At 67.8% G+C, this 56087-nt stretch carries 51 protein-coding genes (2 of these 51 running past the window's edge); 24 read left to right on the top strand and 27 right to left on the bottom strand.

Annotated features, from left to right (window positions below; all coding sequences use genetic code 11):
* Positions 1-489, bottom strand: partial view of a molybdenum cofactor guanylyltransferase MobA gene (gene mobA, locus T8K17_RS15250; protein WP_322330595.1) — the 5' portion only. 153 nt of this gene lie to the left of the window's left edge; 489 of the gene's 642 nt are visible here — the first part of the coding sequence; its start codon is at positions 487-489; the stop codon falls past the left edge of the window.
* An 83-nt stretch (positions 490-572) separates the two neighbouring features.
* On the opposite strand from mobA, the gene moaA reads away from it, so the two are divergent.
* A complete protein-coding gene (moaA, locus tag T8K17_RS15245) occupies positions 573-1616 on the top strand; it encodes a GTP 3',8-cyclase MoaA (RefSeq protein ID WP_322330594.1) in 1044 nt (347 codons plus the stop codon).
* Between the two features lie 354 nt (positions 1617-1970).
* Here moaA and T8K17_RS15240 read toward each other — a convergent pair whose 3' ends face one another.
* Positions 1971-2459, bottom strand: coding sequence for a molybdopterin-guanine dinucleotide biosynthesis protein A (locus T8K17_RS15240; RefSeq protein WP_322330593.1), 489 nt, complete (start codon positions 2457-2459; stop codon positions 1971-1973).
* A gap of 174 nt (positions 2460-2633) precedes the next feature.
* Between T8K17_RS15240 and T8K17_RS15235 the strand changes: the two genes are divergently transcribed.
* Both T8K17_RS15235 and T8K17_RS15230 read left to right on the top strand, forming a co-directional pair.
* Entirely contained in the window at positions 2634-3392 is a 759-nt protein-coding gene (locus T8K17_RS15235) for an NAD kinase (RefSeq protein ID WP_322330592.1), read from the top strand.
* Positions 3389-4567: an FAD-binding oxidoreductase gene (locus T8K17_RS15230; protein ID WP_322330591.1), complete on the top strand. Its 1179-nt coding sequence runs from the start codon at positions 3389-3391 to the stop codon at positions 4565-4567. The genes T8K17_RS15235 and T8K17_RS15230 overlap by 4 nt, the downstream gene beginning before the upstream one ends.
* Positions 4568-4744: 177 nt before the next feature.
* Here T8K17_RS15230 and T8K17_RS15225 read toward each other — a convergent pair whose 3' ends face one another.
* Complete coding sequence (locus T8K17_RS15225; protein WP_322330590.1) at positions 4745-5131, bottom strand: MAPEG family protein; 387 nt, start codon at positions 5129-5131, stop codon at positions 4745-4747.
* 180 nt (positions 5132-5311) lie between these two features.
* Here T8K17_RS15225 and T8K17_RS15220 point away from each other — a divergent pair, with 180 nt between their 5' ends.
* From T8K17_RS15220 to T8K17_RS15205, 4 genes are read left to right on the top strand one after another with little or no spacing between them, the layout of a single operon-like run.
* The gene (locus T8K17_RS15220) at positions 5312-6568 is read left to right on the top strand and encodes a sarcosine oxidase subunit beta family protein (protein WP_322330589.1); all 1257 of its coding nucleotides are present in this window, start codon (positions 5312-5314) and stop codon (positions 6566-6568) included.
* Between the two features lie 13 nt (positions 6569-6581).
* A complete protein-coding gene (locus T8K17_RS15215; RefSeq protein ID WP_322330588.1) occupies positions 6582-6860 on the top strand; it encodes a sarcosine oxidase subunit delta in 279 nt (92 codons plus the stop codon).
* Entirely contained in the window at positions 6857-9874 is a 3018-nt protein-coding gene (locus tag T8K17_RS15210) for a sarcosine oxidase subunit alpha family protein (RefSeq protein WP_322330587.1), read from the top strand. Before T8K17_RS15215 ends, T8K17_RS15210 begins: the two co-directional genes overlap by 4 nt.
* The gene (locus T8K17_RS15205) at positions 9867-10442 is read left to right on the top strand and encodes a sarcosine oxidase subunit gamma (protein WP_322330586.1); all 576 of its coding nucleotides are present in this window, start codon (positions 9867-9869) and stop codon (positions 10440-10442) included. Before T8K17_RS15210 ends, T8K17_RS15205 begins: the two co-directional genes overlap by 8 nt.
* 154 nt (positions 10443-10596) lie before the next feature.
* On the opposite strand, the gene T8K17_RS15200 is transcribed toward T8K17_RS15205, so the two are convergent.
* From T8K17_RS15200 to T8K17_RS15180, 5 genes are all read right to left on the bottom strand, one after another.
* Complete coding sequence (locus T8K17_RS15200; protein WP_322330585.1) at positions 10597-11430, bottom strand: protein-glutamate O-methyltransferase CheR; 834 nt, start codon at positions 11428-11430, stop codon at positions 10597-10599.
* Between the two features lie 30 nt (positions 11431-11460).
* Entirely contained in the window at positions 11461-11838 is a 378-nt protein-coding gene (locus T8K17_RS15195; RefSeq protein ID WP_322330584.1) for a response regulator, read from the bottom strand.
* Between the two features lie 65 nt (positions 11839-11903).
* A complete protein-coding gene (locus tag T8K17_RS15190) occupies positions 11904-12374 on the bottom strand; it encodes a chemotaxis protein CheW (RefSeq protein ID WP_322330583.1) in 471 nt (156 codons plus the stop codon).
* A gap of 104 nt (positions 12375-12478) precedes the next feature.
* Positions 12479-13522 carry a hypothetical protein gene (locus tag T8K17_RS15185; RefSeq protein WP_322330582.1) on the bottom strand — a complete coding sequence of 348 codons (1044 nt, stop codon included), beginning with the start codon at positions 13520-13522 and terminating at the stop codon, positions 12479-12481.
* A 105-nt stretch (positions 13523-13627) separates the two neighbouring features.
* The gene (locus T8K17_RS15180; RefSeq protein WP_322330581.1) at positions 13628-14737 is read right to left on the bottom strand and encodes a cobalamin-independent methionine synthase II family protein; all 1110 of its coding nucleotides are present in this window, start codon (positions 14735-14737) and stop codon (positions 13628-13630) included.
* 338 nt (positions 14738-15075) lie between these two features.
* Between T8K17_RS15180 and T8K17_RS15175 the strand changes: the two genes are divergently transcribed.
* The 4 genes from T8K17_RS15175 to T8K17_RS15160 all read left to right on the top strand — a co-directional run bounded on the left by T8K17_RS15175 (position 15076) and on the right by T8K17_RS15160 (position 18919).
* Positions 15076-15816: a GntR family transcriptional regulator gene (locus tag T8K17_RS15175; RefSeq protein ID WP_322330580.1), complete on the top strand. Its 741-nt coding sequence runs from the start codon at positions 15076-15078 to the stop codon at positions 15814-15816.
* A gap of 140 nt (positions 15817-15956) precedes the next feature.
* The gene (locus T8K17_RS15170) at positions 15957-17000 is read left to right on the top strand and encodes a TRAP transporter substrate-binding protein (RefSeq protein ID WP_322330579.1); all 1044 of its coding nucleotides are present in this window, start codon (positions 15957-15959) and stop codon (positions 16998-17000) included.
* Positions 17001-17102: 102 nt separating this feature from the next.
* The gene (locus T8K17_RS15165) at positions 17103-17603 is read left to right on the top strand and encodes a TRAP transporter small permease (RefSeq protein WP_322330578.1); all 501 of its coding nucleotides are present in this window, start codon (positions 17103-17105) and stop codon (positions 17601-17603) included.
* The gene (locus T8K17_RS15160) at positions 17603-18919 is read left to right on the top strand and encodes a TRAP transporter large permease (RefSeq protein ID WP_322330577.1); all 1317 of its coding nucleotides are present in this window, start codon (positions 17603-17605) and stop codon (positions 18917-18919) included. Before T8K17_RS15165 ends, T8K17_RS15160 begins: the two co-directional genes overlap by 1 nt.
* 550 nt (positions 18920-19469) lie before the next feature.
* Here the strand turns inward: T8K17_RS15160 and T8K17_RS15155 are convergent.
* Complete coding sequence (locus tag T8K17_RS15155; RefSeq protein ID WP_322330576.1) at positions 19470-19877, bottom strand: hypothetical protein; 408 nt, start codon at positions 19875-19877, stop codon at positions 19470-19472.
* 153 nt (positions 19878-20030) lie between these two features.
* Between T8K17_RS15155 and T8K17_RS15150 the strand changes: the two genes are divergently transcribed.
* A complete protein-coding gene (locus T8K17_RS15150) occupies positions 20031-20231 on the top strand; it encodes a hypothetical protein (RefSeq protein ID WP_322330575.1) in 201 nt (66 codons plus the stop codon).
* Positions 20232-20236: 5 nt separating this feature from the next.
* On the opposite strand, the gene T8K17_RS15145 is transcribed toward T8K17_RS15150, so the two are convergent.
* The 5 genes from T8K17_RS15145 to T8K17_RS15125 all read right to left on the bottom strand — a co-directional run bounded on the left by T8K17_RS15145 (position 20237) and on the right by T8K17_RS15125 (position 25964).
* Positions 20237-20830: a hemerythrin domain-containing protein gene (locus T8K17_RS15145; RefSeq protein ID WP_322330574.1), complete on the bottom strand. Its 594-nt coding sequence runs from the start codon at positions 20828-20830 to the stop codon at positions 20237-20239.
* A gap of 59 nt (positions 20831-20889) precedes the next feature.
* The gene (locus tag T8K17_RS15140; protein WP_322330573.1) at positions 20890-23613 is read right to left on the bottom strand and encodes an ATP-binding protein; all 2724 of its coding nucleotides are present in this window, start codon (positions 23611-23613) and stop codon (positions 20890-20892) included.
* Complete coding sequence (locus T8K17_RS15135; RefSeq protein ID WP_322330572.1) at positions 23613-23870, bottom strand: hypothetical protein; 258 nt, start codon at positions 23868-23870, stop codon at positions 23613-23615. Before T8K17_RS15135 ends, T8K17_RS15140 begins: the two co-directional genes overlap by 1 nt.
* A gap of 20 nt (positions 23871-23890) precedes the next feature.
* Positions 23891-24259: a response regulator transcription factor gene (locus tag T8K17_RS15130; protein ID WP_322330571.1), complete on the bottom strand. Its 369-nt coding sequence runs from the start codon at positions 24257-24259 to the stop codon at positions 23891-23893.
* A 118-nt stretch (positions 24260-24377) separates the two neighbouring features.
* Positions 24378-25964 carry a helix-turn-helix domain-containing protein gene (locus T8K17_RS15125; RefSeq protein ID WP_322330570.1) on the bottom strand — a complete coding sequence of 529 codons (1587 nt, stop codon included), beginning with the start codon at positions 25962-25964 and terminating at the stop codon, positions 24378-24380.
* A 265-nt stretch (positions 25965-26229) separates the two neighbouring features.
* Here T8K17_RS15125 and T8K17_RS15120 point away from each other — a divergent pair, with 265 nt between their 5' ends.
* The 6 genes from T8K17_RS15120 (at position 26230) to T8K17_RS15095 (ending at position 32610) form a co-directional block, all read left to right on the top strand.
* Complete coding sequence (locus T8K17_RS15120) at positions 26230-27576, top strand: substrate-binding protein (protein WP_322330569.1); 1347 nt, start codon at positions 26230-26232, stop codon at positions 27574-27576.
* Positions 27577-27743: 167 nt separating this feature from the next.
* The gene (locus T8K17_RS15115) at positions 27744-28760 is read left to right on the top strand and encodes a branched-chain amino acid ABC transporter permease (protein ID WP_322330568.1); all 1017 of its coding nucleotides are present in this window, start codon (positions 27744-27746) and stop codon (positions 28758-28760) included.
* Between the two features lie 4 nt (positions 28761-28764).
* Positions 28765-29925 (top strand): branched-chain amino acid ABC transporter permease, encoded by a 1161-nt coding sequence (locus T8K17_RS15110; RefSeq protein ID WP_322330567.1) that lies wholly within the window; start codon positions 28765-28767, stop codon positions 29923-29925.
* Between the two features lie 14 nt (positions 29926-29939).
* The gene (locus T8K17_RS15105; protein ID WP_322330566.1) at positions 29940-30695 is read left to right on the top strand and encodes an ABC transporter ATP-binding protein; all 756 of its coding nucleotides are present in this window, start codon (positions 29940-29942) and stop codon (positions 30693-30695) included.
* Between the two features lie 21 nt (positions 30696-30716).
* A complete protein-coding gene (locus T8K17_RS15100; RefSeq protein WP_322330565.1) occupies positions 30717-31508 on the top strand; it encodes an ABC transporter ATP-binding protein in 792 nt (263 codons plus the stop codon).
* Positions 31509-31620: 112 nt separating this feature from the next.
* The gene (locus T8K17_RS15095) at positions 31621-32610 is read left to right on the top strand and encodes an MBL fold metallo-hydrolase (RefSeq protein ID WP_322330564.1); all 990 of its coding nucleotides are present in this window, start codon (positions 31621-31623) and stop codon (positions 32608-32610) included.
* Positions 32611-32698: 88 nt separating this feature from the next.
* Here T8K17_RS15095 and T8K17_RS15090 read toward each other — a convergent pair whose 3' ends face one another.
* From T8K17_RS15090 to T8K17_RS15080, 3 genes are all read right to left on the bottom strand, one after another.
* Positions 32699-33232, bottom strand: coding sequence for a hypothetical protein (locus T8K17_RS15090; RefSeq protein ID WP_322330563.1), 534 nt, complete (start codon positions 33230-33232; stop codon positions 32699-32701).
* 112 nt (positions 33233-33344) lie between these two features.
* Positions 33345-35717, bottom strand: coding sequence for a methyl-accepting chemotaxis protein (locus T8K17_RS15085; RefSeq protein WP_322330562.1), 2373 nt, complete (start codon positions 35715-35717; stop codon positions 33345-33347).
* A gap of 349 nt (positions 35718-36066) precedes the next feature.
* Positions 36067-36867 (bottom strand): glucose 1-dehydrogenase, encoded by an 801-nt coding sequence (locus tag T8K17_RS15080; protein ID WP_322330561.1) that lies wholly within the window; start codon positions 36865-36867, stop codon positions 36067-36069.
* 169 nt (positions 36868-37036) lie between these two features.
* Between T8K17_RS15080 and T8K17_RS15075 the strand changes: the two genes are divergently transcribed.
* Positions 37037-38419, top strand: a complete 1383-nt coding sequence (locus T8K17_RS15075) for an MmgE/PrpD family protein (protein ID WP_322330560.1) — start codon at positions 37037-37039, stop codon at positions 38417-38419.
* Between the two features lie 207 nt (positions 38420-38626).
* The gene (locus T8K17_RS15070) at positions 38627-39304 is read left to right on the top strand and encodes a MarC family protein (protein WP_322330559.1); all 678 of its coding nucleotides are present in this window, start codon (positions 38627-38629) and stop codon (positions 39302-39304) included.
* Positions 39305-39462: 158 nt separating this feature from the next.
* Here T8K17_RS15070 and T8K17_RS15065 read toward each other — a convergent pair whose 3' ends face one another.
* From T8K17_RS15065 to ugpB, 4 genes are all read right to left on the bottom strand, one after another.
* Complete coding sequence (locus tag T8K17_RS15065; protein WP_322330558.1) at positions 39463-40533, bottom strand: sn-glycerol-3-phosphate import ATP-binding protein UgpC; 1071 nt, start codon at positions 40531-40533, stop codon at positions 39463-39465.
* A gap of 28 nt (positions 40534-40561) precedes the next feature.
* The gene (gene ugpE, locus T8K17_RS15060; RefSeq protein ID WP_322330557.1) at positions 40562-41410 is read right to left on the bottom strand and encodes a sn-glycerol-3-phosphate ABC transporter permease UgpE; all 849 of its coding nucleotides are present in this window, start codon (positions 41408-41410) and stop codon (positions 40562-40564) included.
* On the bottom strand, positions 41410-42291 hold the full coding sequence (gene ugpA, locus T8K17_RS15055; RefSeq protein ID WP_322330556.1) for a sn-glycerol-3-phosphate ABC transporter permease UgpA: 882 nt from the start codon (positions 42289-42291) through the stop codon (positions 41410-41412). Before ugpA ends, ugpE begins: the two co-directional genes overlap by 1 nt.
* A gap of 94 nt (positions 42292-42385) precedes the next feature.
* Positions 42386-43699: a sn-glycerol-3-phosphate ABC transporter substrate-binding protein UgpB gene (gene ugpB / locus T8K17_RS15050; RefSeq protein WP_322330555.1), complete on the bottom strand. Its 1314-nt coding sequence runs from the start codon at positions 43697-43699 to the stop codon at positions 42386-42388.
* A gap of 240 nt (positions 43700-43939) precedes the next feature.
* Here ugpB and T8K17_RS15045 point away from each other — a divergent pair, with 240 nt between their 5' ends.
* Complete coding sequence (locus T8K17_RS15045; RefSeq protein ID WP_322330554.1) at positions 43940-44887, top strand: glycerophosphodiester phosphodiesterase; 948 nt, start codon at positions 43940-43942, stop codon at positions 44885-44887.
* 28 nt (positions 44888-44915) lie between these two features.
* A complete protein-coding gene (locus T8K17_RS15040; RefSeq protein WP_322330553.1) occupies positions 44916-45212 on the top strand; it encodes a hypothetical protein in 297 nt (98 codons plus the stop codon).
* Between the two features lie 422 nt (positions 45213-45634).
* Here T8K17_RS15040 and fahA read toward each other — a convergent pair whose 3' ends face one another.
* The 5 genes from fahA to T8K17_RS15015 form a co-directional block, all read right to left on the bottom strand.
* A complete protein-coding gene (fahA, locus tag T8K17_RS15035) occupies positions 45635-46912 on the bottom strand; it encodes a fumarylacetoacetase (protein ID WP_322330552.1) in 1278 nt (425 codons plus the stop codon).
* Positions 46909-47115 (bottom strand): DUF2783 domain-containing protein, encoded by a 207-nt coding sequence (locus tag T8K17_RS15030; RefSeq protein ID WP_322330551.1) that lies wholly within the window; start codon positions 47113-47115, stop codon positions 46909-46911. Before T8K17_RS15030 ends, fahA begins: the two co-directional genes overlap by 4 nt.
* A gap of 3 nt (positions 47116-47118) precedes the next feature.
* Positions 47119-48753: an FAD-dependent oxidoreductase gene (locus T8K17_RS15025; protein ID WP_322330550.1), complete on the bottom strand. Its 1635-nt coding sequence runs from the start codon at positions 48751-48753 to the stop codon at positions 47119-47121.
* Positions 48754-49185: 432 nt separating this feature from the next.
* The gene (locus T8K17_RS15020; protein ID WP_322330549.1) at positions 49186-50136 is read right to left on the bottom strand and encodes an MBL fold metallo-hydrolase; all 951 of its coding nucleotides are present in this window, start codon (positions 50134-50136) and stop codon (positions 49186-49188) included.
* A 318-nt stretch (positions 50137-50454) separates the two neighbouring features.
* Positions 50455-51639, bottom strand: a complete 1185-nt coding sequence (locus T8K17_RS15015) for a M20 aminoacylase family protein (protein WP_322330548.1) — start codon at positions 51637-51639, stop codon at positions 50455-50457.
* Positions 51640-51768: 129 nt separating this feature from the next.
* Here T8K17_RS15015 and T8K17_RS15010 point away from each other — a divergent pair, with 129 nt between their 5' ends.
* Together T8K17_RS15010 and T8K17_RS15005 are read left to right on the top strand one after the other, a co-directional pair.
* Positions 51769-53811, top strand: a complete 2043-nt coding sequence (locus tag T8K17_RS15010) for a hydantoinase/oxoprolinase family protein (RefSeq protein ID WP_322330547.1) — start codon at positions 51769-51771, stop codon at positions 53809-53811.
* Entirely contained in the window at positions 53808-55457 is a 1650-nt protein-coding gene (locus T8K17_RS15005; protein ID WP_322330546.1) for a hydantoinase B/oxoprolinase family protein, read from the top strand. The genes T8K17_RS15010 and T8K17_RS15005 overlap by 4 nt, the downstream gene beginning before the upstream one ends.
* Before the next feature lie 629 nt (positions 55458-56086).
* Here T8K17_RS15005 and T8K17_RS15000 read toward each other — a convergent pair.
* Position 56087: a 1-nt sliver of an oligopeptide/dipeptide ABC transporter ATP-binding protein gene (locus T8K17_RS15000; protein WP_322330545.1), read on the bottom strand. 1040 nt of this gene lie beyond the right edge of the window; only 1 of the gene's 1041 nt is visible here; the start codon falls outside the window, past its right edge; only part of the stop codon is in view: it crosses the right edge, with 1 base visible at position 56087.

Raw genomic sequence — 56087 nt, 5'->3', positions numbered from 1 at the left:
CAGCGGGCCGATCAGCGTCACCGGCCAGAGCCCGACCACCGGATGCACCCGGCCGCCCGACGCCGCACAGGCGATCTCCGCCGCCTCGTCCGCCAGCGCCACCCGAAGCCGGTCGACCAGATCGCCCGGCAGGCAGGGCGTATCGACCGGCACCGTCGCGATCCAGTCCCAGCCGCCCGCCGCGGCATGCTCCAGGCCGGCGAGGATCCCGGCCAGCGGCCCCGGATGGTCCGCCACCGTGTCGCCGACGACGGGCAGCCCGTAGGCCGCGAACCGCGCCGGATCGCCGTTGGCGTTCAACACCAGCCCGCCGACCTGCCCCTCCAGCCGGTCGATCACCCGCTGCAGCAGGGTGCGGCCGTCGAGCGCGACCAGCCCTTTGTCGCCGCCGCCCATGCGCCGGGCGAGGCCGCCGGCCAGGATCACGCCGAGAACGGCGTCGCCGGAGGCCGGAGGGGGTGTCGGCCGCGCGTCCATGGCATCCGTCATGGTGAAAATCCCGAGCGCGTCATAGGTCCATTTCCCCGGCACCCCTTTCGATCCCGTTATTCTGGTCGTATATATCGGGGATGATGACCGAAACCTCCACCTCTTCAATCCTGTCGACCCCGGCACCCGCACCGCTGATCGATCCGTTCCAGCGGGCGATCTCCTATCTGCGGGTCTCGGTGACCGACCGCTGCGACTTCCGCTGCGTCTACTGCATGGCGGAAAACATGACCTTCCTGCCGAAGAAGGACGTGCTGTCGCTGGAGGAGCTGGACCGGCTGTGCGGCGCCTTCGTCGATCTCGGCGTGAAGAAGCTGCGGTTGACCGGCGGCGAGCCCCTGGTGCGGCGCGACATCATGTGGCTGATCCGCCGCCTCGGCGCCCGCCTGGACGGCGGCGGCCTGGAGGAGCTGACGATCACCACCAATGCCAGCCAGCTCTCGCGCTTCGCCGACGACCTGGCGGCCTGCGGGGTGAAGCGGTTGAACGTGTCGATCGACACGCTGGACCCGGACAAGTTCCGCGCTATCACCCGCTGGGGCGACATCGGCAAGGTCATGGCCGGGCTCGACGCCGCCGACAAGGCCGGCATCGCCATCAAGATCAACGCCGTGGCGCTGAAGGGCGTGAACGACGACGAACTCGGCGACATGCTGCAATGGTGCGGCGACCGGGGCTACGACATGACCGTGATTGAGGTCATGCCGATGGGCGACATCGGTGGCGAGGACCGGCTCGACCAGTACCTGCCGCTGTCGGCGGTGCGCGCGCGGCTGGCCCAGCGCTTCACCCTGACCGACATCCCGTACAAGACCGGCGGCCCGGCCCGCTACGTGTCGGTGGCGGAGACCGGCGGGCGGCTCGGCTTCATCACGCCGCTGACCCATAATTTTTGCGAGAGCTGCAACCGGGTTCGGCTGACCTGCACCGGCACGCTGTACATGTGCCTCGGCCAGGACGACGCCGCCGACCTGCGCGAACCGCTGCGGGCGAGCGAGAGCGACGGTGCACTGCACGACGCGATCCGCGAGGCGATCACCCGCAAGCCCAAGGGTCACGACTTCATCATCGACCGCCGCCACCGCGGCCCGGCGGTCTCGCGGCACATGAGCGTGACGGGCGGCTGAGGCACGGGCTCTTTCCCTGCCCCCTTCCCCAACCACCTTTTCACACTCCCCGGATTTATTCCGGGGCAAGGCGTCCGCTTGGCCGGGCGCAGGTGGTCATCTTACCTGGCGCCCGCGTGTTCCACTGCTCTTGCCCCGGCACAAGGCCGGGGAGTGCGTAAGGAGTAGAGGTAGTAGCCTATTCGACTCTCCGGGATTCTTTCCTTTGTCCCCCGACCTCGCCCTGAGCAGCCCCCTTCAGGGGCGCGTCGAAGGGCCCGACCCGCACCCGGCCCTTCGACACGCCCTCACGGGCTGCTCAGGGCGAGGTCGTTGGGAGGCATGAGTGCCTGACTCGGGACACCAGGTGCCGTCCTACTTGATCTCGATCCGGTGCGCGTAGCTGCGGCCGTCGCTGACCGTCAGCTCCTCGAAGCCCAGCAGCGCCAACAGATCCAGGAACGTGTACTGGCCGTCCGGATCGAGATCCCGGAACACCGGGGTCGCCCGCGCCGTCGCGGTCAGCAGGGCCAGCACCGCCCGCGCCCGGTAGAGCGTCGCCATGCGGCCGTCCTCCAGCCCGATCAGGATCGCCTTCTCCGCGTCGCGGCCCTTGGCGAAGAACGCCATCTGCGGCGCATAGGCCTTCTCCTGCGCGCCCGCGGCCATGCCGGTGACGAATCCCAGTCGCCGCACCCGGTCGGAATCGCGCAGCTTCTGGACGCGCGCCTTGTAGACCTCGGTGGAGGTGATCTTCGGATAGTAATAGCCCTCGTGCCGCTCGTCCGCCCAGGCGCCGCTGGCGCCGGTGACGGACTGGGACAGGGCGGCCGCGATCAGGAAGGCGAAAAGCACGATACGCATGGTGGTCTCCAAAACAGCGGCCGCCCCGCCGGGAGGACCTGACATGAGGGAACGCGCGCGCGGATTGAGGGATGCACCGCCTCCCCGGTTTCGCCTATGGTGCCGCCGGACCGCAGGGTGGGCATACCACGGGGCGGGCGACGGAGTAATGCTGTGACAGCCGATACAAAGAGTATGGCCCTCGCCTTCGTGGCCGCCAACACGGACGAAGCGCGCGAGGCCCAGAAGATCCTGTGCCGGCGCTACGGCAGCGTGGCGCCGACCCGGGCCGACGTGATCGTGGCCCTGGGCGGCGACGGCTACATGCTGGAGACCCTGCGCGCCGCCATCGGCGCCGGCAAGCCGATCTACGGGATGAATCGGGGCACCGTCGGCTTCCTGATGAACGAGTTCCACGAGGAAGGGCTGATCGAGCGGCTGCAGAAGGCCCAGCCGGTCATCCTGCACCCGCTGCGGATGCACGCCACCTGCCGCGACGGCACCCGGGTCGAGGGACTGGCGATCAACGAGGTCTCGCTGTTCCGCGCCTCGGCCCAGGCGGCGAAGATCCGGATCTCCGTCGACGGCCGCGAGCGCATGGAAGAGCTGGTCTGCGACGGCGTGCTGGTCGCCACCCCGGCCGGGTCGACGGCCTACAACCTGTCCGCCCACGGCCCGATCATCCCGCTCGGCGCCAATGTGCTGGCCCTGACGCCGATCAGCGCCTTCCGTCCCCGGCGCTGGCGCGGTGCGCTGCTGCCGCGCGGCGCGGTCATCCATTTCGAGACCATCCGCCCGGAGAAGCGCCCGATCAACGCGGTCGCCGACGTGATGGAAGTGCACGACGTGGTGGAAGTGGAAGTCCGCGAGGACCGCGACGTGGAGCTCACCGTGCTCTACGACCCGGAACACAATCTCGAAGAACGCGTTTTGATGGAGCAGTTCGCCCCATGACCACCGATACGAATACCGCCCACCCGAATACGGCCAACCCGAACACCGCCGACATCCTGATCATCGGCGGCGGCATGGCCGGGGCTTCGGCCGGGTATTTCATGGCCGACGATGCCAAGGTCATCCTGCTGGAGCGCGAGAGCCAGCCCGGCTACCACACCACCGGACGCTCGGCGGCGCTGTTCTTCGAGAACTACGGCAACGCGACCATCCGCAAGCTGAACAAGATCACCCGGCCGTTCCTGGAGAGCCCGCCGGAGGGGTTCGCCGACGCGCCGCTGATGACGCCGCGCGGCGCCGCCGCCGTGGCCACCGAGGAGCTGCTCGACACCCTGGCCCACGAGCTGGCGCAATCCCCCAGCATGGAGCGGATCGACGGCAAGACGCTGTTCGAGATCGCCCCCTATCTCGACCCGGACCGCATCGTCGCCGGCGCCTATGAGGCGGGTGCGATGGACATGGACGTCAACGCCATCCTGCACGGCTTCCTGCGGGGCCTGCGGGCCAAGGGCGGCCGCGTGGTCACCGACGCCGAGGTCATGGGCCTGTCCCGCGCCGAGGGCGTGTGGACCGTGCAGACCCGGGCCGGCACCTTCAGCGCCCCGATCGTCGTGAACGCCGCCGGTGCATGGTGCGACGTGGTCGGCGAGATGGCCGGCGCCGCCAAGATCGGCCTGATCCCCAAGCGGCGCACCGCCTTCACCTTCGACGCGACCCTGCGCGACGGCACCACCGCCGATCCGTCGCGCTGGGCGATGACCGATCTGTGCGACGAATCCTGGTACGTGCGGCCGGAAGGCGGGCGGATGATGGGCAGCCCGGCCGACGAGATCCCCTCGCCCCCGACCGACGCCCAGCCGGAGATCGAGGACGTGGCTCTGGCCATCGACCGGATCCAGACCGACACGCTCTTCGTGATCAATCGCCCGCACTCGACCTGGGCGGGGTTGCGCAGCTTCGTCGCCGACAAGTCGCCGGTGGTGGGCTTCGCACCGGCGGCCGAGGGCTTCCTTTGGGTGGCGGGCCAGGGCGGCTACGGCATCCAGACCAGTGCCGCCATGGGCCGCTTCAGCGCCGCCATGGCGCTCGGCCGCGACGTCCCGGATGACATGGCGGCGCTCGGCCTGACGAAGGCAGAACTGGCGCCGGACCGGCCAGGGCTGGGGAAAAAATAGCGCGGCTACGCCCTCTCATTCTCCCACTCACTCCCCTCCCCTACCTCACTCCCCGGATTTATTCCGGGGCGAGGCTTGACCGTGCGTGGACATCGAGAGCTCTTACTGACTCTCGATCACGCCGACACCTTGCCCCGGAATAAATCCGGGGAGTGATCGTTGGTGGGGGAACTCCCCTCACATCACCCCGAAGCTCCGCAGCAGCGCGAAGATCGACGCCACCCCCAGCGCGGTCATCGTCAGCACCATGCCGACGACGCGGCCCCCCAGGCTCTCGTTCTCGCGGCTGATGTTCGCGCCGTGGATCACCCGGCCGATCACCAGGCACACCCCCACCACATGCACGATCCAGATCGAGACGTTCTGCATCTCCAGCAGGATCATCAAGATCAGCACCAGGGGCACGAACTCGATGAAGTTGCCGTGGGCGCGGATGCGGCGCTCGAGCAGGACGTCGCCGCCGGTCCCCAGGGTCGCCCTGACCGCCCCGCGCCGCATGACGACCCGCACCGTGAGGATCAGAAAGATCAGTCCAAGAAGTCCCGCATAGGCCGCTGTGATCATCGCTCGATCTCCGGACAGGGAAAGGTTTCGGATCGTAGATCCCTTTGCTATCGATGGAGCAAGGACGGAAATCGTCCCCATGGCGCCGCCGTGACGCCTCCATGTCAGAATTCGTCCGATCCCGGCTTCGCACACCCCCTTCCCTGGTGCAGACTTCCCCGCATTGGGAGGGAACCGGCGATGGCGGAATATTCGGTCTTCTCGCTGATCCGCGAGGGGCTCACGGGGCATAAGGGCTGGATCCGCGCCTGGCGCGATCCGGAGCCGAAACAATCCTACGACGTGATCATCATCGGCGGCGGCGGCCACGGGCTGGCGACTGCCTATTACCTCGCCCGCAATCACGGCATCACCAATGTGGCGGTGGTCGAGAAGGGCTGGATCGGCGGCGGCAATGTCGGGCGCAACACCACCATCGTGCGCTCCAACTACATGCTCGACGGCAACGCCCATTTCTACGAGCACTCCCTGAAGCTGTGGGAGGGCCTGTCGCGGGACCTGAACTACAACGTGATGTTCAGCCAGCGCGGCGTGCTCAACCTCGCTCACAATGACGGGCAGATGGACGCCTATGCGCGGCGCGGCAACCTGATGCGGCTGAACGGCATCGATGCCGAGCTGCTGGACCGCGACGGCGTGCGCAAACTGTATCCGCATCTCGACTATTCGACCGATGCCCGCTGGCCGATCTATGGCGGGCTGCTGCAGGCGCGCGGCGGCACCGCCCGGCACGACGCGGTCGCCTGGGGCTTCGCCCGCGGCGCCGACCGGCGCGGGGTCGACATCCTGCAGAACTGCGAGGTGGTGGGGTTCGAGCGCGACGGCGACCGGATCACCGGGGTGAAGACCAGCCGCGGCACCATCGGCTGCGGCCGGGTCGGCATGGCCGTGGCCGGCAACACCTCGCGGGTCGCCGCCATGCTGGGCTGGAAGCTGCCGATCGAATCCCATGTGCTCCAGGCCTTCGTGACCGAGCCGCTGAAGCCGCTGATCGACGGGGTCGTCACCTACGGGGCCGGGCATTTCTACATCAGCCAGTCGGACAAGGGCGGGCTGGTGCTGGGCGGCGACATCGACTTCCACAATTCCTACGCCCAGCGCGGCAACCTGCCGGTGGTGGAGGACGTGATGGCCAACGGGCTGGCGATGATGCCGCACCTGTCGCGGCTGCGGATCCTGCGGAGCTGGGGCGGCATCATGGACATGTCGATGGACGGCAGCCCGATCATCTCCAAGACGCCGTTCGACAACCTCTATCTGAACGCCGGCTGGTGCTATGGCGGGTTCAAGGCGACCCCCGGCTCGGGCTACGCCTTCGCCCATACCATCGCCCATGACGCGCCGCACGAGACCAACCGGGAGATGGGGCTGGAGCGGTTCGAGACCGGGCACCTGCTGGACGAGGGCGGCAAGGGGCCGACCCCGAAGCTGCATTGAGGGGCGCACGCGCATGATCCGGATCACCTGCCCCCATTGCGGCCCGCGCGACCAGGCCGAGTTCTCCTATGCCGGCGACGCGACCAGGGCCCGCCGGGCCGATCCCGCCACGGCGACCGCGGCCGACTGGCACGACTACGTCTACCTGCGCGACAACCCGCCCGGCCCGCATCTGGAGTTCTGGCACCACATCCACGGCTGCCGGCGCTATGTGAAGGTGCTGCGCGACGTGACGTCCCATGAGGTGCTGGCCTGCGGTTGGCCGGACGCCGAGTTGGAGGTACCGCGATGATCCTCGGCCGCCTCAAGGACGTGAATGCCTTCCGCCTGCCGACCGGCGGCGAGATCGACCGCCGCCGCGCCCTGTCCTTCCGCTTCGACGGCAAGAGCTACACGGGATATGCCGGGGACACGCTCGCCTCCGCCCTGCTGGCCAACGGCGTGACCCTGGTCGGGCGCAGCTTCAAGTATCACCGACCACGCGGCATCTTCACCGCCGGTCCGGAGGAGCCGAACGCCCTGGTCGAGCTGCGCCGCGGCGGCCGGCAGGAGCCGAACACGCGCGCCACCATGGCCGAGCTGTTCCACGGGCTGGAGGCGACCAGCCAGAACCGCTGGCCGTCGCTGGCCCTCGACGCGATGGAGCTGAACGACCTGGCCGGCCGCTTCCTGGTCGCCGGGTTCTACTACAAGACCTTCATGGGCTTCCCCGGCTGGCACTTCTACGAGAAGCGCATCCGCGCCGCCGCCGGGATGGGCCGGGCCACCACCGAGCGCGATCCCGACAGCTACGAGCGGATGTCGGCCCATTGCGACATGCTGGTGGTCGGCGGCGGGCCGAGCGGGCTGGCCGCGGCGCTGACCGCCGGGCGCAGCGGCGCGCGGGTCATCCTGGTGGAGGAGACCGACGCGCTCGGCGGACGGCTGCGCTCGGAGCGCGAGACCATCGGCGGTGTCGCCGCCATGCGCTGGGTGGCCCAGGCACGGGCTGAGTTGGAGAGCCTGGCCGAGGTCCGCATCCTCACCCGCACCACCGCCTTCGGCTATTACGACGACAACATGATCGGCGCGGTGGAACGGGTCGCCGACCATCTGCCGGTTCCGCCGCCCCACGTGCCGCGCCAGCGGCTCTGGCATCTCCGCGCCGGGCGGGTGGTGCTGGCGACCGGCGCCATCGAGCGGCACATCGCCTTTCCCCATAACGACCGGCCCGGCGTGATGCTGGCCGGGGCCGTGCGCAGCTACCTCCACCGCTTCGCCGTGCGGCCGGGACGCCGCGCCGTGGTGGTGGCGAATAACGACGACGGCTACCGCACCGCGCTGGACCTGCGCGCCGCCGGTGTCGAGGTCATGCGCGTGGTCGACACCCGCCCGGCCGGAAACAGTACCTGGCGGGAGCGCTGCGACGCCGCCGGGATCGAGACAATCGACAATGCCGCCGTCACAAAGGTGCATGGAAGGCTCGCCGTCATCGGCTGCGACATCGCTCCGCTGGACGGCAGCGGCCGCCCGCTGTTCGAGCCCTGCGACCTGCTGGCGGTGTCCGGCGGCTGGAGCCCGGCCGTGCATCTGCACACCCACGCGCTGGGCGGGATCGACTGGGACGACGGCCTCGCCGCCTTCGTGCCGGGTGCTGCGCGCCAGGCCCATGTCTCGGTCGGGGCGGCCCGCGGCGCCTTCAGCCTCGCCGCCTGCCTGACCGACGGGTTCAAGGCCGGCGCCGACGCGGCGGAAGCCGCCGGATTCGCCCCCGGCGCCCTGCCCGACACGCCCGCCACCGACGAGCCGGATCAGCGCCCGATCCAGGCGTTCTGGTCAGTGGGTTCCGGCAAGAAGCGCTTCGTCGACCTGCAGGACGACGTCACCGCCGACGACATCGCCCTGGCCCACCGGGAAGGCTTCGTGTCGGTCGAGCACCTCAAGCGCTACACGACGCTCGGCATGGGCACCGACCAGGGCAAGACCTCCAACATCATCGGCCATGCGCTGATGGCCCAGGCCCGGGGCGAGCCGATCCCGCAGGTCGGCACCACCCGCTTCCGACCGCCCTATACCCCCGTCGCGATGGGCACCTTCGCCGGCGGCGACCGGGGCCGCCACCACACCCCGGAGCGGCGCTCGGCCATGCATGACTGGCATGCCGCCAACGGGGCGACCTTCGTGGAGGCCGGTCATTGGATGCGGCCGCAATACTATCTCGCGCCGGGCGAGGCCGGCGGCAAGGCGGCGATGGACCGGGCGATCACCGAGGAGGTCACCGCCGTCCGCACCGCCGTCGGGCTCGTGGATGTCTCCACCCTGGGCAAGATCGACATCCAGGGTCCTGACGCGAGCGAGCTGCTGAACCGGCTCTATGCCAGCGGCTTCAAGACTCTGGCGGTCGGCAAGGCGCGCTACGGGCTGATGCTGCGCGAGGACGGCATCGTCTACGACGACGGCACCACCTCCCGGCTGGGCGAACACCACTACCTGATGACCACCACCACCGCCCATGCCGGCGACGTGATGGCGCTGATCGAGTGGTACCTGCAGGTGGTCTGGCCGGAGCTGGACGTCCACGCCTGTTCGGTGACCGAGCAGTGGGCCGCCATGGCGCTGGCCGGACCGAACGCGCGCGACGTGGTGGCGGACGGCGCCGACGTCTCCGACGCCGTCCTGCCCTTCATGGGGGTGACGACGGCGCGGATCGCCGGGGTGCCGGTGCGGATCTTCCGGATCAGCTTCTCCGGCGAGCTGAGCTACGAGATCAACGTGCCGGCCGATTGGGGCACGCGGGTCTGGGAGGCGCTGATCGCCGCCGGGCAACCGCACGGCATCCGCCCCTACGGCACCGAGGCGATGGCGATCCTGCGCATCGAGAAGGGCCACGTCACCCATGCGGAACTGGACGGGCGGGTGACCCTGGACGATGCCGGCATGGGCCGCATGGCGAGCAGCAAGAAATGGTTCGTCGGCAGCGCCATGCTGGACAAGCCGGCCTTCACCGACCCGGCCCGCCCCAAGCTGGTCGGGCTGGTGCCGGTGGACGGGAAGACGCGCATCCCGGCTGGGTCCATCCTCGTGGCGGATCCGGCCGCCCCGGTGCCACCGGGTGCGCTCGGGCCGGAGAAGCTCGGGCACGTCTCCTCCAGCGCCTATCTCTCGCCGACCGTGGGGCACCCGATCGCGCTCGGCTTCGTCTCCGGCGGTCTGGCGCGCAAGGGCGAGACGCTGTGGGCGGTGTTCCCGCTGCGGAAGCTGCAGATAGAGGTGCGGATCACAGATCCGGTCTTCGTCGACCCCAAGGGAGGAAAGCTGCGTGGCTGACACCGTGACCCTGCCCCCGCGCCTGTCGCCGGTCGCGGCCCTGTTCGCCGGGACGGTCAGCGATACGCCGGCCGGCGTGACCCTCGGCGCGCGGGTGATGGACCAGGTGCAGATCGACTGCCGGCCGGACCGCATGGCCGCCGTCGCCCTGCCCCTGCCGGCGCCCGGACGGGCGGTGTCGGTGGACGGGCTGCGGCTGCTCAGCCTGGCGCCGGGGCGCTGGATGGCCCTGTCGGCGGGGACACAGGACCTGATGGGGATGCTGCGGGAACGCTGCGCGGGGGCCGGGGCGGCGCTGGTCGACCAGAGCCATGGCCGCGCGACCCTGCGGGTGTCCGGCGCGCGGGTCCGGGAGGTTCTGGCCGGCGGCACGGGGATCGACCTGCATCCGCGGGCCTTCGCCGAGGACCGGGTGGTCTCGACGGCACTGTACCATGTGCCGGTGACGATCGACCGGCGTCTGGGCACGGCGACCTTCGACCTGCACCTGCCCCGTGGCTATGCCCGCAGCCTGGCCGAACGCCTGATCGCCACCGGCCGGCAATACGGCGTGGCGGTGGGGGCTTAACTCATAAAACGTCATCCCGGACGGCCCCGTCCCGGATTTAATCCGGGACTGATCCGGGGGCGGTCCGGGACCCGGCACTGTCGCACGGTCCCGGCCCAAACCCGGGTCAAGCCCGGTCTTGTCCGGGATGACGCTGAATTTTCTTTCGGAAGGCTTACGCCGCGCGGGCGGCGGCCTTGTCGGTGGGGACGTAGATGCCCCGCAGACCCGGCGCGGCCGCGAACTTGTCGGATACGCCCAGCACCGTCTCGGCACCGCCGAGGAACAGGTGACCGTCCGCCGGCATCACGCCGGCGATGCGCGCCAGGATCTCCGCCTTGGTCGGATGATCGAAGTAGATCAGCACGTTGCGGCAGAACACCACGTCGAACTGACCGAGCGCGCGCGGGTTCTCCAGCAGGTTGAACTCGCGGAACGACACCTTGTTCTTGATGTCGGCCTTCAGGTGCCAGCTCTCGCCCTTCTGCTCGAAATACTTCACCAGCATGGTGATCGGCAGACCGCGCTGCACCTCGAACTGGGAGTATTCCGCCTTGCGGGCGCGCTCCAGGATGGTCTTGGAGATGTCGGTGCCGACGATCTCCAGGCGCCACCCGGCCACCTTCGCGCCGAGCTCGTTGAACAGCATGGCCAGCGAATAGGGCTCCTGTCCGCTGGAACAGGCCGCGCACCAGATCCTGATCCGCTTGGAAGCGGCGTTGCGCTCCATCAGGGTCGGCAGGACGTTGTCGCGGAACTGGTCGAACGGCCGCTGATCGCGGAAGAACAGGGTCTCGTTCGTCGTCATCGCATCCAGCACGTCGCTGACCAGGGCGGCGGACGGCATCTGCCGCATCTTGGTCAGCACGTCACTGGCATCGTTCATCCCGTGCTTGCGGGCGATCGGCGCCAGGCGGTTCTCCACCAGATAGGCCTTCTCGGCGGTAATGACGATTCCAGCTTTGGTTTTGAGAAACCCGATAAAATGCTCGAAATCAGCTTTGTTCATGGCGACCCCCCTGGACGCTGGAGTTGCGGATCAGGCGGCGGAGCGGAGGCCCACGGTCGCGAACTTCGTGGCGAGGATGTCCTCGTCGAAGGGCTTCATGATGTATTCGTCGGCGCCGGCCCACAGGGCGCGGCTGATCTTGGAAAGGTCGTTCTCGGTGGTGCAGAACACCACCTTCGGATCCTTGCCGTTCGGCATTTTGCGGAGGCTCTCCAGAAAGTCGATGCCCTGCATCTTCGGCATGTTCCAGTCGAGCAGGATCGCTTCCGGCATCGGATTGGCATTCACGTAGTCGAGCGCGTCGGTACCGTCGGCCGCCTCGGCGACCTCGTAACCGAACTTCTCCACGATACGGCGGGCAACCTTCCGCACGACTGAGGAATCATCGACGATCAGGCAGATAGGCATGACCAAACCTCCGGCAATCGGGGCCCGCACGGGTCCCAGACAAACTTTCAGAACCAGGCAAACACTTAGAAAGTGAGGACTTCGGAGACGTCCAGCAGGACCAGCAGCTCGCCATCAAGCTTGTGGATGCCGTTGGAGACTTCACGAAGTTTGGCGGACATCGTCGCCGGATGCGGATCGATCGCGGCGTCGTTGATGTTCAGAACGTCGCCGACCTCGTCGACGACCAAGCTGTACAGGTCGCCCTTGTACTCGACGACCACGTTCATGTGGTGGTCGCTGTCGGACTTCGGCATCGAGAGCCGGGTGCGCAGGTCCACCGCGGTGACGATGCGGCCGCGCAGGTTGAGCGAGCCCCGGATCACCTGAAGGGACAGCGGCACACGGGTCACCGGCTGCGGGCCGATGATGTCCTCCACGTCGAGGACCGGGATGCCGAAGCTCTGCTTGCCGACCTTCACGGTCACGAACTGGACGACATCCGCCATGGTCATGGCGTTACCTGAATCACTGACTTGCGGGGTGAGCGCGTTCATCGTCTGTCTCCTGCTCGGCCGACCGGGCCGCTTCGTTCTGAAAGGGACTCTACCGGCGAGACCCCAAAGGAAAGGTTAACAGTGAAAATTTTAGCTTTGCAGGGTCAATGTCCGGTTTCGCGCTTCTTGATGCGCGCCAGACCCGGCAGCATTTCGCCCTTGATGAATTCGATCCGCTTCATCGGCGCGCCGCCGCGCGACGGGAACCGCTCCGCCCAAAGCTTCATTTTCACGGTCAGACCGCACAGCACGGCGGCCAGGGACACGTGGTGGTCGCGCACGAAGTCGCGGAAGTTCTCGAAGGCATGCGGGTCGATATCGTCCCACAGCTTCTGGGAGCGCTGGTCGAACATGTCGAAGCGGCCGACCAGGCTGGTGGAGATGTCGGTGAGGTCGCTGGCGATCTCGGCGATCACCCGCTGGTTGGCCGGATCGGAGCGGACCTGGAAGTTGTCCTTCAGGTCGTTCATCCAGTCGATCATGTCAGGGATCGCGCCGGTCACCTCGTCCAGCGCGTCGCGGAAATAGCTCAGGCTGAGGAACACATCGCCGCACTCCTCCAGGAACTTCGGCACGTCTTCCAACTCGATCTTCAGGGTATCGGCCAGTTCCTTCAGCGCGCGCATCGCGTCCTCGCGATTCGGCTTGCGGACCAGGTCGATCAGCTCGCTGGCCTCCGAGGCGTCCTGCTGCTGGCCGTAGATCTTCATGATCAGCGGCCGGGTGAAGGAAGCCATGTACTCGGACAGCTCGGCGCGCTTCTCCGGCGACAGGTTCAGGGCCTCGGTGCCGGTGAAGTCGACATTGATGCGGCGCAGCTCGATGCGCAGGGAGAAGACGTCGAAGCTCTCCAGCTCCGCCAACCGGCGCAGGATCTCCACATCCTCTTCGAGCGCCTTGGGATCCTGGGTGAAGAACTGGGGAATCTCGTCGATGCGGATCTGGCCGCTGCCGATGCCGTCGCCGCGGAACAGCTCCAGAACGCTCTCCAGATGGGCGTTCTTGATCATCGTCGCCTTCTTCAGCCCGAGGGTCTGAAGCGGGACGTCATGCAGCGGCAGGGCGTAAAGTCGGTCGACCGCGGCTTCCGAGGCACCGAAATCGTATGTCTTGGGAGCGCTCGCGTCCATCTTCACAGCATCGGCCATAATGTCCTCCAGGATTGCGGAGAACTCTAGGCCGACACTGTAAAGAACCGGTTAACTCAAATCGGATGCGTGTCGTGGCGTATGCAGGTCAGGCCCGGCTCCAAATCACGCCTGGCCCCAGACGTCCTTGGCGACCTCGACGATGAAGCCGAGCTTCCGCCACTGCTCCTCCTCGGACAGGATGTTGCCCTCCTCGGTCGAGGCGAAGCCGCATTGCGGGCTGAGGCAGAACTGGTCGATCGGAGCGAATTTCGAGGCCTCCTCGATCCGGGCATGAACGCCGTCCCGGTTCTCCAGCTCGCCGAATTTCGAGGTCACCAGGCCGAGCACGACCTTCTTCTTACCCTTGGGCAGGAAGCGCAGCGGCTCGAACCCGCCGGCCCGCTCGGTGTCGTATTCCAGGAAGTAGCCGTCGTAGTCCAGCTCGCCCAGCAGCATCTCGGCGACCGGCTCGTAGCCGCCTTCGGAGATCCAGCTCGAGCGGAAATTGCCGCGGCAGACATGGGTGGTGATCGCCATATCGGCCGGCTTGGCCTTGAGCGCGTGGGCGATCATCCCGGCATAGGCGGCCTTCAGCGCGTCGGGATCCTCGCCCCGGTCGCGGACCGCCTGGCGCTCCTTCTCCGAGCACAGATAGGCCCAGACCGTGTCGTCGAACTGCAGGTAGCGGCAGCCGGCGTCGTAGAAGCTGCGCACCGCCTGGGCATAGGCCTCCGCGGTGTCGGCGTAGAAGGCATCCATGTCCGGATAGACATCCTTGGAGATCGCGTCGCGGCCACCGCGGAAATGCAGGACCGAAGGCGACGGGATCGTCATCTTCGGGGTGACCTTGGTGACGCTCTTCAGGAACCGGAAATGATCCAGCATCGGATGGTCGGAGAAGCCGACCTTGCCGGTGACGCCGATGCTCTCCGACTTGGTCTGCACGCCGGAAAACTGGATCGCCTTGGCACCCTGCACCATCTCCACGCCGTCGAGGCCGGCGAGGAAATCGAAATGCCACCATGAGCGGCGGAATTCGCCGTCGGTCACGGCCTGGAGCCCGACCTCTTCCTGCTTGGCGACCACGTGGCGGATGCAGTCGTCCTCGACCTTCCGCAGGCCGGCGGCGTCCAGCTTTCCCGCCGCGAAATCGGCCCGGGCCGCTTTCAGTTCGGCCGGGCGCAGCAGGCTGCCGACCTCGTCGGCTCGAAACGGCGGGGTCGAGGCTGTCATGGGGCTTCCTCCGGGTCGGTCTGATTGTTTGCGACAAGTCCGATTGCCTTGTCTTTCCCATAAGTTGTATACATGACGTATACGATTGCAAGAGACGATCGGGAGGAAACGCGATGCCAAACCGCAGGGAACCGGACCTGGGTCCGGCCCCCGCGCTGCCTTCTGGTGCGGGACTGTCCGGCCCCATCCACCCAAGCTCCGGAGCCGGCCTGGCCGGCCGCATGCGGGGGCTTCTGCCGGTGGATCGCGGCGACGGAATACAATCGCATGCGCCCGGGACACGGCGGCGCCGGGAGCGGGCGGCCCGGCCGTCCCGCCCGGCGGGAGCGGCCTGAGCCATGGTGGGCACCGCCCGCCGCGAGCGCGGCAGTTCCCAGAGCCTGAAGGCCCTGCTCGGCATCCGTGAGCTGGTGTTCTCCGGCGAGGTCGGCCCCGGTGTGCGCCTGTCGGAGGTGACCCTGTCCGGCCGTCTCGGCATCTCCCGCACCCCGATCCGCGCCGCCCTGGCCCAGCTCGACCAGGAAGGGGTGGTGGAGACGATTCCCTCCGGCGGCTACACGGTGCGAGGCTTCACGCCCGCCGACGTGGCCGACGCCATCGAGCTGCGCGGCGCGCTGGAAGGCATGGCCGCCCGGCTGGCCGCGGAACGCGGTGTCCCCCCGGCCCGGCTGCAGGCGATGCACACCCTGCTGGCGGAGCTGGATGCCCTGGTAGCCGACCCGGCGCAGACCGATTTCCAGGCCTATATCGCCCGCAACGGAGAGTTCCACGAGCATCTGCACGCGCTCTCCGGCAGCGAGACCATCCGCAGGGAGCTGGAGCGCGCCATGCGCCTGCCCTTCGCCGGACCGAACGCCTTCATCTCGGCCCAAGAGGAGATGCCGGAGGTGCGGGCCTCCCTGGTGGTGGCGCAGGCGCAGCACCGGGCCATCGTCAACGCCATCGAGCTGCGCGAGGGGGCCCGGGCCGAAGCCCTCGCCCGCGAGCACGCCCGGCTTGCCCGGGCCAATCTGGATGCCATGATCGAGGACCGGAAACGGATGACCACCGTCCCGGGCCTGTCGCTGATCAACGGATAGGAGCGCGCCGGCCCGGATATCGCCGGACCGCAAGGATGTACCCCGCGAAGATATACAGGGACGCGGCGATATGATGACCTTCGCCGAGCCGGGCTCGACCCAGCCAATAAACGGAACCAGCCTGTAGGGAGGACAACGCAATGCTGAAGAAACTGCTCTCGGCCCATCTGCTTTCGGCGGGGGTCGTCGCCGCCGGCCTTCTGGCCGCCGCCGCTCCGGCGGGCGCCCAGGACGTCACTTTGAAGCTGCACCAGCTTCTGCCGCTCAAGGCCGCCATCCCCGACAAGTTCATCAATCCGTGGATCGAGCGGGTGCAGACCCAGTCCGGCGGCCGCATCAAGGTCGAGCACTATCCCTCCATGCAGCTCGGCGGCAAGCCGCCGGAGCTGGTCCAGCAGGTCACCGACGGCGCGGTCGACATCGTCTGGACGGTGATGGGCTACACCCCGGGCCGCTTCCCGCGCGCCGAGGCCTTCGAGCTGCCGTTCATGGTCGCCACCGCCGAGGAGACCTCGGTCGCCTTCCAGAAATACGCCGACAAGCACATGCAGGACGACTTCCCCGGCATGCACGTGATCGCGGTCCACACCCACGGTCCCGGCCTGATCCACTCCAAGGATCCGGTGAACACGCTGGAGGACCTGAAGGGCATGAAGCTACGCGGTCCGACCCGGGTGATCACCGGTATGCTGGAGCAACTCGGCGCGGTGGCGATCGGCATGCCGGTGCCGGCGGTGCCCGAGGCGGTGTCCAAGGGCGTGATCGACGGGGCGGTGATCCCCTGGGAGGTCACCCTGCCGCTGAAGATGGCCGAGCTGGTGCATAACCACACCGGCTTCGCCGGCGACCGCGGCCTCTACACCGCGACCTTCCTGTTCGCCATGAACAAGGCGAAATACGACTCGCTGCCCGACGACCTGAAGAAGGTGATCGACGACAATTCCGGCGTCGAGGCCGCCCGTCTGGCCGGCCGGGCGATGGACGAGGTGGACAAGATCGGCCTGGCCAAGGCGCAGAAGGCCGGCAACACCGTCATCACCCTCGACGCGGCCGAGACCGCCCGCTGGAAGGAGGCCGCCGGTCCGGTGGTCGAGAACTGGATCGCCGAGATGGACGGCAAGGGCATGGACGGCAAGGGCATGGTCGCCGACGCCCAGGCCCTGGTGGCCGCCGAGACCAAGTAACGCCCGGTCACGGGACGATGACGAGGCAGGCGGCCCGTCCGCCTGCCTCTTTCCTTAGGTGCCGATGGCCGCAGAGGTACAGACTTGGCCGAGGGGGCGTGCGTGTATTCGACGATTTCCGGGTTCCTGACCCGCCTGTCGCGGCTGCTGGCGATGCTGGGCGGCGCGCTTCTGCTGGCGATCACCGCCCTGGTGGTGCTCAGCGTCAGCGGCCGGGCCCTGATCTGGGCCGGACTCGCGCCGATCCCCGGCGATTTCGAGCTGGTCGAGGCCGGCACCGCGCTCGCCGTGTTCTGCTTCCTGCCCTGGTGCCAGCTGGAGCGCGGCCATGTCTCGGTCGACGTCTTCGCCGACCGGCTCGGCCCGCGCCTGAACGCCGCTCTGGCGGTGCTGTTCGACCTGGCGATGACGGCGGTGGCCGGCTTCATCCTGTGGCGCCTGTGGGCCGGGATGCAGGACAAGATGCAGTACAACGAGACCACCTACATCCTGCAGTTTCCGGTCTGGTGGGGCTACGCCGCCTGCGTGCCGGTCGGCGCGGTCTTCGTGGCGGCCTGTGCCTGGTCGGCGGTGCGCGACGTGATGGAACCGAGGACGGGCTGATGGACAAGCTCGAGATCGCGCTCTGGTCGTTCCCGCTGCTGCTGCTGCTGATCGGCCTGCGGATGCCCATCGGCCTCGCCATGCTGCTGCTCGGCATCGGCGGCTCGGTGCTGGTCAACGGCAGCTGGCTGCCGGTGATGTCGCAGATGAAGTCGATGGCCTACGACACCTTCTCCAACTACTCGCTCGGCATCATCCCGCTGTTCCTGCTGATGGGCCAGTTCGCCACCCATGGCGGCCTGTCCAAGGCGCTGTTCGACGCGGCGGAGTCGTGGCTCGGCCACCGCAAGGGCGGCGTGGCGATGGCCGCCGTCGGCGCCTGCGGCGGGTTCGGCGCGATCTGCGGTTCCTCGCTCGCCACGGCGGCGACCATGGCCCAGGTCGCCCTGCCCGAGCTGAAGCGCTTCGGCTATTCCGGCTCGCTGTCGACCGGCGCGCTCGCGGCCGGCGGCACGCTCGGCATTCTGATCCCGCCCTCGGTGGTGCTGGTGATCTACGCCCTGCTGACCGAGCAGAACATCGCCAAGCTGTTCGTCGCCGCCGTGGTGCCGGGCATCCTGGCTGCGCTCGGCTACATGGCCGCGATCGCGATCTACGTCCGCCTGAAGCCGGACAGTGCCGGCCACCGCGACCCGGCCCCGATGGCCGAACGGTTCCGCGCCCTGTGGCGGATCTGGCCGGTGCTGGTGGTCTTCGCCGTCGTGGTGGGCGGCATCTATCTCGGCCTGTTCACCCCGACCGAGGGTGCCGCCTTCGGGGCGGCAGGCACCGGATTGATCGCGCTGGCCAACCGCGGCCTGACGCTGGCGAAGCTGAAGACCTCGCTGCTGCAGACCGCGACGTCGACGGCGATGATCTTTTTCATCGTCCTGGGGGCGGCGATCTTCAACAGCTTCCTTGCCTTCGCCCAGCTGCCCCAGGAGGCGGCCCAGTGGGTCACCGACCAGGGCTTCGCCCCCTACACGGTGCTGGCGGCGATCCTGCTGCTGTATCTGGTGCTCGGCTGTTTCATGGATTCGCTGTCGATGATCCTGCTGACGGTGCCGATCTTCTTCCCGGTGGTCAGCGAGCTGGATTTCGGCATGGAGCCGGAGGCCTTCGCCCTGTGGTTCGGCATTCTGGTGCTGGTGGTGGTGGAGGTCGGGCTGATCACCCCGCCGGTGGGGATGAACCTGTTCGTGATCAACTCGATGGCGCGCGACGTGCCGATGGCGCAGACCTATCGCGGCACACTGCCGTTCCTGATGAGCGACGTGGTGCGGGTGGTGCTGCTGGTGCTGTTCCCGGCGATCACGCTGTTCCTGGTGGGGCTGTAGGAGGGTTTTCAGTCTTCGCACACTCCCCGGATTCATTCCGGGGCAATCCCGAGGGGCGGTGTCCCCGTTCGACAGTTTCGCCCGGCGCCCGTCCCAGCGGCGCCGATTACCCCGGAATAAATCCGGGGAGTGAAAGATGAGTGGGGATATCGGGCGTCACCTCGCCCGGCGATGCAAAGGCCCGCAGGCAAATCGCGCTCCCCGACCTCCTCCACGCACTCCCCGGATTCATTCCGGGGCAATCCCGAGGGGCGGTGTCCCCGTTCGACAGCTTTCCCCGACGCCCGTCCCAGCGGCGCCGATCACCCCGGAATAAATCCGGGGAGTGAAAGATGGGTGGGGGATATCAGGCGCCACCTCGCCCGGCGAAGCGAAGGCCCGCAGGCAATTCGCTCTCCCCTGCCTCCTCCACGCACTCCCCGGATTTATTCCGGGGCAATCCCGAGGGGCATTGTCCCCGTTCGACAGTTTCTCCCGGCGCCCGTCCCAGCGGCGCCGATTACCCCGGAATAAATCCGGGGAGTGAAAGATGAGGAGGTCGGGAAGCGTCCTACTGAATCTTCTTCGAGGTGGTCGCGTCTTCGCGGTCCTCCCAGGCCCGCTGCAGGGAGTCCAGGGAGTCCTCGAATTTCCGCTGTGCAGCCACGTAGCCGTCGGCACTGGCGTCCTGGAGATGACGCCAGTCCTGCTTGACCGCCTCCCAGGCGTCGTCGAGCGCCTCGCCAGTGCGGTCGCCGACCCGGGCGGTGGCGTCGCCGGCGGCGTCGACCTGGCGGGCGGTCCAGTCGCCGACCCGGTCGGCCCAGTCCTTCATGGTCTCGGTCATGCCGTCGACATAGGCCTCCGCGCCGGGGGCTTCCGCACCGGGCGATTTGGCGGAATTCTGCGCCAGGGCCCCGCCGCCGAGGGCGCCCAGCAGAAATGCGGCCAGCGCCAGGGGAGCTATGGTGGATCGCATGGGCGTTCTCCCGCCGGGTTTCGCGAATCGGATGTCCTGGGATCTGGGCAGCGGCGCCCGCCGTTCAAGGGAGCCGCCGGCAATCCCCCCGCGATCCGGCGCGACGGGGGGTCCGCGCTCTGCTACCGTGAGCGATCAACAGCCGGTGCCGCCATGGATCCGACCCCTCGCCCCGATACCGAGCCGCCCGCGCCCGCCCGGGCGCCGATGCGCTGGGCCGGGCATGGGCATCTGGGCGCGGCCCTTCTGCAGATCGGGATCCTGATCGCGGTGAATCTCGGCCTGTGGGGCGTGGTGCTGCTGATGGCGATGAAATTCGCCGGGGTGTGGGGCGACCCGGTCGCGGGTCAGTAAGGGCCTTACCCCCCGAGCTTCAGCAGGGCCGGAATGACGAGCTCCTCCTCGTCCACCAGGTGGCGGTCGAGCACCCGCTGAAACTCCGCGACGGATCCCACGAACGGCTCCATCTGCGCCGCCCCGAGGGTTCCCGCCTGGGCCGCCTGGAGCAGCCCGTTCACCTCGCCGGCAAAGCCGTGCAGCCGGGCGTCCAGGTCCTTGTGGTCGGCATCCAGCAGGTCGAAGCCCCGGGCCACCGACGGCTCGAGCCGGCGCAACTGCGGAAAGTAATGGGCATCCTCGACCGAATGATGCCCGTGCAGCTCGCCCAGCAGGGTACTGGCCAGCCGGTACAGGCGCGGGGCGAAGTCCTCCGCCGCCATGTCGCCGGCCGCCGACGCACCGGCATCAGCGGCGATGCGGTCGAGCAACTGGCGGAAGGCGGCGTGGCGCTCCAGCCAGAACTGGGTCATGCCGCCGAAATTCGGATGCGCCGCCCAGGAGGCCTGCGGCATCGCCTGCACCAGCACGCGCAGCGCCTCCGGCAGGGCCGTGCGGGCGTCCAGGCGCAGGTCCGGGTCGAGGGCGGGGCGGTCGGGAAGGTCGGGCTGGGTCATGGGGCTCGGAATGCGGGGGCCGGAAGGGGCTGAACCCCCTACATAGCATTCCGGCCGATTTATTCACCCGCCGCGGCTGCGGTTTCCCGCCGCAACGGCAGCCGCAGCCGGAAGCGCGCCCCGCCGCGCCCCATACCCCGACCGGGCTCCGGCAGCAGTTCCAGGTCGCCGCCGAGCATGCGGGCGATGCTGCGGCTGATCGACAGGCCGAGCCCGGCCCCGGTGCGGTGGCCCGGGGTCAGCTCCCGGCCGCGGGCGAACTTGGCGAAGATCCGCTCCCGGTCCTCCGCCGGGATGCCCGGCCCATTGTCGTCCACATAGGCGAAATAGGTGCCGCCATCGACCCGGCTGCTGACGGTCACCCGCGGCTCCTCGCTGGTGTTGTACTTGATGGCGTTCGACAGGATGTTCATGAAGACCTGGGCCAGCCGGTCGCCGTCGGCGCGGATCGGCGCCTCGGCGACGCAGGCGCCGTAGTCGATGGTCACCCCGGCGCTGGCCGCCATGCCGCGGCAGGTCTCCACCGCGTGTTCCAGGATGCGGGCCGCGTCGACCTCCTCCAGGCGCAGGGCGAACTGACCGCTGTCCAGATGCGAGACGTCGAGGATCTCGTCCAGCAGCCGCGACAGGCGCAGGGTCTCGTCCTGGATGATCTTCAGGTATTTGCGCGAGCGTTCGGATTCCAGGTCCGGGTTGTCGAGCAGGATCTCCGAGAACGACCGGATCGACGCCATCGGCGTGCGCACCTCGTGGCTCACCTGACTGAGGAAATCGTCCTTCTGGGCATCCAGCATCCGCAGCCGCTCGTTGGCGTCCTGCAGGGCCTTGGCGGTGTCCTGCAGTTCCTGGGACTTCGCCTCCAGGCGCTGGGAGTACTCGATCACCTGCTGGGTCTCATCGACCAGCCGGATCAGTTCGTCCAGGCTGATGGTCTCGCCGGTCACCACCTGGCTGATCATCACCCGGGCCGAGGCGGCGCCGATGCCGCCGGCGAGCAGCCGTTCCAGATGGGAGATGAAGGCCGCGTCCGGGCGCGGCATGTCGCCGACCGCCCCCTGGCGCTGGGCGAACTCGGCGAAGACCCGCTGCGCCTCCTCCGCGCCGAGGATCCGCTGGGTCATGATGTAGAGGTCGTCCACCGTCGCCGAGCGGGTGATGAACCGCCCCTCGCTCTCCGCCGGATTGCGGAACACGTCGACGAACAGGGTGCCCTGCAGCCGCTCCAGCGGGTTCTGCTCGCGGATCAGCGACACGACCACGAACAGGACCACGTTGACGGTCATGCTCCAGAACACCGAATGGACCATGGGGTCCTCGCCCTGGACACCGAACAGCGCATGCGGCCGCAGCCAGCCGAGGCCCCAGGGGCCTTCGACCATCAGGGTCTGGGTGACGAACCAGACGCCCTCGAAATTCGGCAGCACCAGCGTGTAGATCCACACAACGAAGCCAGCGAACATGCCGGCCGCCGCCCCGGCCTTGGAGGCCGAGCGCCAGTACAGGCCGCCGACCATCGCCGGCAGGATCTGGGCGGCGCCGGCGAAGGCGATCAGGCCCATGGCGGCGAGCGCGTCGGACTGGGCGCTGGCGACGAAATAGCCGAAGCCCAGCAGCAGCAGCAGGCCGATGCTGACCCGCCGGCTGACCAGCAGCAGCCGCTTCATGTCGCCGCTGACCGCCTGGCTGAGCACCGGCAGGCGCAGCACCACCGGGATCACGATGTGGTTGGAGACCATGATCGACAGGGCGATGCAGGCGACGATCACCATGGACGTCGCCGAGGAGAAGCCACCGATGAAGGCGAGCAGCGCCAGCGCGTCCTGGCCCTGGGCCATGGGCAGGGTCAGCACGAACATGTCCGGATTGGCCCCCGGCGGCAGCAGGGTCAGCCCGGCGATGGCGATCGGCAGGATCGAGCAGCACATCAGGAAGAGATACAGCGGGAACAGCCAGGAGGCGGTGCGGAGCTGCGCCTCGTCGGCGTTCTCCACCACCGTCACCTGGAACTGGCGCGGCAGGCACAGGATGGCGGTGCCGGCAAGGAAGGTCATCGCCACCCAGCGCGGGCCGTAGACCGTGTCCGGGTCGATGACGATGCTCGCCCCCGGCATGGCGAAGACCTCGCCGAGCCCGCCGGCCACGCCGAAGACCACGAAGATGCCGACCGCCAGCAGGGCGATCAGCTTGACCAGCGCCTCCAGCGCGATGGCGGCGACCACCCCGTGGTGGCGCTCGTTGGCGTCGATGTTGCGGGTGCCGAACAGGATGGTGAAGGCGGCCATGCCGGCGGCCACCCAGAAGGCGGTCGAGACGTCGATCACCGCCTCGTTGCCGGCGCTGCCGACCACCGAGAAGCTGATGGTCACCGCCTTGAGCTGGAGCGCGATGTAGGGGGTGCTGGCGATCACGGCGATGACGGTGACCAGCACCGCCAGGGTGGTGCTCTTGCCGTAGCGCGAGGAGACCAGGTCCGCCACCGAGGAGATCCGGTGCACCCGGCCGATCCGCACCAGCTTGCGCAGCACGAACCACCAGCCGACGAAGACCAGGGTCGGCCCCAGATAGATCGTCACGAACTCCAGCCCGTCGCGGGCGGCCGAGCCGACAGCGCCGTAGAAGGTCCAGGACGTGCAGTAGACCGAGATCGACAGGGTGTAGATCAGCGGCGAATGGGCGAGACCCACCCGGCCGGCGCGGGCCCGGCGGTCGCTGACGAAGGCCACGATGAACAGCAGCGCCACATAGGCGAGTGCGGTGACCAGGACGACATTGGCGGAGAGCATCAGCCGCCCTCCCCCTCCGGATCGAGATGCCGGTCCTCGCGCTCGTAGGCGCGGCCGGCCCGCCGGGCGACGATCCGGGTGACGACGATCAGCCCGGCCCAGACCGCGAAGACATAGACGACGATGGTCGGGATCCCGAACACGGAGGTCGGCTGGTTGACCACACTCAGCATCGGCGGCATCACCAGCCAGGTGCCGAGCAGCACCATCAGCGCCACCGCGTCACGGACCTTGGTGCGGGTGGGACGGGACGCCATCGGCACTGCGGAATCCGGCTTCAGGCCGACGCCAGGGTCATGACCCGCTCCACCACTTCGCGGTTGGAGAACGGTTTGGTCACGAAGGCGTCCGCCCCCAGTTCCTCGGCCGTCTTGCGGTCCTTTTCCTGGCCCTTGGCGGTCAGGATCATCACCGGCACGCCCTTCAGGTCCGGATTGCTCTTGATCCATTTCAGGACCTCGAACCCGTTCATCTTCGGCAGCATCACGTCGAGGATCACCAGGTTGGGCCGCATGGTCCCGATCTTGTCGATCACCGCGCGGCCATCGAAGACGGCCGTCACCTCGCAGCCCTCCCGACTCAGAATAAAACTCAGGGATTCGACGATGTTCGGTTCGTCCTCGGCGATCAGCACATGTGCCGGCACGGTGTGGTCCTCCCCCGAATTCACCGGTTGGCCCGGCGACCTTTTGAATAGTGTAGCGCTGAACCTGTCCGCACGGAACGGTTCAGCATCGGACGTCTTCCGACGACAGTTCTGGCTGTCACAGCGCCGGATTCCGGACAATCGATTCCTCTTCGCGGTGCAGACATTCGATCCGCGGGCAGAGCCGACAGCTCGCTCCCACCCGCGCCGCCATCTCGCGCGCCGACAGGTCCAGACCGTCGGCATAGACCGTGGCGTCCGCATGCACCGCCTCGCAGGCCAGCATGACCGAATGCAGCACCGGCGGCTCGTGGAAAGTGGCCGGCTGCTTGGTCACGGTGCGGGCGACGAACAGAAAGCGCCCCCGGTCGGGAAACTCCGCGAGCTGCCGCACCACCCGGTCCGGCGTCTGGAACGACTGGTAGATTGCCCAGAGCGGACAGGCATGGCCATAACGCGGCAGCGGCAGGCCCGGCAAGGGGAAGCGTTTGGTGGCGTGGCCGGCGGGGTTGGAGCGCAGGAAGGCGAACGGGATGCCCTCCATCCCCCGCCGCCGCAGGGTGATAAGCCGATGCGCCACCTGCTCGAAGCTGGCGGCATAGCGCTGGCGCAGCACCTCGATGTCGTAGCGGCAGGCGACCGCATCCTCCAGAAAACTCTCGTAGGGCAGCAGGGCGGCGCTGGCGGCATAGGAGGCCAGCGCCCGGAACGCCTGGCTGCGGGCGGCGTCGCTGGAGAGGCGCGGATCGTCGATCTCCCGGGCGAGGACGTCCCCCAGCTCCAGCTCCGCCGCGACCCGGGCGAGTTGGAATCGCCGGGTGGAGATCGAGGCGTTGTCGAGGAACATCAGGGTCTTGGTCTCGGCATCGAAGCGGCAATGGTTGCGGAAGCGTTCGCCGCTCGGCGCCTCGGCGGCGGTGCGCCCGCGGTTGACCACCGAGATGCCGTGGCGCCGGTCGAGATAGTCGATCAGCGCGCTCATCATCGTCTCGCCCTGGCGCTCCACGTCGCGGCGCATCCGGGCGGCGGCGGCCTCCAGCTCGGGGAAATGGTTGCGCCGCTCGATGAGAAAGTCGTCGACCTCCTCGGCCGGGGTGACCGAGCGGGTGTCGGCCTCCGGCACCTGGAACACGTCGGTCAGCGCCTGGGCCACGTCGCTGAGCTTGGCGCTCTCCTCGGTCATCATCCCCTGGAACCGCCGCTTCTGTTCCGGCGGCATGTCGTCGACATTCTCCAGGATCTCGGAGACCGAGCGCAGGGCGGTGATATGGGTCAGCACCTGGTGGATCAGGTCGCCCAGGAACGGGTCGCGGCTGAGCCGGTCGGACAGCGCCGACACGGTCTCCGCCTGGTCGATATAGGCACGGTACAGGGCCAGCATCGACTGCGCCCAATCCAGGTGCCGGGCGACCAGGTCCTGCGCCCCCTCCTCCGGCATCCGCGCCGCCTTGAGCCGGGGGTCGGCGGCCATCTCGCGCAGGTCGTCGATTACCCGGCGCTCGGTGGTGCCGGCCAGGGTCTCGGCATCCAGGTCCAGGGCCGCGGCGAGCCGGTTCAGCAGGCCGCCGGCGATGTTGCGCTTCCCGGATTCGATCAGGTTCAGATAGGACGGCGAGATCCCCACGGCCTGGGCCAGCCCCGACTGGGTCAGGTCGAGCTGCTTGCGGCGCTCGCGAATGCGGAAACCGGCAAGTTCCAAGGCCATCCTGCACTCTCCCTTTTCCCAAGTCTGCGCGCGGTTAAACCCGCTTTTGTCACATATTTACAGTTTTGCAGGTGCGTTGTGTCTCATTTTGACAAAATAGTCAATTCAAAACAATAACTTAGTTTGCAAATTTTCAGATACCCTCTACAGTCGTATTGCCGCAGTCCAGGCTCGCGACGGCCTCCGCGCCATCGGGAACCACCATCAAGATCGACCTGTGATCGACCGCGACGCGGCACGGACGAAGACCGAACGGGAGGAACCAATGACCGTCTTCGATAAGGGCGTCTCACGCCGCTCGCTGATGAAGGGGGGTGTCGCGCTGACCGCCGGCCTCGCCGCCCCGCATTTCTTCACCAAGAGCGCCTATGCCTATCTGAACGAGCCGAAGGGCGGCACCGTCACCCTCGGCTTCAACGTGCCGCAGACCGGCGCGTATGCCGACGAGGGCGCGGACGAACTGCGCGCCTACCAGCTCGCCGTGAAGCACATCAACGGCGAAGGTGACGGCGGCATGCTGAACACCTTCTCGTCCAAGGCCCTGAAGGGCAACGGCATCCTCGGCAAGAAGGTCGAGTACGTCACGGGCGACACCCAGACCAAGTCCGACGCCGCCCGCGCATCCGCCAAGCGGATGATTGAAAAGGACGGCGTGGTGATGGTGACCGGCGGCTCGTCCTCCGGCGTGGCCATCGCGGTGCAGTCGCTGTGCCAGGAAGCCGGCATCATCTTCATGGCCGGTCTGACGCACTCCAACGACACCACCGGCAAGGACCGCCGGGCCAACGGCTTCCGCCACTTCTTCAACGCCTATCAGTCCGGCCAGGCGCTGGCGCCGGTGCTTGAGGAAAACTACGGCAAGGACCGCAAGGCCTACCACCTGACGGCCGACTACACCTGGGGCTGGACCCAGGAAGAGTCGATCGCCGACGCCACCGAGGCTCTCGGCTGGCAGACCGTCGAGAAGGTCCGCACGCCGCTCGGCGCCGGTGACTTCTCGCAGTACATCACGCCGGTGCTGAACTCCGGCGCCGACGTGCTGATCCTGAACCACTACGGCAAGGACATGGTCAACTCGCTGACCCAGGCCGTGCAGTTCGGTCTGCGCGACAAGCAGGTCAACGGTAAGGACTTCGCCATCGTCGTTCCGCTCTACAGCCGCCTGATGGCGCAGGGTGCCGGCGAGAACGTGAAGGGGATCTTCGGGTCGACCAACTGGCACTGGTCGCTGAGCGACGCGGGCTCCCAGGCCTTCGTGAAGTCGTTCGGCGCCGAGTACGGCTTCCCGCCGTCCCAGGCCGCCCACACCTGCTACGTCCAGGCGCTGCTCTACGCCGATGCGGCCGAGCGGGCCGGCACCTTCGCTCCCTGCGATCTCGGCAAGGCCCTGGAGGGCTTCGAGTTCGACGGCATGGGCAACGGTCCGACCCTGTACCGCGCGGAAGACCACCAGTGCTTCAAGAAGGTGCTGGTCGTGAAGGGTAAGGACAACCCGACCTCGCAGTTCGACCTTCTGGAAGTGGTGAAGGAAGTCGAGCGGGAGAAGGTGACCTACGACGCCAACATCCCGCAGTTCGCCGGCAGCCTCGGCAGCTGCAACAACGGCGCCTGATCCGGAGCGCATCCCGGACGCAACCGCCCGAGATGCACCGACACAACGGGGGCTCCCTTACCGGAGCCCCCGACTTGCCCGTTCAGGCCCCTCTCGACCGATGGTCGAACAGCCCTGCGCGCGGCACATCTTTAGTCAAATAGAAATCCCGGAGGGGGGACCGCGTCATGGACGCTTTCGTTCTTCAGATGTTGAACGGGCTCGACAAGGGCGGCGCTTACGCGCTGATCGCCCTGGGGCTGACCCTGATCTTCGGCACGCTGGGGGTGGTGAACTTCGCCCACGGCGCCCTGTTCATGCTGGGCGCCTTCTGTGCCGTATCGATCCAGAAGCTGCTGACGCTGTCCAAGAAGGTGAAGGACGAAAGCATCACCTTCTTCGACGCCTATAAGGAAATCCCCTACCTGGAGACCTGGTTCGGCGACACCGGAAGCGTGATCATCGATTACGCGGTGCCGATCTCCGTGCTCGCCGCCATCCCGATCATGCTGATCATCGGCCTGATCATGGAGCGCGGCCTCATCCGCTTCTTCTACAACCGCTCCCATGCCGAGCAGATCCTGGTCACCTTCGGCCTGGCGATTGTGCTGCAGGAGCTGGTGAAGGCGATCTTCGGCGCCAACCCGATCCCGACGCCGGCCCCCGAAGTGGTCGCCGGCAGTGCCGATCTCGGCATCTGGTTCGGTGTGCCCGGGACCATCGTCTATCCATACTGGCGCCTGATCTACCTGTTCTTCTCGCTCGCCGTGATCGGCGGGGTCTTCGCCTTCCTGCAGTTCACCACCTTCGGCATGGTCGTGCGCGCCGGGATGCAGGACCGCGAGACGGTCGGCCTGCTGGGCATCCATGTGGAGCGCCGCTTCACCATCGTCTTCGGCATCGCCGCGGTCGTCGCCGGGCTCGCCGGCGTGATGTACACGCCGATCCTGCCGCCCGACTACCACATCGGCATGGAGTTCCTGGTGCTGTCCTTCGTGGTGGTCGTCGTCGGCGGCATGGGCTCGCTGCCCGGCGCCGTCCTGGCCGGCTTCCTGCTGGGCATCCTGCAGTCCTTCGCCTCGATGAACGAGGTGAAGTCCATCATTCCCGGCATCGACCAGATCATCATCTACCTGATCGCCGTGATCGTGTTGCAAGTCCGTCCTCGTGGCCTGTTGGGTCGCAAGGGCGTGATGGAGGGTTAGACCGATGGCCGCCTCTTCGACCTCCGCCTTCGGCACCAGCGGCCGCAGCGACCTGCTCTTCCTGGTGCTGTTCGCCGCCGCCGTGCTGACCGCGCCGCTCTGGGCCAGCCTGATCGGCGCCGGCTATCCCGACCTGCTGCAGAAATGGGCGATCTACGGCCTGTTCGCGATCGGCTTCAACATCCTGTTCGGCCTGACCGGCTACCTGTCCTTCGGCCACGCCGCCTTCCTGGGCGTCGGCTCCTACACGGCGGTCTGGTCGTTCAAGCTGCTGGGCATGAACGTGCTGCCGGCGGTGATCTTCGCGATGATGACCGCAGGGGTGTTCGCGCTGGCCATCGGCTATATCAGCCTGCGCCGCTCGGGCATCTACTTCTCGATCCTGACCCTGGCCTTCGCCCAGATGTCCTACAACCTCGCCTATTCGGTGCTCACGCCGATCACCAACGGCGAGACCGGGCTGACGGTGCTGCCGAGCGACCCGCGCATCCTGGAGCAGCTCACCGGCACCCGCGACACCGTCTCGACCCCGACGACCTCGCTGTTCGGGCTGGAGATGACCGGCTATCCGGGCTTCTACTTCTGCGCGGTGGTGCTGATCATCGGCTTCTTCGTCGCCATGAAGATCGCCCGCTCGCCCTTCGGCACCATGCTGAAAGCGATCAAGTCGAACCAGACCCGGATGAACTACACCGGGTTCAACACCCGCCCCTACACGCTCGCCGCCTTCATCATCTCCGGCATGTATGCCGGGCTGGCGGGCGCGCTGCTGGCCTCCACCGACCCGCTGGCCGGGGCGGAGCGCATGCAGTGGACCGCCTCGGGCGAGGTCGTGCTCATGACCATCCTCGGCGGGGCCGGCACCCTGCTCGGCCCGGTGCTGGGCGCGGCGGTGATCAAGTACTTCGAGAACATCTTCTCCGCCTTCAACGAGCAGGTCCTGATGGAGATGTTCAACTTCCTGCCGGCCACCCTGCAGGAGGCGGCGGTCGCCGTCGCCGGCCTGTTCGTCGGCGAGGGCTGGCACCTGACCCTCGGCGTGGTCTTCATGCTGATCGTGATCTTCCTTCCGGGCGGGATCATGGAAGGCATCCGCCGGGTCCAAAAGATGTTCCGGCGGTCGGACGGGGCCTCGCGCTCCGACACCGTCAGCGAATCGGCCTGAGGGAGAGCGGGACCATGTCGATCCTAACCGTCCAGGGCGTGAACAAGTCCTTCGCCGGCCTCAAGGCGCTCAATCAGGTGAACCTGAAGGTCGAGCAGGGCCAGGTGCACGCCATCATCGGCCCGAACGGCGCCGGCAAGTCGACGCTGCTGAACTGCTTCGTCGGAAGGCTGGAACCGGATACCGGCACCGTCATGTTCGACGGCCAGTCGCTGCTAAACCGGCGGCCGCACGAGATCAACCAGCTCGGCGTCGCCCGGGTGTTCCAGACGCCGGAGATCTTCCCCGATCTCTCGCTGCTGGAGAACGTGATGATCCCGGCCTTCGCCCATCGCGACGGCTCGTTCACCCTGAACTGGCTGCCGCGCATCGACGGCGAGGCGGAGATCCGCGACAAGGCCATGCACATGCTGGAGGATGTCGGGCTGGCCGATAACCGCTCCGACCATGCCGGTGCCCTGTCGCGCGGCGACAAGCGGCGGCTGGAGCTGGCCATGTGCCTGGTGCAGGAGCCCCGGCTGCTGCTGCTCGACGAGCCGACCGCCGGCATGTCGCGGGCCGACACCAACAACACCATCGACCTGCTGAAGCGGATCGGCGAGCGCGGCATCACCAAGATCGTCATCGAACACGACATGCACGTGGTGTTCTCGCTGGCCCACAAGGTCTCCGTCCTGGCCCAGGGCACCGTCATCGCCGAGGGCACGCCGGAGGAGATCCGGGGCAATCCCAAGGTGCAGGAAGCCTATCTGGGCGGCGCCCACCTGTAAGTCCGAAGAAAGGGCCAAGAGATGAACGCCACCGAGACCACCACTGCGAACCCGACCGCCGGCACCGGCACCGGCACCGCCGATTACCGCGCGCCCGCCGCCGGCACTGCCCCGTTCTTCCGGGTGCAGGACATCCACGCCTATTACGGCGAATCCTACATCGTCCAGGGCGTCTCCTTCGACGTGCAGGAGCAGGACATCGTCGCCCTGCTCGGCCGCAACGGTGCGGGCAAGACCTCCACCCTGCGAACCATCGCCCGCACCGAGAAACCGGCTCTGCAGCGCGGCGAGATCTGGCTGCACGGCCAGCCGCTGCACAGCATGAAGGCGTTCGAGGCGGCCCGGCTCGGTGTCCAGCTCGTGCCCGAGGACCGGCGGATCATCCCCGGCCTGACGGTCGAGGAGAACCTGCAGCTCGCCCAGGTGGAGGAGCCGATCGGCTGGCCGCTGGAGCGGATCTACGACCACTTCCCCCGCCTCGCCGAGCGCCGCCGCCAGGACGCCGTCACCATGTCCGGCGGCGAGCAGCAGATGCTGGCGGTCGCCCGGGCGCTGGCCCGCGACCTGAAGCTGCTGCTGCTGGACGAGCCCTACGAGGGTCTGGCGCCGACCATCGTCAAGGAGATCGAGGGCATCCTGGAGAGCGTGAAGCAGCTCGGGATCACCACGATCATCGTCGAGCAGAACGCCATCGCCGCCCTGCACCTGGCGAACCGGGCGCTGATCCTCGACATGGGCCAGATCGTGTTCGACGGCTCGGCCCAGGAGGTGCTCGACAACGACGACCTGCGCCACGAATACCTGGCGATCTGAGGCGCCGACGCCTTCCGTGTCACGTTCCCGGCAGCGGGACTTGGCGGCCTGACCGCCCGGTCCATATCGCTGCCGGCGTTCGTCTGCCTATAAAACACGGGGAGGAAACCTCATGCGTACCCTCAGTCTGACCGCGACCGGCACCAAGCTCGCCGTCGCCGCGCTCGCCTTTTCCGCCGCCCTGGCCGCCGCGCCGGCCGCGGCCCAGACCGTCAAGATCACGCCGCTCGGCAGTCATGACGGCGAGTTCTGCCCGTTCGACCGGGCGATGATCTTCGAGGATCCCGACGGCACCCGCCTGCTCTACGACGCCGGCCGCACCGTCGCCGGGGCCGAGGATGCCCGGCTCGGCACCATCGACGCCATCCTGGTCAGCCACATGCACGGCGACCATGTGGGCGACCGCCATATCAGCGCGGTGAATGCCGGCGAGTGCGGCAAGCCGGACGTGAGCGTCGCCGTCGCCCCCAACACCAATTCGGTCAACATCGCGCTGGCCAAGAACGCCGCCATCGTCACCGGCAGCGAGATGCCGAGCTTCTTCGCCGGCAAGCTGAAGGCCCTGGGCGGCGATCCGGCCAAGTCCCAGCTCGTGCGCTTCGGCGCCTCGCGCAAGGTCGGCGGCGTCACCGTCACCACGGTGCCGGCCGTCCATTCCAACGGCATCAGCGGCGCCTTCATCGACGGCGATCTCGGCCACATGCTGTCCTCCGCCGGGCTGACCGCCTATGCCGGCCCGCCGACCGGCTATGTGCTGACCTTCTCCAACGGCCTGGTCGCCTATCTCTCCGGGGATACGGGGGTGACCGCCGAGCAGGAGACGGTGGTCGGCCGGCAGTACAAGGCCAAGCTGGTGGTCATGAACATCGGCGACACCTTCACCACCGGGCCGACCGAGGCGGCCTATGTGATCAACGACCTGATCAAGCCGGCCGCCGTGATCCCGTCCCACGCCAACGAGGTCGCCACCAAGGACGGCACGGTGATCGCCGGGACCAAGACCGACACCTTCATGAAGGCGCTCTCGGTGCCGGCTCATCTGCCGCTGAGCGGGCGGACCATGGAGTTCGACGGCGCCGGCGCCTGCACCGCCGGCTGCTGAGCCCCCTCGCCCACGTCTGTCGGGCGGCGCGGAAGACCGTGCCGCCCGATCGGTCCGTCGGGTCGAAATCTGCCGACCCGGCGGGCGCTCAGATCCGGCGCGGATCGTCGACCGTGTCGGAATAGACGATGAAATGGGTGACCCCGTCCCGGGCGGATCCCATGGGGGCCACGGCGCGGACCCATTCCCGGTGCGGAATGTCGATACCCTCGTACCGCAGCCAGCCCATATAGAGGCGCGGCGCGGCGACCAGCGTTCGGTAATGTTCCAGGAAGACCGAGCGGGTCGGCTCGATCAGCTCCGACACCCAGAGCCCGTCGACGCCCATATTCGCCTTCTTGGCGATGGAGCGGCCGTAGATCAGGTATCGGAAATCGTCGCGGTCCCGGTCGACCACCAGCTTGTGGACCAGCCCGATCAGCGGACCCAGCAGGTCGATGGGTGTGGTGGGCGGCACCAGCCCGTCCACCGCGTGGTCTTCGTACCATCTGGCCAGCAATCGCTGGCCGGAGGTCCAGGTCTCCGGATCCGGCATCTCAAGGATCGCTCCCCCCTCGGCACCCGCCGAATGGGGTTTCCGATACCTGTCATAGGGATCGAGATAGGTAGTTGACATCGTCACGGCCCCGTTCTGCGGCCCATCCCGATCGACCTCCGTCCCCGGCGGTCGATCGGCAAGCCCTCTGATTTAACGTCCCGGGGATTCCCTAAGCAATAATCGTGCCGTCCTTCTCTCAGGCGTAGCGCAGGCCGATGCTGCGGCCGGAAATGCCGGCCACCGCCACGTTGCGCCGGCCGAGCCGGGGCGAGGCGATCTGGCCGCGGTTGACGGTGCCGCTCAGCGTATCGCCCTGGGCCAGTTCGATGCCGACCCCACCCTCGGAGCGGTTGACGATCACCACCTCGTAGCGGTCCTCGCCGAGCGTGAGCGTCGCCGGCTCACGGGTCTCCTCGCGGGCCTGCTCGCGGCGATCGACTTCCGGAGCCGATGTCCGCACCACGCGGACCACGACCTGCTTCAGGTTCTCGATCGCCACCTGCATATGCTCCGAGGCCGACTGCACCGACGAGGCGGCGTCCAGGTTCGACCGGGCTTCGGCCGAGACCAGCTCGATATTGGTGGCCACTTCGCGGGCCGCCAAGGCGGTCTCCGAGACGTTGCGGGCGATCTCCTGGGTTGCCGCCTGCTGCTCCTCCACGGCGGTCGCGACCGAGGTGGAGATTTCGTCGATGGCGCCGATCCGCTCGACCATCGACCGCACCGCGTCGACCGAGCGCTGGGTGATCGCCTGGATCTCGTGGATCTGTTCGGTGATCTCGCCGGTGGCCTTGGCGGTCTGGGAGGCCAGGTTCTTCACCTCAGAAGCGACCACGGCGAAACCCTTGCCGGCATCGCCGGCGCGGGCGGCCTCGATGGTGGCGTTCAGGGCCAGGAGACCGGTCTGCTGGGCAATGTCGTCGATCAGCACGACGACCGTCCCGATCTGCTTCGCCGCGTCGGCCAGGGTCTGGATCGTCGACTGGCTCTCCAGTCCCACATCCATCGCCTCGCGCGCCGTCGTGGCGCCGGTCGTCACCCGCGACGAGATCTCCTCGATGGAGGACGCCAGCTCCTCGGTCGCGGCGGAGACCGACTCGGCGTTCGCCAGAGCCTGCTGGGCCGCGGCGGCGACCGTCTGGCTGGTGCCGTCGACCCGTCCGGCGGACTTCGCCATCTCCTGTGCCTGGGCGATCATGATCGCCGTCTCGCCGGAGACGCTCTCCACCGCGCGGGACGATTCCGCTTCCACGGTCCGCGCCATGGCGCGCAGCGCCTCGATCCGCTCGGCCTCGTTGCGCTCGCGCATCTCCTCCTGCTCGGCCCGCAGCCGTTCGTTTTCCTGACCGTTGCGGCGGAACTGTTCGACCGCGCGGGCGATGTCGCCGATCTCGTCGTGGCGGGTCTGCTCGGGCACGTCGACCTCATAGGCCCCGGTGGAGACCCTGTTCATCACCCCGATGATCCGGCCCAGGGGCGTTGTGATCGTGCGGGAAAACAACACGCCGCCGATCAGCGCCAGCAAAATGACGCCGCCGCCGAACAGCACTTCGTACAGCAGCAGTTCGGCCTCGGACGCGAAGGCCTCCGCCTCCGAAACCGCTACCAGGACCCCCCAGGTGGTGCCGACGAATTGGACCGCCGCATGGCCGACCAGAACCTCGGAGCCGTTGATCTCGCCCTGCACGGTTCCGGTCTCGCCCGCCAGGGCAGCCTCGGCGCCCGGCCAGGAAATCGTCTCCTTCAACAGCGCGCTTTCCTTGGCGAAGCGGGAGTCGCTGCGGCGCAGATCGTCGGCCCCGATGATCACGGTGTCGCCGGTCTTACCCAGGCCCGTGGGGTGCTGCATCACCTCGTTCAGCCTGTCGATCGGCATCTGGAACGCCAGCACGCCGATGGTATTACCGACGTTGTCGGTCACGGTCTTGGCGATAAAGCTGGCCGGCGCGCCGAAGCTCGGGGCATAGGGCTCGAAATCGTCGAAAACGACCGTACCGGGAGCCGCCATTGCGCTCTGGTAGACCCGACCGAGACCAGTGTTCGCATACTCGCCGGTCACGAAGTTGGTGGCGTAGTCCAACTCCTTGAAGACCGTGTAGACGAGGTTGCCGTTCGTATCGAACAGGAAGATGTCGTAGAAGCCCTTGGCCCGCAGGAAGGCGCGGTACCAGGGATGAAAATGCGCGTGGGTCTCGTGATACGCCTCGGGTCCTTCCGCCCGGTCGAGCTCGTCCTTCGAGCCGGTCGGGTTCGGGTTGTCCGTGATATAGGCGGCCTGAAGCGCTTTCGTCGGGCCCTGGGCGAAGAACTCGGTCCAGCCCCCCTTGAACTCGACGATCGCCTCGAACGCGACCGGGCTGGACGCCAGCGTCTCCAGATCGATCCGGATCGAGTCCAGATAGGTCTGCAGCGACAGCGCGCGGTCGCTCGCCACGGTGATCAATCGGCGGTCGATGGCCTCTCTCTGCGCATTCGCGGACAGATAGATACCGACCAGGCTGCTGCCCACTCCGGCTATCAGAGCCGCCAGGAACACGAGCGCAGGGATTTTGAAAGCCAGCTTGGACATGATGGACCCGGAGCGGTTTTGACAGAAGCGATCCGCCGGCCAATCTGCGATCTAGCAAAGCCGGACGCGCTAAACTTGTAGCAAGCCCGTAAAGAGTAGGTTAACGCTCAAGAAAATTCCGCGGCCAAGAAAAGACGCGAAAAATTTTAGCAAAATCAGATAATTACAATGGGTCGCAGAATACCGGGCCTTTCGGCCGTTTCCCGGCAGCCCCGTCCGAAACGCGACTCCTGACGAGACGGCGAATTCGGCGCTCGCCTAAAAGGCGCATAATGCCAGCGCTCACTCCGTTTTTACGCAAAGATCACCCGCGCCGAAACACGGCGCGGGCTTGGTGACGCGACCGCCTTTACTGGGCGGTCAGGCCGCCATCGACCACCAGGCTCGACCCGGTCATGAAGCCCGCATCGTCAGAGGCCAGGAAGACGATGCCGCCGGCGATGTCGTCCGCCGTGCCGTGACGGCCGATCGGGTGCATGTTCAGCGAGGCCTGCTTGGCGGCATCCACGTCGTTGGTGCCCAGCGCCCGGGCGCGGGCGGTGTAGGTCTGGTCGCCCATGTCGGTCTCGATCACGCCGGGATGGATCTGGTTGACCCGGATGCGGTCGCCCCGCCGGCCGAAATACAGCGCCACCGACTTGGTGAAGGTCGTCACCCCGCCCTTGGTCATCGAATACAGCGGATCGACCATGGAGCCGACCAGGCCGGCGATGGAGGAGACGTTGATGACGGCACTGCCGTGCGGCGTGTCCTTCGCCGCCTCGCGCAGGGCGGGGGCGGCGATCCGGGTGCCGAGGAAGGTGCCGGTGAGATTGACGTCGACCAGCTTCTGCCATTCCTCGAACGCGATCTCCTCCAGGCTGCGGCCGATGAAGACGCCGGCATTGTTCACCAGGATGTCGAGCCGGCCAAAAGCCTCCACCGCGTGATCGACCGCCGCCTGCCAGCTTTCCGGGCTGGTGACGTCCAGGGTGACGAACTGGCAGACATCGTCTGCGCCGATCTCTCGCGCCGTCGCCCGGCCGAGATCCTCGCGCACGTCGCCGATGACCACCTTGGCCCCCTCCTCCACCATCCGCCGTGCGGTCTGCGCGCCGATGCCGCGCGCAGCGCCCGAGATCAGGGCCACGCGCCCTTCCAGCTTGCCCATTCTTGCGTCTCCTCCGCCGGCTTCTTGGTTGGTCGGATGTCTGAGCGACAGGTCGGTGCCGGCTGCGGTCACTACAGCAAAACCGGGACGGCTAGACCATCCCACAACCCGTCCCTAGACTTTCGCCAAGGCCCTCGATCCCAAACCGGGCCGCAGGGAGACCTCGACCATGGCCAGCACCCACGCCGCCGATACGGACCCCGTCGCCACCGCCCCGACCCGGGCGCTCGCCGACTGGATCGCCGCCACACCGGGCAGCGCCGTCGACGCCCGCGCCCTGCGCTGGGCCCGGCACTGCCTGATGGACTGGATCGGCGTGACCGTCGCCGGCGCGGGCGACCCGCTGGTTGCCATCCTGCTGGACGAGGCGCTGGCCGATGGCGGCGAGGGCGACATCCCCCTGGTCGGCCTGTCCCAGTCCCTGCGCCCCTCCGACGCCATCCTGATCAACGGGGCGGCCGGGCACGCGCTGGATTTCGACGACGTCAACCGCACCATGCACGGCCATCCCACCGTCGCCGTCATGCCGGCCGTGCTGACCGCCGCCATCGTGGAGGGCCGCAGCCTGGAGCAGGCCCTGCGCTCCTTCGTCATCGGCTACGAGATCGCCTGCCGGATCGGCGAGATGACCGGCGACGGCCATTACGACACGGGCTGGCACGCCACCGCCACCATGGGCACCTTCGGCGCGGCCGCCGGGGTCTGCCACCTGCTCGGCCTGGACGCCGAGCGCACGGCCCATGCCCTCGGCCTCGCCACCACCCTGGCTTCCGGCCTGAAGTCGCAGTTCGGGACCATGGGCAAGCCGCTGCATGCCGGCCGGGCAGCGCAGAACGGCACCAAGGCGGCGCGCTGGGCCGCCCGGGGCTTCACCTCGCGGCCGGACGGCCTGGAATGCGTCCAGGGCTTCTGGGAGACCCAGGGACCGGACGCAGCACCCTACGACATCGACTGGACCCCCGGCACGCCGTTTCTGATCGAGCGCAACCTCTTCAAGTTCCACGCCGCCTGCTACATGACCCATTCCGCCATCGAGGCGAACCGCACCCTGCGCACCCGCCACGGCATCGACCCCGTGCAGGTGAAGAAGGTGACCCTGAAGGTCAGCGAGGGCAGCCTGCGGATGTGCAACATCCCCGAGCCGGAGACCGGCCTGCAGGTGAAGTTCAGCCTGCGCCACACCGCGGCCCTGGCGCTCGCCGGGCGCAACACCGGTGCGGTCGACACCTTCAGCGACGCGGTCGCCAACGAGCCGGACCTCATCGAGCTGCGCCGCCGGGTGGAGGTGCAGCCGGTGAAGATCGACCGTTCGGAGGCGAGCAAGGCCGAGGTGGTCGTCGAACTCACCGACGGGCGCGTGCTGCACGAGATCCACGACGTGGGCGTGCCGGCCACCGACCTGGACGACCAGGAGGCCAAGCTGTCGGACAAGTTCGCCACCCTGATCGCCCCGCTGCTCGGCACTGCACGGGCGCAGGAGTTGCGGCAGACCGCCCTGACCGGCACGGGCACGGCGCCGCGCGACCTGCTGCTGGCGACCCGGGCGGACTGACCGGCCGCGGCCGGTTCGGCCCGGCGGGGCGCAAATCGCGGAAAATCGGCCTGAAATGCCGGAATTTCGCCCGATTATTCCGGATTTTCGCCTGGATCGCGGGTAAGGATAGGTGACGCTCGATCCGCCGCCTGCCCGATCCACCGCCCCTCGGCCGACCCCGGAGACGATAGCCATGCCGCCGCTGACCTCAGGGACCCCCGCCCCATGATCTCCGCGATCGACCTCCCCGATCTCGGCCGGGCGCTGATCACCATCCTCGTTGTCGTCGACCCCATCGGCACCCTGCCGGTGTTCTACTACGCCACCAGTTCGGTGCCGCGGCGCCTGCACCGGGCCTTCGCGATCCGCGCGGTGCTGATCGCGACGCTGGTGCTGATGGCCTTCCTGTTCGGCGGCCAGTACCTGCTGGAGGCGCTCGGTCTGCGGCTGGGGTCGTTCCAGATCGCCGGCGGCATCGTGCTGTTCCTATTCGCCATGACCATGGTGTTCGGCGAGCCGAAATCCCAGAGCGAGATCAAGGAGGCGGCGCGCGACCATCTGGCCAACGCGGTCTTCCCCCTGGCGATCCCCTCCATCGCCTCGCCCGGCGCCATGCTGGCGATCGTGGTGCTGACCGACAACAGCAAGAACAGCCTGCTGGATCAGGGGCTGACGGCGGTGCTGCTGCTGATCGTGATGGCGATCACCCTGATCCTGCTGCTCATGGCGGCCCGGCTGAAGCCGATCCTCGGGGCGACGGGCGCCAACATCATCAGCCGGATCATGGGGATCATCCTCGCCACCATCGCCGTCGACTCCGTGCTCGGCGGGCTGGAGACGGTGGGCGTGGTCGATCTGGTCCCGGCCAAGGAAGGCGTGCTGGATACGACGCCGAAATCGTAGGCGGTAAACCCCATTATCAATCCACTCCCCGGCCTTGTGCCGGGGCAATCCCATCCGCTGGGGTGGGCGGTGCCGCTCTCGCGATCACGTCTCCGCCTGCCAGAGCCCCGGCCTTGCCCCGGCACAAGGCCGGGGAGTGAATGAATGTTGGGGAGGTGCTAAATCCGCCCGCCGGTCTCCCGGTCGAACAGATGCACGGCATCCGTCGCCGCCACCTGCACCGAGTCCTGGCCCGGCGCGAAATGGCCGGACAGGCGGACCGTCACCAGCCGGCGCTCGTCGCCATCCAGATGGCCGTGCAGCAGCGTGTCGGCGCCCAGCGCCTCGACCAGATCCAGCCGCAGGGTCATGCCCGTACCGTCGGCCGCCGGCGTCAGGTGCTCCGGCCGCACGCCGAGGGTGACCGGCCGGCCGGCCAGGTCCGGGCGCGGGTCCGGCAGGTTGATCGACGCGCCGGAATCCAACGCCACCGACGCCCCGCCTTCGGCCACCGTACCCTCCAGCAGGTTCATCGACGGCGAGCCGATGAAGGTCGCCACGAAGGTGGTCAGCGGCCGGTCGTAGAGTTCGATCGGCGTGCCGATCTGCTCGGCCCGCCCGCCGTTCATCACCACCAGCCGGTCGGCCATAGTCATGGCCTCCACCTGGTCGTGGGTCACGTAGAGGCTGGTGATGCCGAGCCGGCGCTGCAGCCGCTTGATCTCCACCCGCATCTGCACCCGCAGCTTGGCGTCGAGGTTGGACAGCGGCTCGTCGAACAGGAAGACGGCGGGTTCGCGCACGATGGCCCGGCCCATGGCGACGCGCTGGCGCTGGCCGCCGGAGAGCTGGTTCGGCCGGCGGTCGAGCAGCGGCTCCAGCTCCAGGATCCCGGCCGCCTCGCGCACCCGCCGGTCGATCTCGTCCTTGGCCATGCCGCGGTTGCGCAGGCCGTAGGCCATGTTGTCGTAGACCTTCATATGCGGATAGAGCGCGTAGTTCTGGAACACCATGGCGATGTCCCGGTCCGCCGGCTCCAGGTTGTTGACCACCCGGCCGCCGATATCGACCGTCCCGTCGGAGATGGTCTCCAGCCCGGCGACCATGCGCAGCAACGTAGACTTGCCGCAGCCGGACGGGCCGACCAGCACGATGAACTCGCCGTCGGCCACGCCCAGGTCGATCCCGTGGATCGCGTGGTAGCCGTTCGGATAGATCTTCTGAACACCGCTGAGGTGCAGTTCGGCCATCTCAGGCGCTCCTTATTTCTCGGTCTCGTTATTTTTCGGTCTCGACGAGGCCTTTGACGAACAGCTTCTGCATGACCACGACGACGATCACCGGCGGCACCATCGCCAGCATCGTGGTCGCCATGACCAGGTGCCACAGCGGCAGGGATTCGGCCGCCTGGGTCATGCGCTGAATGCCCATCACGACCGTGTAGAAGGACTCGTCGGTGGTCACCAGCAGCGGCCAGAGATACTGGTTCCAGCCGTAGATGAAGAGGATCACGAACAGCGCCGCGATGTTGGTGCGCGACAGCGGCAGCAGGATGTCCTTGAAGAACTTCCAAGGCCCCGCCCCGTCGATCCGCGCCGCCTCGGCCAGCTCCTCCGGCACGGTCAGGAAGAACTGCCGGAACAGGAAGGTCGCCGTCGCCGAGGCGATCAGCGGCAGGCTGAGCCCGACATAGGAGTTCAGCAGCCCGAGATTGGCCACCACCGCGAAGGTCGGCAGGATGCGGACCTCCACCGGCAGCATCAGGGTGATGAAGATCAGCCAGAAGCAGGCCATGCGGAACGGGAAGTCGAAATACACGATCGCGTAGGCGGCGATCAGCGAGATGGCGATCTTCCCGATGGCGATCGACAGCGCCATGATCAGGCTGTTGAACAGCATCATGCCGACCGGAATGCCGCCGGCATCGGCGACGCCGGCGCCGAGCACCGTGGCGTAGTTCTCGAAGAACTTGGTCCCCGGCCACATCGGGATCGTGCCGTCCATGATGTGCTCGATCGGATGGGTCGAGGCGACGAAGGTGATCCAGATCGGCATCACCGTGACGACGATCCCCAGGATCACCACCAGATGGGAGAGGATCGTCAGGTAAGGGCGGTTCTCGACCATCAGTACTCGACCCTCCGCTCGATATAGCGGAACTGCACCACGGTCAGGCTGATCACGATGGCCATCAGCACCACCGACTGGGCGGCCGAGCCGCCGAGATCGAGGCCGATGAACCCGTCGCTGAAAACCTTGTAGACCAGGATCTGAGTGGCGCCCGCCGGGCCGCCCTCGGTCGTGGCGTGGATGATGCCGAAGGTGTCGAAGAAGGCGTAGACCACGTTGACCACCAGAAGGAAGAACGTGGTCGGCGACAGCAGCGGGAAGATGATCGTCCAGAACCGCTTGAACGGACCGGCGCCGTCGATCGCCGCCGCCTCGATCAGCGAGCGCGGGATCGCCTGCAGGCCGGCGAGGAAAAACAGGAAATTGTAGCTGATCTGCTTCCACGAGGCGGCGATGACCACCAGGATCATCGCATCGCCGCCGTCGAGATAGTGGTTCCAGTCATAGCCCAGGCCGCGCAGCAGATAGGCATTGATGCCGACCACCGGGTTGAACATGAAGAACCAGAGCACGCCGGCCACGGCCGGGGCGACGGCATAGGGCCAGATCAGCAGCGTCTTGTAGGCGGTCGCCCCCTTGATCGTGCGGTCGGCCATCACCGCCAGCAGCAGGGCCAGCGACATCGAGGCGAAGGCGACGGAGAAGCTGAAGACCACCGTGTTCACGAACGCGTCGAGATACAGCGGGTCGGAGAACAGGGCCTCGAAATTCTCGAACCAGACGAATTCCGTCGACAGGCCGAAGGCGTCCTCCACCAGCAGGGACTGGTACAGGGCCTGCACCGCCGGCCAGATGAAGAAGATCAGTGTCACCGCGAGCTGTGGCAGCAGCAGCAGGTAGGGCAGCCACAGGTTCCGGAACGTCACCCGCTTGATCAAATCTCACCCCCGAGGCGTAAGGCGAGGCCGGCACGCGCGGCGCCGGCCCCCCGTTGTGTTCAGGCACGCCGAGGCGTGCGGCCAGGACCGACGGTCAGTCGTTGGCCTTCTCGAACTTGCGGAGCAGCGCGTTGCCACGTTCCACCGCGGTGTCCATGGCCTCCTTGGCGGTCTTCTGACCGGCCCAGAGCGCTTCCATCTCCTCGTTGATCACGTCGCGGACCTGCACGAAGTTGCCGAAGCGGATGCCCTTGGAGTTCGGGGTCGGCGTGTTCAGGCTGAGCTGCTTGATCGCCGTGTCGGTGCCCGGGTTCTTGTCGTAGAAGCCCTGCTTCTTGGACAGCTCGTAGGCGGCCGTGGTGATCGGCACGTAGCCGGTCTCCTGGTGCCAGCGGGCCTGCACCTCCGGCGAAGAGATGTAGTTGAAGAACTCCGCCACGCCCTTGTACTCGGCCGCCGGCTTGCCCTGCAGCACCCACAGGGTGGCGCCGCCGATGATCGAGTTCTGCGCCTTGTCGGCCACGTCGGTGTTCAGCGGCAGCATGGTCTGGTCGAAGGTGAACTTGGCCTGCTGAACCATCGAGCCGTAATAGGCCGAGGAGTTCATCCACATGCCGCATTCGCCGTTGGTGAACATCGGCAGGCTCTCGCCGCGCCGGCCGCCGTACTGGAACAGCTTCTTCTCGCTGCTGTCGGCGATCTTCTGCAGGGTGTTCACGACGTTGTCGTTATTGAACACGAACTCGGTGTCGAGACCGGCGAAGCCGTTCTCCTTGGTGCCCATCGGGATGTTGTGCCAGGCCGAGAAGTTCTCGACCATCACCCAGGACTGCCAGCCGAAGCTGAAGCCGCACTTCATGCCGCTGTCGACCAGCTTCTGCGAGGCGTCGAACACCTCGGTCCAGGTCGACGGCACCTCGGTCACGCCGGCCTTTTCCAGCGCGTCCTTGTTGTACCACATGACCGGCGTGGAGCTGTTGAACGGCAGGGACAGCAGCTTGTTGTCCGGCGTGGTGTAGTAGCTGACCACGGCCGGCAGGTAGTCGTCCTGATTGAACGGCGTGTTGGTGTCTTCCATCAGCTTGTAGACCGGATAGACGGCGCCTTCGGCCGCCATCATCGTCGCCGTGCCGACCTCGAACACCTGCACGATGTGCGGCTGCTGCTTGGCGCGGAACGCCGCGATGGCCGCCGTCATGGTCTCGGTGTAGGTGCCCTTGTAGACCGGCACCACCTTGAACTCGGACTGCGAGGCGTTGTAGCCCTCGGCCATCTCGTTCACGAGCTCGCCGTTGCGGCCGCCCATGGCGTGCCACCACTGGATTTCGGTGGCGGCGATCGCCTCGCTCGCCATGGACAGCGCGAAGGCGCCCGCCATGCCGGCGATGATCATCTTGGAGTTGAACATGCTCTTCCCCCGGGTGAGGTTGCTTTTCATTGGCGACATAGCCAATGCCGAGCTGGCGGGACGGGGGTCGCGAAAGCGGTGGGGCCCCGGATGCACAGCAGGAACTCGGCACGCCGCAGGCATATCTTAGAGACAATTACGGCAACATGACACTTTCATGACCATCCGGTTACGTGCTTGCCAGATAACGGATAATCGCCACTGAATGACGAAGGCCGATCCCAGAGAAGGAACAATCCCATGCGCCGCTCCCTCGCCCTTGTGACCGTCCTCGCCGGCCTGTCGGCGGCCCCCGCGCTCGCCATCGACATTCACGGACACCGCGGCGCGCGCGGCCTGCTGCCGGAGAACACCCTGCCCGCCTTCCGCGAGGCGATCGCGCTGGGCGTCGACATTCTGGAGCTGGATACCGGGATGACCTCCGACGGGGTGGTGGTCGTGCTGCACGACACCGGCCTGTCGCCCGACCTCACCCGGATCGGCGGCGCCTGGATCGACGCGCCGATGCTGGTGCGGGCCATGACCCATGCCGAGCTGCAGGGTGCCGATGTCGGCCGGATCCGGCCGGGCAGCAAGACGGCGGAGCGCTTCCCCGACCAGACCCCGGTGGACGGCACGCCGGTGCCGACTCTGGCCGAGGTGCTGAGCCTGGCGACGGCGGAAGGCGCGCCCGGGCTGCGCTTCAACATCGAGACCAAGCTGTCCCCCCTCAAGCCGGACGACACCGCGGACCCGGAGACCTTCGCCAAGGCGGTGGTCGCCGTGATCCGCGACGCCGGGGTGGCGGATCGGGCGATCGTCCAGAGCTTCGACTGGCGCACCCTGGCGGTGGTCAAACGCATCGCGCCGGAGATCCGGACCTCCTACCTGACGGCGGAGCGCAACTGGCTGAACAACGTGCAGGCCGGACGGCCGGGCGCCTCGCCCTGGCTGGGCGGGCTCGACATCGACGATGTCGGCGGCTCGGTGCCCCGCGCCATCGCCTCGCTGAAGGGCGATATCTGGTCCCCCTATTACCGCGACGTCACCGCCGAGGAGGTGAAGGAGGCGCAGGCGCTGGGGATCGAGGTGCATGTCTGGACGGTGAACGACGCCGCCCAGATGAAGGAGTTGGCGGAGATGGGCGTGGACGGCATCATCACCGACTATCCGAACGTCGCCATCGACGCGGTGCGCCGCGGACAGTGACCGGCCGGCGCGCGCAAAGGAGGACGCCATGACCCTGGACGAGTTCCGCCGATCCCTGGACGCCCCGGCCCCGCCCGCCGGGTTGAGCCCGGCCCTACTCGGGTTGTGGCACCAGGGCAAGGGCGACTGGGAAGCGGCGCACGAGACGGTGCAGGCCGATGACGGCGCCGACGCCGCCTGGGTCCACGCCCATCTGCACCGGGTGGAAGGCGACGAAATGAACGCCGGCTACTGGTTCAGGCGCGCGGGGAAACCGCATACCAAGGGGGATCTGGGGGAAGAGTGGGCGGCGCTGGTGGAGGGGCTGTTGGCACAGGGGCGGTAGTTCCCCATTTCCCCTAACCGACTTCCTGGACGATCTCCGGCCCCGGTGCCTAGCCGGGGGTGGAGGTCGATCCAGGATCCTGTGATCGACGGCGGGGCACGGTCCTGGATCAACCTCCGGGGCGGAGCCCGGAGTTTGTCCAGGAAGTGGGATTTGTGTGGGCAGCGATATTGGACGAAACGGTCGGTTGCCGCCATCCGTTCCCCGGATACGCCACCGCCGGCATCACACTCCTCGAAACCGATCCAATACCCCCCATAAACATCCGACTTCCTGGACGGTCTCCGGCCCCGGCGCCGAGCCGGGGGTGGAGGGCGATCCAGGATCCTGTGATCGACGGCGGGGCTCGGTCCTGGATCAATCTCCGGGTCGGCGCCCGGAGCTTGTCCAGGAAGTCGGGTTAGGGGATTTGCCGCCCACGACTACCCCTTCCCCGGATACCCCACCGCCGGTAACACTGTCCCCGCACAGTCCCCGAAGCCGACCCGGTACGCCCCCTCGCACCAGCCGCGCAGGGTCAGCGTGTCGCCGTCCTCGATGAAGGTCCGCGACACCCCGCCCAGGTCGATCGGGTCGCGGCCGTTCCAGGTGATCTCCAGCAGCGAGCCGAGACTGTCCGGCGTACTCCCCGACACCGTGCCGGAGCCGAGCAGATCGCCGGTGCACATGGCACAGCCCGACGCGCTGTGATGGGCGAGCTGCTGGGCCGAGGAGAAGTACATGTGCCGGTAGTTGGTCCGGCTGATGGTCTTCGCCGCGCCGCCCGACGGCGCCATGTCGACCTCCAGGGAGATGCCGAAATTGTTCGGGCTCCCCTCCTCCAGGTACGGCAGCAGCGGCTTGATGCGCTCCGGTGTCGACACCCGGAACGGCTCCAGCGCCTCCCGCGTCACCACCCAGGGGCTGATACTGGTGGCGAAGGCCTTGGCCTGGAACGGGCCGAGCGGCTGGTACTCCCAGACCTGGATGTCACGCGCCGACCAGTCGTTCAGCAGCACATAGCCGAAAATCATGTCATAGGCCTGCGCAGTGGTGACCGGCTGGCCCATGGCACTCGGCGTGCCGACGATGGCCCCCATCTCCAGCTCGATATCCAGCCGCCGGCACGGCCCGAAGCTCGGCGCGTCGGCATCCGGCGCCTTGAGCTGGCCGTTCGGCCGGCGGATCGCCGTGCCCGAGACCACTACCGTGGAGGCGCGGCCGTTATACCCGACCGGCAGGTGCAGCCAGTTCGGCATCAGCGCGTTGTCCGGCCCTCGGAACATGCTGCCCACGTTGCTGGCATGCTCGCGCGAGGCGTAGAAGTCGGTGAAGCTGCGCACGAAGATCGGCAGATGCATCGTGGCGTCCGCCCAGGCCACCAGCACCAGCCCGTCCGGCCCGCCGCTCTCGGCGTCCAGCAGCTCGGCGATCCGCGCCCGGGTCTGCGACCAGACCTCCTGCGGCAGCGCCATGAACGGGTTCAGCACCCCGTCGCCGAACACCGTCCCGCCCGGCGCCGGCACCAGCGTTCCCGCCGCTTCCAGCGCCGTCAGGTCGAGGATCCGGTCGCCGATCGCCACCCCCACCCGCTTGGGTCCGTCGCCTTGCGAGAACACGCCGAAGGGCAGGTTCTGGATCGGAAAATCCGCACCGGGGGCGTTGGCGCTTTCCACCCAGCTCTTGCGGGCGGGATCGTGGGTGGCGTTCAGGCGGGTCATTCTGAGGGTTCCTCTTGCAGTCGGGCGGCGACCAGGGCCTGAGACAGGGCCTCCCCGTCGCCGATATGGTTGGCCAGGATCAGGATCAGCCGGGCGTTCAGCGCATCGCTCTCCTCCTTGCTCAGCCCGTCATGGGCGGCGATGAGGGCGGCGTAGAAATCGTCCGGCCGATCGATGTTCGGGGTGAGGATCAACTCGGCCATGGGTCAGTCTCTCCCGATTGCCCGGCGCAGCGCCAGCCGCACCGCACGCGCGTCATAGGCGGGCCAGCGGGCGGCCACATGCTGGTCCGGCCGGATCAGGTAGACCGCCGCACCGGCCTCGCCCAGATAGCGCGCGGCCAGCGCCCCGCTCGGATCGTCGGACGCGGAGAGGGCAAGCCGAGCGACCGCGACTCCGCCCTCCTCCAGGGTGTCCGGCGCCTCGGCGTCCACGGTCAGCAGGTGGAAGCGGCCGTCGAGCCGGTCGAGCAGGAACCCGTCTCCCAGCGGCACGTCCGGACAAGGGCTGCCCGGACGGCTGCGCGCCGGACCGCCGGGCAGCGCGTCCTCGCCGTTCAGGGCCGAGCCGTCATAGCTACAGGGCACCGAGAGCCGTCCGGAATTCACCAGCGGCCGGGCGAAGGGATAGCGGCCGCTCAGCTCCAGCACGGCATCGCGGAACAGCTTGGACGTCTGCGATTTCGGGGTGATGAAGTCGGTGGCGCGGGTGGAATTGAGAATGTTCTCGTCGGCCGCCGCCTCCCGCTCGGCCGCGTAGCTGTCGAGCAGGCTGTCGGGCGCCCTCCCCTCCAGCACCAGCTTGAGCTTCCAGGCGAGGTTGTCCACGTCCTGCACCCCGGAATTCGCCCCGCGCGCCCCGAAGGGCGAGACCTGATGGGCGCTGTCGCCGGCGAACAGGACGCGGCCGTGGCGGAAGCGGGTCATCCGCCGGCACTGGAAGGTGTAGATCGATTTCCAGACGACCTCGTAGGCGATGTCCGGGCCGAGCATTTCGTCGATCCGGGCGCGCACATTCTCGTCGCGCAGTTCCGTCTCGCGGTCCACATGCCAACCGATCTGGAAGTCGAGCCGCCAGACATTGTCCGGCTGCCGGTGCAGCAGGGCCGAGGCGCCGGACTTGAACGGCGGGTCGAACCAGAAGCGCCGCTCGGTCGGGAACGGGGCGTCCATCTTCACATCGGCAATGAGGAAACTGTCCTCGAACACCCGCCCCTCGAAGCCGAGACCGAGCGCGGATCGCACCGGCGAGGCCGCGCCGTCGCAGGCGATCACCCAGTCGGCGTCGATGCTGTACGGTCCGTCGGGGGTCAGCACCTCCAGGCGCGCGCCGTCTTTGCCGGGCGCCACGCCCTCGACCCGGTTGCGGCCGCGGATCTCCACCGGCGCGCCCTGCGCCTGAGCGAGGCGGAGGCGGTCGACCAGGGCCTTTTCGAAATACGGCTGCTGCAGGTTGATGAAGGCCGGATAGCGGTGGCCGGCCTCGGGCAGCAGGTTGAACTCGAAGACCTTGCGGTCGCGGTGGAACACCTTGCCCAGGTTCCACACCACACCGCGGTCGACCAGCTCGGCGCCGCAGCCGAGGCGGTCGGCGATCTCCAGGCTGCGCTTGGCGATGCAGATCGCCCGGCTGCCCATGCCGATGCCCTCGTGGTCGTCGAGCACCAGCACCGGCACGCCCTTCAGTCCGAGGTCGAGGGCCGCGGTCATCCCCACCGGCCCGCCGCCGACGATCACCACCGGATGGCGGACGGGCTCGGCCCGGGTTTCCCACGCCTCCTGATCGGCGCAGCGACCGTAAGGGTACTCCCGGAAGGCGAGCGTGTAGCGATCCTGAAGCATCGATCCCCTTCCTCTCCACCCTTTCCCTCTTGTGATCCTACCCGTATCCGACTTCCTGGAGGCGTCCCCGGACCCGGTCCGGGGCGCCATCCAGGATCGCGGTCCGGCGCCCGTCCCAGGGTCCTGGATCGATCTCCGGGGCGGGGCCCGGAGGTCGTCCAGGAAGTCGGTTAGGGAAGGGGCGGGAACTCAGCATGCAGCGCGTGCGGCGGCCCCCTTCCTCTCCCCTTCCCACCTTTGTCCGACTTCCTGAAGGCGCCGCTTCCTCTCCCCTTCCCCTCTTTATCCGACTTCCTGGAGGCGTCCCCGGACCCGATCCGGGGCGCCATCCAGGATCGTGTTCCGACGCCTGTCCCAGGATCCTGGATCGGCCCCCGGATTGGATCCGGGGAGCCGTCCAGGAAGTCGGTGGGGGGATGGATAGTGGAAACCCTACCCCTGCAGCGCCTCCCACATGTCCAGGTCGCGCTGGGCGGTCCAGATGCGGGGGGTGTCGATGCCGCGGGCCTCGTCGTAGGCGCGGGCGACGTTGAACGGCAGACAGTGCTCGTAGATCGCGTAGTCCTTGAACTTGGCGTCGCAGGCGTCGCGCACGGCGTCCCAGGCGTCCTTCAGGGAGCCGCCGCGGGCCGCCACCTTCTGGGCCGGGCGGTAGGTGCTCTCCACGAAGTCGCGGGTCGCCTCCAGCCCGGCATCGACCCGCTCGACCCCGACCAGGGCGTCGCCGCGGCCCGGCGCGATGGAATGCGGGTTGTAGGCCTTCACCGCGTCGAGCGTGCCGCCCCAATCCTCGAAATGCCCGTCGCCGCAGTAGCAGGCGGAGTGGTACTCGACGATGTCGCCGGTGAACATGACCTGCTCGTCGGGCACCCAGATTACCGCGTCGCCGGCGGTATGGGCGCGGCCGATCTGCTTGATCTCGACCTTGCGGTTGCCGAGATAGACGGTCATCGAATCCGAGAAGGTGGTGGTCGGCCAGGTCAGGCCGGGGATGCTCTCATGGCCCTCGAACAGGCGGGGGAAGCGCTGGAACTCGCTGTCCCAATCCTCCTGGCCGCGCTCGACCACCATGGCGCGGGCCTTGTCCGACATGATGACCTGCACGTCGCCGAAGGCGCTGGCGCCGAGCACGCGGACCGCGTGGTAGTGGGTGAGCACCACATGGGTGATCGGCTTGTCGGTGACTTCGCGGACCTTGGCGATGACCATCTCGGCCAGGCGCGGGGTGGCCTGGGCCTCGACGATCATGACGCTGTCGTCGCCGATGATGACGCCCGAATTCGGGTCGCCCTCGGCGGTGAAGGCCCAGAGATCCTTGCCGACCTCGGTGAAGCTGATTTTCTTTTCGCCAAGATCGCCCTGGCTCGCGAATGCCTTCGCCATGCACGTCCTCCCGTTCATGCCGCTCCGGTGGGCGCGGGGGCGCGTCCGGAGCCGTTGGTCTCTTGGCACGAACCTTAACCCCGAACGGCTTCCTCCCGTACAGGGCGAATTGCGCAGCGATGCGACCACTCTCCCCCGTCATCCCGGCGAGCACCGGGCTTGACCCGGGGGTCGGCCGGGACCCAGCCGCCGAACACAGGGTCCCGGCCCGCCCCCGGATCAGGTCCGGGAGCGTCCGGGATGACGGATAGGGAGAAAATTGGTCCTCGCCCTGAGCAGCCCCTGCTCGTAGGCCGGGGCGTGTCGAAGGGCCAGCGCTTACGCCGCCTTGGGCAGCAGCTTCTCCACCAGCAGCGCCCAATAGGACGCCCCGTACGGCAGCGCCGCGTCGTTGAAGTCGTAGGCCGGGTTGTGGACGTTCACCCCGCCATCCTCGCCGACCCCGTTGCCGAGGTTGATGTAGCAGCCCGGACGGTGCTGCAGCATGTAGGCGAAGTCCTCCGCCCCCATCACCGGCTCGGCGTCGGTGTCGACGTTCTCCTCGCCGACCAGCTCGCGGGCAATGGCGGCCGCCTTCTCGATATGCACCGGGTCGTTGACCAGGGCCGGATAGCGGCGGTCGTACTTCACCTCCACGGTGCAGTCGAAGCCCTCGGCGATCGCCGTGCAGAGCTTCTTCATCTTGGCTTCCACCATGTCCTGGACCTCCGGACGGAAGGTCCGCACGGTGCCCTGCAGGTAGACCAGATCCGGCACCACGTTGCCGGTATGCCCGCCGGAGACCTGGGTCACCGACAGCACCGCGCTGTCCAGCGGGTCGGTGGAGCGGCTGACGATGGACTGCAGCGCCAGCACGATCTGCGCCTGCACGATGATCGGGTCGATGGTCTTGTGCGGCCGCGCGGCATGGCCGCCATAGCCGTGGATGAAGATCTCGAACATGTCCGCCCCCGCCATGGACGGTCCGGGGCGCATGCAGATCTTGCCCACGGGCAGGCCCGGCCGGTTGTGCATGCCGTAGACCGCGTCGACCGGATACTTCTCGAACAGCCCGTCCTCCTCGACCATCACCCGGCCGCCGGCGACGTTCTCCTCGGCCGGCTGAAAGATCAGCACGACCTCGCCGGAGAAGTTGCGGGTCTCCGCCAGATAGCGCGCCGCCCCCAGCAGGATCGCGGTGTGGCCGTCATGGCCGCAGCCATGCATCTTGCCGGGAATGGTGGAGGCCCAGGGCTTGCCCGTCGCCTCGATGATGTCGAGCGCGTCGAAATCCGCGCGGATGCCGATCCGGCCGCCCTCGCCGCCATTCCCCTTGATCGTCGCGACGATGCCGGTCTTCGCCAGCCCGCGCTCGATATGGTCGACGCCGATTTCCTCAAGCCGCTTGGCGATGAAATCGGAGGTCCAGACCTCCTCGAAGGCGGTCTCGGGATGGGCGTGCATTTCGCGCCGCCACTCGGTCATGTCCTCGTGGAAGTCGGCGATGCGGTTGATGATCGGCATGGAAGGCTCCTGACTAGAATGCGGGCAGACTAGGCGCAGCGGTAGACCCTGCCAAGATCGCGTCTTGACGCCGCGCGGCCCGCCCTCTGTCATGACCGCTCCCGCCTCGCCTCACCTGAAGGATCCCTCGTGGCCGCCATCCGCATCGCCGTCGATATCGGCGGCACCTTCACCGATTTGCAGATCCTGAACGAGGAGAGCGGCACCGCCGACGCCCACAAGGTGCCGACCACCCCGGCCGATCCGTCGGAGGGGCTGATCACCGGCATCGTGGAGGCGTCCCGGCGGCTGGGATTCGCCCTGTCCGACATCCGGGCGATCATGCACGGCACCACCATCGCCACCAACGCGGTGCTGGAGCGCAAGCTGCCGGCCGGCGCGCTGCTGATGACCGAGGGCTTCACCGACGTGCTGGAGATCGGCCGGCATTTCCGCAGCGTGGTCTACGCCAACAAGGCCGAGGAACGCGCCCTGCTGATCCCCCGATCCCGGCGCTATCCGATCGGCGAGCGGCTGCGGGCCGACGGCTCGGTGGAACGCAAGCTCGATGCCGAGAGTGTGCGCGCCGCCGCCCGCAAGGCGGCCGAGGCCGGTGCGAAGGCCATCGCCATCTGCCTGCTGCACGCCTATGCCAATCCGGAACACGAGCTGGAAGCCGCCCGCATCGTGCAGGAGGAGCTGCCGGACGCCTATGTCTCCTGCTCCCACGCGGTCAGCCCGGAGATCCGCGAGTTCGAGCGGGCCTCCACCACGGTGTTGAACGCCCTGCTGATGCCGGTGGTGAAGACCTACCTGTCGAAGCTGCGCGGCCGTCTGTCCGATACCGGCATCACCGCCCCGGTCTATCTGGTGCAGTCGAACGGCGGCGTGACCACGCCGGAGACCGCCGGCGAGCAGCCGGCCCGGCTGCTGCTGTCCGGCCCCGCTGGAGGCGCGCGCGCGGCCGAGGTGCTGTCGGCCGAGCTCGGCATCGGCAACCTGATCGCCGTCGATATGGGCGGCACCTCCTATGACGTGTCCATCGTCGACAACGGCGCCATCCGGCTGGTGACCGAGGGCAAGGTCGACGGGCTGCCGGTGCGCCTGCCGATGATCGAGATCCGCACCATCGGCGCCGGCGGCGGCTCTATCGCCCGGGTGGACGAGACCGGCCGGCTCTATGTCGGCCCGGAGAGCGCGGGTGCCACCCCGGGCCCGGTCAGCTACGGCCGCGGCGGCGAGCAGCCGGCGGTGACCGACGCCAATGTGGCGCTGGGGCGGATCGATCCGGACTTCTTCCTCGGCGGGGCGATGACCTTGGACGTGGACGGCGCCCGCAAGGCGCTGTCGGAAAAGGTGGCCCAGCCGCTCGGCCTGGAGGACGGGCCGGCGGCGGACGGCATCGTCGCCATCGCCACCACCCACATGGCCTCGGCCATCCGGCTGTCCCTGTTCGAGAAGGGGCTCGACCCGACCGATTTCGCCCTGATCTCCTTCGGCGGCGCCGGCGGGCTGCATGCCTGCGACACGGCGGCGGAGATCGGCGCCACCCGCGTGGTCTTCCCGCGCGATCCCGGCACGCTCAGCGCCTGGGGCATGCTGTTCAGCGACGTGGTGCACGACATCGCCCGCTCCCGCCTGATGAAGGCGGAGGCTGCGAACCTGGGCGAGGTCGAAGGCCTGATCGCCGAGATGAAGGCCGACGGCCAGGAGGCGCTGGCCCGCGACGGCATTCCCGACGACGCGCGCTCCTATCCCGTCACCCTGGACCTGCGCTATCCGGGCCAGGCCTATGAGATCGGCGTGCCCTTCGACGGCGACCTGGCGGCGACGGTGACCGCCTTCCACGACGCCCATGACAAGCAGTACGCCCATGCCGAACGCCATGTGACGCCGGAGATCGTCACCCTGCGCATGGCCGCCACCGGGCGCCTGAGCAAGCCGGCGGCCCGGCCGTTCGAGGGCGGCAGCGAGATCACCGTGAAGGCGAGGCGTCCGGTACGGCTCGCCGGGGCGATCCGCGAGACCGCCATCGTCGACCGCGAGACGCTCGGCCCCGGCGCGGCGCTGGCCGGCCCGGCGATCATCGAGGAAGCCCATTCCACCCTGCTGATCCCGCCCGGATGGCATCTCACCGTCCACCCCAGCGGTGCCCTCATTGCAGCCCTGACTTCTGAAGGAGAGGCGTCATGAGCGCGCCCGAGCTCGATCCCGTCCAGGTGGAGATCATCCGCAACGCCCTGGTGGCGGCGGCGGAAGAGATGGGGGTGACGATCTGGCGGACCAGCCGGTCCTCCGTGGTGCGCGACCTGCTCGACTATTCGACCTGCGTGTTCGACGCCGATGGCGGTGCGGTCGGCCAGTCCACCGCGATCCCGATGCACCTGAACTCCATGCCCTCCTGCCTGGCCGAGATCCTGGCCAACCACATTCCGATCGAGGAGTGGGAGGACGGCGACATCATCATCACCAACGACCCCTATGCCGGCGGCCAGCACCTGTCGGACATCCAGACCTTCAAGCCGGTGTTCCACGAGGGCAAGCGCATCGCCATCGCCGGGGTGCTGGTCCACCATCTCGACGTGGGCGGCGGGGCGGCCGGCTCCTACGATCCCAGCGCCACCGAGATCCAGCAGGAGGGCTTCCGCATTCCCCCGCTGAAGATCGCCGAGCGCGGCAAGCGCAACGAGGCGGTGGTCAAGCTGCTGCTGCGCAACACCCGCGAGCCGGCCAATGTGGGCGGCGATTTCGGCTCCCAGCTCGCCGCACTCGAGACCGGGACGGCCAACCTGAAGCGGGTGGTCAAGCGCTACGGCCCGGAGCTGCTGTCGGCCGCCATGGCCCGCATCCAGGACCAGTCGGAAGCCGCCATGCGGGCGATGATCCGCGACGTGCCGGACGGGGTCTACACCTTCGAGGACTTCCTGGACGACGACGGCATCGACCGCGACATCCAGCGCCGCATCGCGGTCAAGCTGACCGTCACGGGCGACAGCATGGAGATCGACCTGACCGGCTCCAGCCCGCAGGCCAAGGGGCCGGTGAACTGCACGCTGGCCATGTCCTATTCGGCGGCCATGTGCGGGGTGCTGATGTCGCTCGGCACCGAGATCCCGGCCAATGCCGGCTGCTACCGGCCGGCGACGGTGAAAGCCCCCCTGGGCACGGTGGTGAACTGCCGCGCCCCCGCCCCTGTGGCCAACCGCATGGCCGTCGGCCACCGGGTGGTGAACGCGGTGATGGGCGCCTTCCACCAGGCGATCCCGGGGCGGATCCCGGCGGCCTATTACGGCGTCAGCTACGCCACCTCGATGAACTGCATCCACGAGGACGGCAGCCGGCAGGTCTATTTCGACCTGGAATGCGGCGGCTGGGGCGGCCATCCGGACGAGGACGGGGCCAGCGGCTTCTCCTGCGGCCTTCACAACATCTCCAACGCGCCGATCGAGATGCTGGAGAACAGCCTGCCAATCCAGTTCCAGGAATACGGTCTGGTCCCGGACAGCGGCGGCAAGGGCCGCACCCGCGGCGGGCTGGGCCTCGCCCGCGCCTACCGGCTGGAGGCGCCGGCGGGGGTGTTCGCGGCGAACCTGGACCGCTTCAAGATCCCGCCCTACGGCCTGGCCGGTGGTGAGCCGGGCCAGCCGGGCCGGCTGACCGTGACCCGCGCGGCGACCGGAGAGACCGAGGATCTGCCGTCCAAGGTCTCCAGCGTGCCGGCGGCGAAGGGCGACATCTTCCGCCTGCAGACCGCCGGCGGCGGTGGCTACGGCAACCCGGCGGAACGCAGCGCGGCGGCCAAGGCCTTGGATGTGGACAACGGCTATACGACCGGGTGAGCCTTCGACAGAGGGCGGCCCTTCGACACGCCCCTGCGGGGCTGCTCAGGGCGAGGTAAATAAAATTGGCAACAGATGAAATGACCTCGCCCTGAGCAGGACCCCGGCGCAAAGCCGAGGGCCGTGTCGAAGGCCCGCCTCCAACGCTGAGAGGACCGCCGCAAAGAGCATCAGCCCGTCACGCGGAGGCCTCGCCCCGGGATGAATCCGGGGAGTGCGGAGAGCGGGGGAGGCAGCGGCCCTTCGACGGAGGACAGCCCTTCGACACGCCCCTGCGGGGCTGCTCAGGACGAGGTCAGAAATCTCTGAGATTGATTTCTATCCAATGACCTCGCCCTGAGCAGGACCCCGGCGCAAAGCCGGGGGCCGTGTCGAAAGGCCGCCTCCGACGCTGAGAGGACCACCGCAAAGAGCATCAGCCCGTCACGCGGAGGCCTCTGCCCGGAATGAATCCGGGGGGTGCGCAGAGCGGGGGAGGCAGCGGCCTGTCGACGGAGGCGGCCCTTCGACACGCCCCTGCGGGGCTGCTCAGGACGAGGTAAATAAAATTGGCAACAGATGAAATGACCTCGCCCTGAGCAGGACCCCGGCGCAACGCCGGGGGCCGTGTCGAAGGGCCGTGTGTCCGGT

Origin of the sequence: Thalassobaculum sp. OXR-137, from assembly GCF_034377285.1 — a bacterium.
Taxonomy (GTDB): Bacteria; Pseudomonadota; Alphaproteobacteria; order Thalassobaculales; family Thalassobaculaceae; genus Thalassobaculum.
The sequence above is the reverse complement of the archived record's forward strand: the minus strand, read 5'-3'. Positions and strand labels throughout refer to the sequence as shown.

What these genes read in the sequence shown, in the direction of transcription:
- moaA (WP_322330594.1), top strand. Translation starts at nt 573, where the DNA reads ATGACCGAAACCTCCACCTCTTCAATCCTGTCGACCCCGGCACCCGCA.
- T8K17_RS15240 (WP_322330593.1), bottom strand. Translation starts at nt 2,459, where the DNA reads ATGCGTATCGTGCTTTTCGCCTTCCTGATCGCGGCCGCCCTGTCCCAG.
- T8K17_RS15235 (WP_322330592.1), top strand. Translation starts at nt 2,634, where the DNA reads ATGGCCCTCGCCTTCGTGGCCGCCAACACGGACGAAGCGCGCGAGGCC.
- T8K17_RS15230 (WP_322330591.1), top strand. Translation starts at nt 3,389, where the DNA reads ATGACCACCGATACGAATACCGCCCACCCGAATACGGCCAACCCGAAC.
- T8K17_RS15225 (WP_322330590.1), bottom strand. Translation starts at nt 5,131, where the DNA reads ATGATCACAGCGGCCTATGCGGGACTTCTTGGACTGATCTTTCTGATC.
- T8K17_RS15220 (WP_322330589.1), top strand. Translation starts at nt 5,312, where the DNA reads ATGGCGGAATATTCGGTCTTCTCGCTGATCCGCGAGGGGCTCACGGGG.
- T8K17_RS15215 (WP_322330588.1), top strand. Translation starts at nt 6,582, where the DNA reads ATGATCCGGATCACCTGCCCCCATTGCGGCCCGCGCGACCAGGCCGAG.
- T8K17_RS15210 (WP_322330587.1), top strand. Translation starts at nt 6,857, where the DNA reads ATGATCCTCGGCCGCCTCAAGGACGTGAATGCCTTCCGCCTGCCGACC.
- T8K17_RS15200 (WP_322330585.1), bottom strand. Translation starts at nt 11,430, where the DNA reads ATGAACAAAGCTGATTTCGAGCATTTTATCGGGTTTCTCAAAACCAAA.
- T8K17_RS15195 (WP_322330584.1), bottom strand. Translation starts at nt 11,838, where the DNA reads ATGCCTATCTGCCTGATCGTCGATGATTCCTCAGTCGTGCGGAAGGTT.
- T8K17_RS15190 (WP_322330583.1), bottom strand. Translation starts at nt 12,374, where the DNA reads ATGAACGCGCTCACCCCGCAAGTCAGTGATTCAGGTAACGCCATGACC.
- T8K17_RS15185 (WP_322330582.1), bottom strand. Translation starts at nt 13,522, where the DNA reads ATGGCCGATGCTGTGAAGATGGACGCGAGCGCTCCCAAGACATACGAT.
- T8K17_RS15180 (WP_322330581.1), bottom strand. Translation starts at nt 14,737, where the DNA reads ATGACAGCCTCGACCCCGCCGTTTCGAGCCGACGAGGTCGGCAGCCTG.
- T8K17_RS15175 (WP_322330580.1), top strand. Translation starts at nt 15,076, where the DNA reads ATGGTGGGCACCGCCCGCCGCGAGCGCGGCAGTTCCCAGAGCCTGAAG.
- T8K17_RS15170 (WP_322330579.1), top strand. Translation starts at nt 15,957, where the DNA reads ATGCTGAAGAAACTGCTCTCGGCCCATCTGCTTTCGGCGGGGGTCGTC.
- T8K17_RS15160 (WP_322330577.1), top strand. Translation starts at nt 17,603, where the DNA reads ATGGACAAGCTCGAGATCGCGCTCTGGTCGTTCCCGCTGCTGCTGCTG.
- T8K17_RS15155 (WP_322330576.1), bottom strand. Translation starts at nt 19,877, where the DNA reads ATGCGATCCACCATAGCTCCCCTGGCGCTGGCCGCATTTCTGCTGGGC.
- T8K17_RS15150 (WP_322330575.1), top strand. Translation starts at nt 20,031, where the DNA reads ATGGATCCGACCCCTCGCCCCGATACCGAGCCGCCCGCGCCCGCCCGG.
- T8K17_RS15145 (WP_322330574.1), bottom strand. Translation starts at nt 20,830, where the DNA reads ATGACCCAGCCCGACCTTCCCGACCGCCCCGCCCTCGACCCGGACCTG.
- T8K17_RS15140 (WP_322330573.1), bottom strand. Translation starts at nt 23,613, where the DNA reads ATGCTCTCCGCCAATGTCGTCCTGGTCACCGCACTCGCCTATGTGGCG.
- T8K17_RS15135 (WP_322330572.1), bottom strand. Translation starts at nt 23,870, where the DNA reads ATGGCGTCCCGTCCCACCCGCACCAAGGTCCGTGACGCGGTGGCGCTG.
- T8K17_RS15125 (WP_322330570.1), bottom strand. Translation starts at nt 25,964, where the DNA reads ATGGCCTTGGAACTTGCCGGTTTCCGCATTCGCGAGCGCCGCAAGCAG.
- T8K17_RS15120 (WP_322330569.1), top strand. Translation starts at nt 26,230, where the DNA reads ATGACCGTCTTCGATAAGGGCGTCTCACGCCGCTCGCTGATGAAGGGG.
- T8K17_RS15115 (WP_322330568.1), top strand. Translation starts at nt 27,744, where the DNA reads ATGGACGCTTTCGTTCTTCAGATGTTGAACGGGCTCGACAAGGGCGGC.
- T8K17_RS15110 (WP_322330567.1), top strand. Translation starts at nt 28,765, where the DNA reads ATGGCCGCCTCTTCGACCTCCGCCTTCGGCACCAGCGGCCGCAGCGAC.
- T8K17_RS15105 (WP_322330566.1), top strand. Translation starts at nt 29,940, where the DNA reads ATGTCGATCCTAACCGTCCAGGGCGTGAACAAGTCCTTCGCCGGCCTC.
- T8K17_RS15100 (WP_322330565.1), top strand. Translation starts at nt 30,717, where the DNA reads ATGAACGCCACCGAGACCACCACTGCGAACCCGACCGCCGGCACCGGC.
- T8K17_RS15095 (WP_322330564.1), top strand. Translation starts at nt 31,621, where the DNA reads ATGCGTACCCTCAGTCTGACCGCGACCGGCACCAAGCTCGCCGTCGCC.
- T8K17_RS15085 (WP_322330562.1), bottom strand. Translation starts at nt 35,717, where the DNA reads ATGTCCAAGCTGGCTTTCAAAATCCCTGCGCTCGTGTTCCTGGCGGCT.
- T8K17_RS15080 (WP_322330561.1), bottom strand. Translation starts at nt 36,867, where the DNA reads ATGGGCAAGCTGGAAGGGCGCGTGGCCCTGATCTCGGGCGCTGCGCGC.
- T8K17_RS15075 (WP_322330560.1), top strand. Translation starts at nt 37,037, where the DNA reads ATGGCCAGCACCCACGCCGCCGATACGGACCCCGTCGCCACCGCCCCG.
- T8K17_RS15070 (WP_322330559.1), top strand. Translation starts at nt 38,627, where the DNA reads ATGATCTCCGCGATCGACCTCCCCGATCTCGGCCGGGCGCTGATCACC.
- T8K17_RS15065 (WP_322330558.1), bottom strand. Translation starts at nt 40,533, where the DNA reads ATGGCCGAACTGCACCTCAGCGGTGTTCAGAAGATCTATCCGAACGGC.
- ugpE (WP_322330557.1), bottom strand. Translation starts at nt 41,410, where the DNA reads ATGGTCGAGAACCGCCCTTACCTGACGATCCTCTCCCATCTGGTGGTG.
- ugpB (WP_322330555.1), bottom strand. Translation starts at nt 43,699, where the DNA reads ATGTTCAACTCCAAGATGATCATCGCCGGCATGGCGGGCGCCTTCGCG.
- T8K17_RS15045 (WP_322330554.1), top strand. Translation starts at nt 43,940, where the DNA reads ATGCGCCGCTCCCTCGCCCTTGTGACCGTCCTCGCCGGCCTGTCGGCG.
- T8K17_RS15040 (WP_322330553.1), top strand. Translation starts at nt 44,916, where the DNA reads ATGACCCTGGACGAGTTCCGCCGATCCCTGGACGCCCCGGCCCCGCCC.
- fahA (WP_322330552.1), bottom strand. Translation starts at nt 46,912, where the DNA reads ATGACCCGCCTGAACGCCACCCACGATCCCGCCCGCAAGAGCTGGGTG.
- T8K17_RS15030 (WP_322330551.1), bottom strand. Translation starts at nt 47,115, where the DNA reads ATGGCCGAGTTGATCCTCACCCCGAACATCGATCGGCCGGACGATTTC.
- T8K17_RS15025 (WP_322330550.1), bottom strand. Translation starts at nt 48,753, where the DNA reads ATGCTTCAGGATCGCTACACGCTCGCCTTCCGGGAGTACCCTTACGGT.
- T8K17_RS15020 (WP_322330549.1), bottom strand. Translation starts at nt 50,136, where the DNA reads ATGGCGAAGGCATTCGCGAGCCAGGGCGATCTTGGCGAAAAGAAAATC.
- T8K17_RS15015 (WP_322330548.1), bottom strand. Translation starts at nt 51,639, where the DNA reads ATGCCGATCATCAACCGCATCGCCGACTTCCACGAGGACATGACCGAG.
- T8K17_RS15005 (WP_322330546.1), top strand. Translation starts at nt 53,808, where the DNA reads ATGAGCGCGCCCGAGCTCGATCCCGTCCAGGTGGAGATCATCCGCAAC.